Origin of the sequence: Saccharopolyspora hattusasensis (assembly GCF_050972075.1) — a bacterium.
GTDB lineage: Bacteria > Actinomycetota > Actinomycetes > Mycobacteriales > Pseudonocardiaceae > Saccharopolyspora > Saccharopolyspora hattusasensis.
Window position 1 is genome coordinate 2798714 of the sequence record NZ_JBPCDC010000001.1, and the last position, 56294, is coordinate 2855007.

Annotated in this window: 57 protein-coding genes and 1 pseudogene (2 of these 58 running past the window's edge); 19 read left to right on the forward strand and 39 right to left on the reverse strand. The window is 68.8% G+C overall.

Annotated features, from left to right (window positions below):
• Both kdpA and kdpF read right to left on the reverse strand, forming a co-directional pair.
• A protein-coding gene (kdpA, locus tag ACRXBZ_RS12475; RefSeq protein ID WP_433879270.1) for a potassium-transporting ATPase subunit KdpA crosses the window boundary here: on the reverse strand, nucleotides 1-811 show its start. 851 nt of this gene lie to the left of the window's left edge; 811 of the gene's 1662 nt are visible here — the first part of the coding sequence; the start codon lies at nucleotides 809-811; its stop codon lies off the left edge, out of view.
• Nucleotides 811-906 carry a K(+)-transporting ATPase subunit F gene (kdpF, locus tag ACRXBZ_RS12480; RefSeq protein ID WP_010305839.1) on the reverse strand — a complete coding sequence of 32 codons (96 nt, stop codon included), beginning with the start codon at nucleotides 904-906 and terminating at the stop codon, nucleotides 811-813. The genes kdpA and kdpF overlap by 1 nt, the downstream gene beginning before the upstream one ends.
• 430 nt (nucleotides 907-1336) lie before the next feature.
• On the opposite strand from kdpF, the pseudogene ACRXBZ_RS12485 reads away from it, so the two are divergent.
• From ACRXBZ_RS12485 to ACRXBZ_RS12495, 3 genes and pseudogenes are all read left to right on the forward strand, one after another.
• Nucleotides 1337-2446: pseudogene (locus ACRXBZ_RS12485) on the forward strand (asparagine synthetase B family protein).
• Between the two features lie 214 nt (nucleotides 2447-2660).
• Complete coding sequence (locus ACRXBZ_RS12490) at nucleotides 2661-3671, forward strand: IS701 family transposase (RefSeq protein ID WP_433879271.1); 1011 nt, start codon at nucleotides 2661-2663, stop codon at nucleotides 3669-3671.
• Entirely contained in the window at nucleotides 3580-3972 is a 393-nt protein-coding gene (locus ACRXBZ_RS12495; RefSeq protein WP_433879272.1) for a hypothetical protein, read from the forward strand. Before ACRXBZ_RS12490 ends, ACRXBZ_RS12495 begins: the two co-directional genes overlap by 92 nt.
• A 350-nt stretch (nucleotides 3973-4322) precedes the next feature.
• Here ACRXBZ_RS12495 and ACRXBZ_RS12500 read toward each other — a convergent pair whose 3' ends face one another.
• From ACRXBZ_RS12500 to ACRXBZ_RS12515, 4 genes are all read right to left on the reverse strand, one after another.
• Entirely contained in the window at nucleotides 4323-5774 is a 1452-nt protein-coding gene (locus tag ACRXBZ_RS12500; RefSeq protein ID WP_433879273.1) for a sensor histidine kinase, read from the reverse strand.
• Nucleotides 5771-6487 (reverse strand): response regulator transcription factor, encoded by a 717-nt coding sequence (locus ACRXBZ_RS12505; protein WP_433879274.1) that lies wholly within the window; start codon nucleotides 6485-6487, stop codon nucleotides 5771-5773. The genes ACRXBZ_RS12500 and ACRXBZ_RS12505 overlap by 4 nt, the downstream gene beginning before the upstream one ends.
• A gap of 207 nt (nucleotides 6488-6694) precedes the next feature.
• A complete protein-coding gene (locus ACRXBZ_RS12510) occupies nucleotides 6695-8962 on the reverse strand; it encodes an ArnT family glycosyltransferase (RefSeq protein WP_433879275.1) in 2268 nt (755 codons plus the stop codon).
• On the reverse strand, nucleotides 8959-10218 hold the full coding sequence (locus tag ACRXBZ_RS12515) for a bifunctional glycosyltransferase family 2/GtrA family protein (protein WP_433879276.1): 1260 nt from the start codon (nucleotides 10216-10218) through the stop codon (nucleotides 8959-8961). The genes ACRXBZ_RS12510 and ACRXBZ_RS12515 overlap by 4 nt, the downstream gene beginning before the upstream one ends.
• A gap of 440 nt (nucleotides 10219-10658) precedes the next feature.
• Here ACRXBZ_RS12515 and ACRXBZ_RS12520 point away from each other — a divergent pair, with 440 nt between their 5' ends.
• Nucleotides 10659-10970 (forward strand): hypothetical protein, encoded by a 312-nt coding sequence (locus ACRXBZ_RS12520; RefSeq protein ID WP_433879277.1) that lies wholly within the window; start codon nucleotides 10659-10661, stop codon nucleotides 10968-10970.
• Nucleotides 10971-11242: 272 nt separating this feature from the next.
• Here ACRXBZ_RS12520 and mutM read toward each other — a convergent pair whose 3' ends face one another.
• The 6 genes from mutM to ACRXBZ_RS12550 form a co-directional block, all read right to left on the reverse strand.
• Nucleotides 11243-12133, reverse strand: a complete 891-nt coding sequence (mutM, locus tag ACRXBZ_RS12525; protein ID WP_433879278.1) for a bifunctional DNA-formamidopyrimidine glycosylase/DNA-(apurinic or apyrimidinic site) lyase — start codon at nucleotides 12131-12133, stop codon at nucleotides 11243-11245.
• A 98-nt stretch (nucleotides 12134-12231) separates the two neighbouring features.
• Nucleotides 12232-12981: a ribonuclease III gene (gene rnc / locus ACRXBZ_RS12530; RefSeq protein ID WP_433879279.1), complete on the reverse strand. Its 750-nt coding sequence runs from the start codon at nucleotides 12979-12981 to the stop codon at nucleotides 12232-12234.
• A 14-nt stretch (nucleotides 12982-12995) separates the two neighbouring features.
• Nucleotides 12996-13178 (reverse strand): 50S ribosomal protein L32, encoded by a 183-nt coding sequence (gene rpmF / locus ACRXBZ_RS12535; RefSeq protein WP_010305807.1) that lies wholly within the window; start codon nucleotides 13176-13178, stop codon nucleotides 12996-12998.
• A gap of 2 nt (nucleotides 13179-13180) precedes the next feature.
• Nucleotides 13181-13753, reverse strand: coding sequence for a YceD family protein (locus tag ACRXBZ_RS12540; RefSeq protein ID WP_433879280.1), 573 nt, complete (start codon nucleotides 13751-13753; stop codon nucleotides 13181-13183).
• 555 nt (nucleotides 13754-14308) lie between these two features.
• On the reverse strand, nucleotides 14309-14509 hold the full coding sequence (locus ACRXBZ_RS12545; RefSeq protein WP_433879281.1) for a DUF397 domain-containing protein: 201 nt from the start codon (nucleotides 14507-14509) through the stop codon (nucleotides 14309-14311).
• 27 nt (nucleotides 14510-14536) lie between these two features.
• Nucleotides 14537-15430, reverse strand: a complete 894-nt coding sequence (locus ACRXBZ_RS12550) for a Scr1 family TA system antitoxin-like transcriptional regulator (protein ID WP_433879282.1) — start codon at nucleotides 15428-15430, stop codon at nucleotides 14537-14539.
• Between the two features lie 355 nt (nucleotides 15431-15785).
• On the opposite strand from ACRXBZ_RS12550, the gene ACRXBZ_RS12555 reads away from it, so the two are divergent.
• Together ACRXBZ_RS12555 and ACRXBZ_RS12560 are read left to right on the forward strand one after the other, a co-directional pair.
• Nucleotides 15786-15917, forward strand: coding sequence for a hypothetical protein (locus ACRXBZ_RS12555; RefSeq protein ID WP_433879283.1), 132 nt, complete (start codon nucleotides 15786-15788; stop codon nucleotides 15915-15917).
• A 122-nt stretch (nucleotides 15918-16039) separates the two neighbouring features.
• The gene (locus tag ACRXBZ_RS12560; protein ID WP_433879284.1) at nucleotides 16040-16282 is read left to right on the forward strand and encodes a hypothetical protein; all 243 of its coding nucleotides are present in this window, start codon (nucleotides 16040-16042) and stop codon (nucleotides 16280-16282) included.
• A gap of 84 nt (nucleotides 16283-16366) precedes the next feature.
• Here the strand turns inward: ACRXBZ_RS12560 and ACRXBZ_RS12565 are convergent, their stop codons facing one another.
• The 4 genes from ACRXBZ_RS12565 to ACRXBZ_RS12580 all read right to left on the reverse strand — a co-directional run bounded on the left by ACRXBZ_RS12565 (nucleotide 16367) and on the right by ACRXBZ_RS12580 (nucleotide 19523).
• Complete coding sequence (locus tag ACRXBZ_RS12565; protein ID WP_433879285.1) at nucleotides 16367-17668, reverse strand: hypothetical protein; 1302 nt, start codon at nucleotides 17666-17668, stop codon at nucleotides 16367-16369.
• A gap of 21 nt (nucleotides 17669-17689) precedes the next feature.
• Entirely contained in the window at nucleotides 17690-18259 is a 570-nt protein-coding gene (locus ACRXBZ_RS12570) for a DUF3558 domain-containing protein (RefSeq protein WP_433879286.1), read from the reverse strand.
• A gap of 2 nt (nucleotides 18260-18261) precedes the next feature.
• Entirely contained in the window at nucleotides 18262-18591 is a 330-nt protein-coding gene (locus tag ACRXBZ_RS12575) for a hypothetical protein (protein ID WP_433879287.1), read from the reverse strand.
• A 191-nt stretch (nucleotides 18592-18782) separates the two neighbouring features.
• The gene (locus ACRXBZ_RS12580; RefSeq protein WP_433879288.1) at nucleotides 18783-19523 is read right to left on the reverse strand and encodes an ESX secretion-associated protein EspG; all 741 of its coding nucleotides are present in this window, start codon (nucleotides 19521-19523) and stop codon (nucleotides 18783-18785) included.
• A gap of 157 nt (nucleotides 19524-19680) precedes the next feature.
• Between ACRXBZ_RS12580 and ACRXBZ_RS12585 the strand changes: the two genes are divergently transcribed.
• The 3 genes from ACRXBZ_RS12585 (at nucleotide 19681) to ACRXBZ_RS12595 (ending at nucleotide 23647) form a co-directional block, all read left to right on the forward strand.
• A complete protein-coding gene (locus ACRXBZ_RS12585) occupies nucleotides 19681-20658 on the forward strand; it encodes an IS4 family transposase (RefSeq protein WP_433879289.1) in 978 nt (325 codons plus the stop codon).
• A 714-nt stretch (nucleotides 20659-21372) separates the two neighbouring features.
• Complete coding sequence (gene ltrA, locus ACRXBZ_RS12590) at nucleotides 21373-23151, forward strand: group II intron reverse transcriptase/maturase (RefSeq protein WP_433879290.1); 1779 nt, start codon at nucleotides 21373-21375, stop codon at nucleotides 23149-23151.
• Nucleotides 23152-23260: 109 nt separating this feature from the next.
• Entirely contained in the window at nucleotides 23261-23647 is a 387-nt protein-coding gene (locus ACRXBZ_RS12595) for a hypothetical protein (RefSeq protein WP_433879291.1), read from the forward strand.
• 222 nt (nucleotides 23648-23869) lie between these two features.
• On the opposite strand, the gene ACRXBZ_RS12600 is transcribed toward ACRXBZ_RS12595, so the two are convergent.
• The 4 genes from ACRXBZ_RS12600 to ACRXBZ_RS12615 all read right to left on the reverse strand — a co-directional run bounded on the left by ACRXBZ_RS12600 (nucleotide 23870) and on the right by ACRXBZ_RS12615 (nucleotide 27178).
• The gene (locus ACRXBZ_RS12600; protein ID WP_433879292.1) at nucleotides 23870-24106 is read right to left on the reverse strand and encodes a hypothetical protein; all 237 of its coding nucleotides are present in this window, start codon (nucleotides 24104-24106) and stop codon (nucleotides 23870-23872) included.
• Nucleotides 24103-24282 (reverse strand): hypothetical protein, encoded by a 180-nt coding sequence (locus ACRXBZ_RS12605; protein WP_433879293.1) that lies wholly within the window; start codon nucleotides 24280-24282, stop codon nucleotides 24103-24105. The genes ACRXBZ_RS12600 and ACRXBZ_RS12605 overlap by 4 nt, the downstream gene beginning before the upstream one ends.
• Nucleotides 24283-24561: 279 nt before the next feature.
• The gene (locus ACRXBZ_RS12610; RefSeq protein WP_433879294.1) at nucleotides 24562-25761 is read right to left on the reverse strand and encodes a helix-turn-helix domain-containing protein; all 1200 of its coding nucleotides are present in this window, start codon (nucleotides 25759-25761) and stop codon (nucleotides 24562-24564) included.
• 217 nt (nucleotides 25762-25978) lie between these two features.
• Nucleotides 25979-27178 (reverse strand): IS630 family transposase, encoded by a 1200-nt coding sequence (locus ACRXBZ_RS12615; RefSeq protein WP_433879295.1) that lies wholly within the window; start codon nucleotides 27176-27178, stop codon nucleotides 25979-25981.
• 57 nt (nucleotides 27179-27235) lie between these two features.
• Here ACRXBZ_RS12615 and ACRXBZ_RS12620 point away from each other — a divergent pair, with 57 nt between their 5' ends.
• Complete coding sequence (locus tag ACRXBZ_RS12620) at nucleotides 27236-27562, forward strand: hypothetical protein (protein WP_433879296.1); 327 nt, start codon at nucleotides 27236-27238, stop codon at nucleotides 27560-27562.
• Between the two features lie 330 nt (nucleotides 27563-27892).
• Here the strand turns inward: ACRXBZ_RS12620 and ACRXBZ_RS12625 are convergent, their stop codons facing one another.
• The 4 genes from ACRXBZ_RS12625 to rsmD all read right to left on the reverse strand — a co-directional run bounded on the left by ACRXBZ_RS12625 (nucleotide 27893) and on the right by rsmD (nucleotide 30568).
• Nucleotides 27893-28645, reverse strand: coding sequence for a DivIVA domain-containing protein (locus ACRXBZ_RS12625; RefSeq protein WP_433879297.1), 753 nt, complete (start codon nucleotides 28643-28645; stop codon nucleotides 27893-27895).
• A gap of 194 nt (nucleotides 28646-28839) precedes the next feature.
• Nucleotides 28840-29265, reverse strand: coding sequence for a guanyl-specific ribonuclease (locus ACRXBZ_RS12630; RefSeq protein ID WP_433879298.1), 426 nt, complete (start codon nucleotides 29263-29265; stop codon nucleotides 28840-28842).
• A gap of 191 nt (nucleotides 29266-29456) precedes the next feature.
• Nucleotides 29457-29939, reverse strand: coding sequence for a pantetheine-phosphate adenylyltransferase (gene coaD / locus ACRXBZ_RS12635; protein ID WP_168585005.1), 483 nt, complete (start codon nucleotides 29937-29939; stop codon nucleotides 29457-29459).
• 68 nt (nucleotides 29940-30007) lie between these two features.
• Nucleotides 30008-30568 (reverse strand): 16S rRNA (guanine(966)-N(2))-methyltransferase RsmD, encoded by a 561-nt coding sequence (gene rsmD, locus ACRXBZ_RS12640; RefSeq protein WP_433883859.1) that lies wholly within the window; start codon nucleotides 30566-30568, stop codon nucleotides 30008-30010.
• 427 nt (nucleotides 30569-30995) lie between these two features.
• Between rsmD and ACRXBZ_RS12645 the strand changes: the two genes are divergently transcribed.
• The 3 genes from ACRXBZ_RS12645 (at nucleotide 30996) to ACRXBZ_RS12655 (ending at nucleotide 33929) form a co-directional block, all read left to right on the forward strand.
• Complete coding sequence (locus ACRXBZ_RS12645) at nucleotides 30996-33074, forward strand: HelD family protein (protein ID WP_433879299.1); 2079 nt, start codon at nucleotides 30996-30998, stop codon at nucleotides 33072-33074.
• A 196-nt stretch (nucleotides 33075-33270) separates the two neighbouring features.
• Nucleotides 33271-33510, forward strand: a complete 240-nt coding sequence (locus tag ACRXBZ_RS12650) for a DUF6364 family protein (RefSeq protein WP_433879300.1) — start codon at nucleotides 33271-33273, stop codon at nucleotides 33508-33510.
• Entirely contained in the window at nucleotides 33507-33929 is a 423-nt protein-coding gene (locus tag ACRXBZ_RS12655) for a PIN domain-containing protein (RefSeq protein WP_433879301.1), read from the forward strand. Before ACRXBZ_RS12650 ends, ACRXBZ_RS12655 begins: the two co-directional genes overlap by 4 nt.
• Nucleotides 33930-33986: 57 nt before the next feature.
• Here ACRXBZ_RS12655 and ACRXBZ_RS12660 read toward each other — a convergent pair whose 3' ends face one another.
• From ACRXBZ_RS12660 to ACRXBZ_RS12690, 7 genes are all read right to left on the reverse strand, one after another.
• Nucleotides 33987-37364 carry a pyruvate carboxylase gene (locus ACRXBZ_RS12660; RefSeq protein WP_433879302.1) on the reverse strand — a complete coding sequence of 1126 codons (3378 nt, stop codon included), beginning with the start codon at nucleotides 37362-37364 and terminating at the stop codon, nucleotides 33987-33989.
• 519 nt (nucleotides 37365-37883) lie between these two features.
• A complete protein-coding gene (locus ACRXBZ_RS12665) occupies nucleotides 37884-38282 on the reverse strand; it encodes a type II toxin-antitoxin system VapC family toxin (RefSeq protein ID WP_433879303.1) in 399 nt (132 codons plus the stop codon).
• Entirely contained in the window at nucleotides 38279-38533 is a 255-nt protein-coding gene (locus tag ACRXBZ_RS12670) for a hypothetical protein (RefSeq protein WP_433879304.1), read from the reverse strand. The genes ACRXBZ_RS12665 and ACRXBZ_RS12670 overlap by 4 nt, the downstream gene beginning before the upstream one ends.
• Nucleotides 38534-38586: 53 nt before the next feature.
• Complete coding sequence (recG, locus tag ACRXBZ_RS12675) at nucleotides 38587-40824, reverse strand: ATP-dependent DNA helicase RecG (RefSeq protein WP_433879305.1); 2238 nt, start codon at nucleotides 40822-40824, stop codon at nucleotides 38587-38589.
• 84 nt (nucleotides 40825-40908) lie between these two features.
• Entirely contained in the window at nucleotides 40909-41370 is a 462-nt protein-coding gene (locus tag ACRXBZ_RS12680) for a hypothetical protein (RefSeq protein WP_168585011.1), read from the reverse strand.
• Nucleotides 41371-41571: 201 nt separating this feature from the next.
• On the reverse strand, nucleotides 41572-41697 hold the full coding sequence (locus ACRXBZ_RS12685) for a hypothetical protein (protein ID WP_433879306.1): 126 nt from the start codon (nucleotides 41695-41697) through the stop codon (nucleotides 41572-41574).
• 210 nt (nucleotides 41698-41907) lie between these two features.
• Complete coding sequence (locus ACRXBZ_RS12690; RefSeq protein ID WP_433879307.1) at nucleotides 41908-43461, reverse strand: DAK2 domain-containing protein; 1554 nt, start codon at nucleotides 43459-43461, stop codon at nucleotides 41908-41910.
• Nucleotides 43462-43750: 289 nt separating this feature from the next.
• Here ACRXBZ_RS12690 and rpmB point away from each other — a divergent pair, with 289 nt between their 5' ends.
• Nucleotides 43751-43942 (forward strand): 50S ribosomal protein L28, encoded by a 192-nt coding sequence (gene rpmB / locus ACRXBZ_RS12695; RefSeq protein ID WP_093262649.1) that lies wholly within the window; start codon nucleotides 43751-43753, stop codon nucleotides 43940-43942.
• 173 nt (nucleotides 43943-44115) lie between these two features.
• Here the strand turns inward: rpmB and ACRXBZ_RS12700 are convergent, their stop codons facing one another.
• Nucleotides 44116-44703: an Rv1733c family protein gene (locus tag ACRXBZ_RS12700; protein WP_433879308.1), complete on the reverse strand. Its 588-nt coding sequence runs from the start codon at nucleotides 44701-44703 to the stop codon at nucleotides 44116-44118.
• Nucleotides 44704-44811: 108 nt separating this feature from the next.
• Nucleotides 44812-45486 carry a uracil-DNA glycosylase gene (locus ACRXBZ_RS12705; RefSeq protein ID WP_168585015.1) on the reverse strand — a complete coding sequence of 225 codons (675 nt, stop codon included), beginning with the start codon at nucleotides 45484-45486 and terminating at the stop codon, nucleotides 44812-44814.
• 373 nt (nucleotides 45487-45859) lie between these two features.
• Here ACRXBZ_RS12705 and ACRXBZ_RS12710 point away from each other — a divergent pair, with 373 nt between their 5' ends.
• Entirely contained in the window at nucleotides 45860-47197 is a 1338-nt protein-coding gene (locus ACRXBZ_RS12710; protein WP_168585016.1) for an MFS transporter, read from the forward strand.
• A gap of 61 nt (nucleotides 47198-47258) precedes the next feature.
• On the opposite strand, the gene ACRXBZ_RS12715 is transcribed toward ACRXBZ_RS12710, so the two are convergent.
• Nucleotides 47259-48224, reverse strand: coding sequence for a thiamine-phosphate kinase (locus ACRXBZ_RS12715; RefSeq protein WP_433879309.1), 966 nt, complete (start codon nucleotides 48222-48224; stop codon nucleotides 47259-47261).
• Nucleotides 48225-48321: 97 nt separating this feature from the next.
• Between ACRXBZ_RS12715 and ACRXBZ_RS12720 the strand changes: the two genes are divergently transcribed.
• Complete coding sequence (locus ACRXBZ_RS12720) at nucleotides 48322-48555, forward strand: Lrp/AsnC family transcriptional regulator (RefSeq protein WP_010305722.1); 234 nt, start codon at nucleotides 48322-48324, stop codon at nucleotides 48553-48555.
• A 132-nt stretch (nucleotides 48556-48687) separates the two neighbouring features.
• Nucleotides 48688-49221, forward strand: coding sequence for a DUF3515 domain-containing protein (locus tag ACRXBZ_RS12725; protein ID WP_433879310.1), 534 nt, complete (start codon nucleotides 48688-48690; stop codon nucleotides 49219-49221).
• Nucleotides 49222-49374: 153 nt separating this feature from the next.
• On the opposite strand, the gene ACRXBZ_RS12730 is transcribed toward ACRXBZ_RS12725, so the two are convergent.
• Together ACRXBZ_RS12730 and pdxR are read right to left on the reverse strand one after the other, a co-directional pair.
• On the reverse strand, nucleotides 49375-50466 hold the full coding sequence (locus tag ACRXBZ_RS12730; protein ID WP_433879311.1) for a D-alanine--D-alanine ligase family protein: 1092 nt from the start codon (nucleotides 50464-50466) through the stop codon (nucleotides 49375-49377).
• A gap of 447 nt (nucleotides 50467-50913) precedes the next feature.
• Nucleotides 50914-52326, reverse strand: a complete 1413-nt coding sequence (gene pdxR, locus ACRXBZ_RS12735; RefSeq protein WP_433879312.1) for a MocR-like pyridoxine biosynthesis transcription factor PdxR — start codon at nucleotides 52324-52326, stop codon at nucleotides 50914-50916.
• Nucleotides 52327-52386: 60 nt separating this feature from the next.
• On the opposite strand from pdxR, the gene ACRXBZ_RS12740 reads away from it, so the two are divergent.
• Both ACRXBZ_RS12740 and ACRXBZ_RS12745 read left to right on the forward strand, forming a co-directional pair.
• Nucleotides 52387-53049 (forward strand): pyridoxamine 5'-phosphate oxidase family protein, encoded by a 663-nt coding sequence (locus tag ACRXBZ_RS12740; protein ID WP_433879313.1) that lies wholly within the window; start codon nucleotides 52387-52389, stop codon nucleotides 53047-53049.
• Entirely contained in the window at nucleotides 53046-53432 is a 387-nt protein-coding gene (locus ACRXBZ_RS12745) for an FMN-binding negative transcriptional regulator (protein WP_433879314.1), read from the forward strand. Before ACRXBZ_RS12740 ends, ACRXBZ_RS12745 begins: the two co-directional genes overlap by 4 nt.
• Nucleotides 53433-53645: 213 nt before the next feature.
• On the opposite strand, the gene ACRXBZ_RS12750 is transcribed toward ACRXBZ_RS12745, so the two are convergent.
• The 3 genes from ACRXBZ_RS12750 to ACRXBZ_RS12760 all read right to left on the reverse strand — a co-directional run.
• Nucleotides 53646-54113: a cysteine dioxygenase gene (locus tag ACRXBZ_RS12750; RefSeq protein WP_433879315.1), complete on the reverse strand. Its 468-nt coding sequence runs from the start codon at nucleotides 54111-54113 to the stop codon at nucleotides 53646-53648.
• Nucleotides 54114-54446: 333 nt separating this feature from the next.
• Entirely contained in the window at nucleotides 54447-55553 is a 1107-nt protein-coding gene (locus ACRXBZ_RS12755) for a cystathionine gamma-lyase (protein ID WP_433879316.1), read from the reverse strand.
• Nucleotides 55554-55724: 171 nt separating this feature from the next.
• Nucleotides 55725-56294, reverse strand: partial view of an NAD(P)H-dependent glycerol-3-phosphate dehydrogenase gene (locus ACRXBZ_RS12760; protein ID WP_433879317.1) — the 3' portion only. The gene runs 438 nt beyond the window's last position; 570 of the gene's 1008 nt are visible here — the last part of the coding sequence; its start codon lies beyond the right edge, outside the window; the stop codon is at nucleotides 55725-55727.

Consider the following 56294-nt stretch of genomic DNA (forward strand, 5'->3'; position numbering starts at 1 on the left):
TGCCGAAGGTGCGGGTCAGGGCCAGCGGGATCACCAGGATCAGGAAGATCTGGAGCAGGGTGCTGATGCCGCCGGGGTTGGAGAACGGGTGCGCCGAGTTGGCGTTGACCACCCCGCCGCCGTTGGTGCCGAGTTCCTTGATGGCCTCCTGGCTGGCGATGGGCGCGGTGGCGATCGTGTGCGCCTGCCCGTCCAGGCCGACGACGTGGATGCCGGAGGCGAGGCTCATCGCCCCGCCGAGCGCGATCAGCAGCACCGCCGCGACGACCGCGATCGGCAGCAGCACACGGGTGCAACCGCGGGTGATGTCCACCCAGATGTTGCCGATGCGGCCGGTGCCCGCGGCGGCGAACCCGCGGACCAGGGCGATCGCGACAGCCATGCCGACGGCCGCCGAGACGAAGTTCTGCACGGTCAGCCCGGCCATCTGCACGGTGTGTCCGAGGACCTGCTCCGGCACGTAGGACTGCCAGTTCGTGTTGGTCACGAAGCTGACCGCGGTGTTGAACGCCATCGCGGGTTCGACCGCGCCGCGGCCGAAGCTCAGCGGCTGCAGCGGCTGCAACCGCTGCATCAGGTAGAGCAGCGCGATGGACATGACCGAGAAGCCGAGGACGCCGGCGGCGTAGGTGGTCCAGCGCTGCTGGGCGTCGCCATCGATGCGCACCAGCCGGTACACGGCCTTCTCGACCCGCCAGTGCTTCTCGCTGGTGTAGACCTGGGCCAGGTAGTCACCGAGGGGCCGGTAGACCACGCCGATGGCCAGGATCAGTAGGCCGACCTGGACCAGGCCGACCGTCAGGGAACTCATCAGAACTTCTCCGGCCGGATAAGTGCGACGAACAGGTAACCGATCAAAAGCAGCGCCAACACGCCCCCAGCGACGTTGGCAAGCACAGTGCTCACAAGCGCTCCAAACCGCGGAGGGTCAACGCAAGTACGAGGAACCCGCCGATCAGCAACACGGCGAAGGCGAGATCAGCCACCGCTGCGCACTCCTCACTCGAATTCGGGCCACCGGCTCGTGGTGGCCGCCTGGATCCAGCGAAATCCCCCGTAACGGGCGCGGCCAAGGCCCATGACGGCTCCTTGACGCCTGCTCCGCGAGCATTGATGCGTTCTTGATGCGCCCGATCGAGTGAACTGGCCGCCGTCGTTTTCGGGTGGTTTCGTGGTTCCGCACGGTTTGTACGTGGGCGACTTCGCTCCGTGAGTTGATTTCATCAATGCAACTCTCTCGTTAACATTGCTAATGAAGACGCTTGTGGCGCAAAGCACCCGAACCCGGCAGCTGCGTCCCCACGCGAGATCCACCAACACGAAGGAGAACACCGACATGTGCGGCATCTCCGGCTGGATCGACTTCCAGCGCGACCTGACCCGCGAGCAGCCCACCATCGACCTGCCCGGCAGGGCGCAGCCGATGGAGGCCGCAACCCCAGACGGCGAGGTCGCGATCGTCTACAGCGGCGAGGCGTACAACTTCACCGAGCTGCGCGACGAACTGCGGCGCCGAGGCCACCACTTCGACACCGACAGCGACACCGAGGTCGTGCTGCACGGCTACCTGGAATGGGGCGCGCAGGTCGCCGAACACCTCAACGGCATGTTCGCCTTCGCCGTCTGGGACACCCGCACCGAGCAGCTGCTGCTGATCCGCGACCGGATGGGCATCAAGCCGCTGTACTACTACCCGACTGAGCAAGGCGTGCTGTTCGGCTCCGAGCCGAAGGCGATCCTGGCGAACCCGCTGGCCGAGAAGGCCGTCGACGCCGACGGGCTGCGGGAGCTGTTCGTGATGGTCAAGACGCCGCGGCAGGCGATGTGGTCCGGCATGCGCGAGGTCGAGCCCGGCACCATCGTCACCGTCGACCGCAAGGGCCTGCGCGAGCACACCTACTGGCGGCTGCAGGCCGTCGCGCACACCGACGATCAGGAGACCTCGGTAGCGCACTGGACGACATCGTCAGGCGGCAGCTGATCTCCGACGTGCCACGCTGCGTGCTGCTATCCGGCGGCCTGGACTCCAGCACCATCACCGCGCTCGCCGGGCTCCAGCTGGCACGGAGTGGCGAGCAGGTGCGCAGCTTCGCGGCTCGTCGAGTACGTCTACAACACGCCGTGGTCGCTGAAGACCTTCGACGGGCGGGAGAAGAGCCTGCTGCGCCACGCCACCGCCGACACCCTGCCGAAATCCGTGGTGGAGCGGGTGAAGAGCCCGTACCCGTCCACGCAGGACCCGAAGTACGCGGCGGTGCTGCAGCGGCAGGTCGCGGGCCTGGTCGCGGCGGGCGACCCGGCGCTGTCGCTGCTCGACGAGAAGTGGCTGCGCGAGGCGCTGGCGCAGGACCCGACCGGGATCGACCAGGAGGCCCGCTTCACCTTCGAACAGGCGCTCGACCTGTCGACCTGGTTCGACATCCACCACCCCACGGTCAAGCTCTGACGCCGAAACCCCGCCGAAACCCCGTTGCCCGCTCCCAGAAGAAGGGACCGAGCCCCGGAAGGACGCAATTTCAATGGACATCGGAGGTCCTGAGGTTTCGCAGTTTTGGTGGTGACACGATCGGTTGATCTTGGTGTCGGGTGGGGGTGGCGGGGCCGGAGATAGCGGAAGCATCGGCGTGCTACTAACCGCCCGCTGATGGGGAGATTCGCCGATGCTTCCTGCTGGAACCGTACTCGCGTCCTTACTGTCTGTGCTGGAGGGGGTGCGGTTGGTGTTCACCGCGCCGACGTTCATCACGTTCACGCAGCTGGTGACGGGGCTTTTGGCGGCCACGGGCCCGCGGACGGTGACCGGGATGTGGGGCGCGGCGGGGCTGGCGGGGGTGTCGCATCACGCGCGGGCGCACCGGTTTTTCTCCGATGCCCGCTGGAGTCCGGACGCCCTGGGGCTGGCGCTGGCCCGGCTGGTGGTGGCCCGTCTCGTCGATGACGGCCGGCCGTTGCGGGTCGGCATCGACGACACACTGTTCCACCGCTACGGTTCCAAGACCCACGGGGTGTTCTGGCAGCACGACGGCTCGGCCAAAGGCCGTGACGGTATCGGCCGCGGTAACTGTTTCGTGGTCGCCGGGCTGATCGTGACACTGCCGTTCATGGCACGCCAGGTGTGCCTGCCGGTGCTGTTTCGCTTGTACATCCCCAAGAACAAGTCCGGGATCTCCAAACCCGATCTCGCGCGGGAACTGGTAGGGCTTGTGGCGGCAGCGTTTCCCGGACGCCAGATCGACGTCGTCGTCGATGCCGCCTACCGTGGCCCGGCCTGGCGCACCCCGTTCCCGGCCAAGGTCACCTTCACCACCCGCCTGGCCTCCAACGCCGTGCTGTACGGCCCGCGCCCGCCGCGCACCGGCCGGCGCGGGCGCCCCCGGCTCAAAGGCGACCGGCTGGGTACCCCCCGCGGACCTGGCCGCTACCGCCACCTGGCGGCGCACCCGGGTGCGCCGCTACGGCAGTACCGACACCGTGCTGATCGCGGTGATCCCGTGTCTGTGGTGGGGATCGCTGTACACCACCCCGGTGGTCGTGGTGCTGGTCAAAACCCCCGACTCCACCAAGCCCTACGACATCGCTGTGGTCTCCACCGACACCACCGCCACCGGCGAAGCCCTCATCGCCCGCTACGCCGACCGCTGGTCGATCGAGCAAACGATCAAGGACTGTAAAACCCTCCTCGGCACCGGTGAGACCGCCAACCGGGTACCCGCCGCCGTGCAGCGCAGCGTGCCCTTCACCATGCTGGGCCTGACCATCCTTATCCTCTGGTACGCCCAGCACGGCAACGCCGTGACCGACCTGGCCATCGCCCACGCCGGCCGACCCTGGTACCGCCGCAAGACCCACATCAGCATCGACGACATGCTCATCGCCTTCCGCCGAGCCCGAATAACAACGATCAGCGCAGGTCACAACACACCTGATCAAAACCCGACCAGTCCCCCGACCAGCACCCCCACCGCCGCATAACCGCGAAACCTCAGGAGGTCCGATTTCCATTGAAATTGCGGACACGGAATCGGGGTTTCGCGATACGGGACAACTCGTTCGGACCCCGGGCACACAACCGGATCCGGAATGTCACGACAGATTCCGGGTGTCGCGCCAGATCGCGGATGTCGCGCCAGATCGCGGATGTCGCGCCAGATCGCGGATGTCGCGCCAGATCGCGGATGTCGCGCCAGATCGCGGGTGTCGCGTCGGATCCCGATCCGGAATGTCACGTCAGATTCCGGATGTCACGCCAGATCGCGGGAAGTTCGGCAGGTCGCGGGAGGTGCGTCGGATTTGGGGTGTTGCGTCGGATTCGGGTGGGTGGATTAGGTCAGGGGTAGGAGGAGGCGGAAAGTGCTGCCTCCTTCGGCGTTGGCGTGCAGTTCCACCCGGCCGTTGTGCGCCTCGGCGATCGCCGTCGTGATCGCCAGGCCGAGGCCCGTTCCGCCGGCCTCGCGGTGGCGGCCGTCGTCGACCCGGTAGAAGCGGTCGAAGATCCGCGGCGCGTGCTCCCGTGGGATGCCCGGGCCGGTGTCGGCGACCGAGACGATCGCCACCGGTGTGCCCGCGGGCAGCTCCGCGCCCGCCGCGGCGAGGGCTCCTCCGCCGGCCGAACCCCGCGCGACCTCGACGGTGATCCGCGAGCCCGGCGGGGTGTGCATCAGGGCATTGTTCACCAGGTTCGTCAGGACCTGGCGGAGGCGGGGGCTGTCGCCGAGCACCCGCAGCGGCTTTTCCGGTTCCCGCAGCACGATCTCCCGCTCGGGGTCGCGCGCCCGCCCGTCGTGCACCACGTCCTGCACCAGCGGAGCCAGGCCCAGGTCGACCAGGTCGATGGTGCGTTCCCGGTCCAACCTGGCCAGTAGCAACAGGTCGTCGACCAGGCCGCCCATGCGCACCGCCTCGGACTCGATGCGCCGCATCATCATCCGCACGTCCTCCGGACCGTGCTGTTCGCTGCGGCGGTACAGCTCCGCGAACCCCCGGATCGACGTCAACGGCGTGCGCAGCTCGTGCCCGGCGTCCGCGACGAACCGCCGCAGCCGGAGCTCTGATTGCTCGCGCTGCTGCAACGCGTCCACCAGCCGCCCGAGCATCGTGTTCAGGGCCGCGCCGAGCCGCCCGGTCTCGGTGCGCGGGTCCTGATCCGGCACACGTCGATCGAGTTGCCCGGCCGCGATGGCATCGGCGGTTTGCTCGATCCGGTTCAGCGGCCGCAGGCTGAGCCGCACCGTCAGGGCCGCCGCCACAGCCAGCACGAGCAGCACACCACCTGCGACCACCAGTTCGATGACGATCAGCTGGCGCACCGTCGCATCGACGTTGGCGAGCGACAGCGCGAGCACGGCATGCCGCCCGTCGGGCAGCGTGACCTCGCGCACCCGCCAGGCCGCGCCGCCGGTCTGGTCGGGCACCGTCTTGGTCTGCGGGCCCCGCTCCGGGGTCCGCAGCACCGGCCCGCCAAGATCGCCCGAGGTCTGCCCGAGTACCCCGCCGACCTGCGCGCCGGCCGAGTCGAAAATCAGCACCCGGAATTCGGTGGGCAGGTCGCCTCGCCCGGGGCTTTCGGCCAGCCCGCCCCTGGGCGGTTCCGGCGGCGGCCGGAACCCGCGCTCCCACGGCCCGGACAGCTCCGCCAACCGGTCGTCGGTGCGCTCCAGCAACGACCGGCTCAGCAGTGCGGTGCTGGTCACGCCCACCAGGAACAGGCCGATCACCAGCGCCCCGACCAGCACTAGCACCAGCCGCCCGCGCAGCGTCCGGAACACGACCGTCATCGCCGCTCCGGAGGCAAGCGCAGCACGTAACCCACGCCGCGGATGGTGTGGATCAGCGACGGGGACACGGAGTCGACCTTGCGCCGCAGGTAGCTGATGTAGGACTCGACGATCCGGCTGTCCCCGCCGAACTCGTAGTTCCACACCCGGTCCAGGATCTGGACCTTGCTGACCACCTTCTCGGCGTTGATCAACAGGTAGCGCAGCAGCTTGAACTCGGTCGGCGACAGGCTCACCAGCCGTCCCGCCCGGCGGACCTCGTAGGTCTCCTCGTCCAGTTCGAGGTCGTGGTAGCGCAGCCGCGAGTCGTTGACCTGCGCGGGCTGCACCCGGCGCAGGATCGCGCGCAGCCGCAGCACCACCTCGTCGAGGCTGAACGGCTTGGTGACGTAGTCGTCGCCACCGGCGGTCAGACCGGCGATGCGGTCCTCGACGGCGTCGCGCGCGGTCAGGAACAGCACCGGCACGGCGTTGCCGTTGGCCCGCAGCGCGGAGGCGACCGAGAACCCGTCCCGGTCCGGCAGCATCACATCGAGCACCACGATGTCTGGCCGGAACTCCGCCGCGGCCCGCAGCGCGTCGGCGCCGGTTCCCGCGCCGTGCACCTCAAAGCCGCTGAGCCGCAGCGCTGCGGTGAGCAGCTCCAGGATGTTGGGCTCGTCGTCGACGACCAGCACGCGCGCACTGTTGGTATCCGCCACGCCGTCAAGCATCGCCCACCTCCCTGGGAGAAAGCTGGAGGGAACCTGGGAGCCGGATTCGCACCCCGGAGATCACCGCCGCGCATCGCATCGGGCCGATGTTTCGCAGCTGATCGCCCGGGAGTACGTTGGGCTGCTACCGCGACCACGGGCCCTGACCAGGCAGAACACGGGGCTGTCCCGGGTGAGTGCGCAGCCTGGGAGCGCACCCACGCCGCCTCACTTGCAGCTGTAGAGCTGCAGCGAGGTGTCCGCCGCACCGCCCCAGGAGGCCGGGTTGACGAGCGTGCAGTTCTGCTTCACCCACTGGTCGCGCTCCTGGCTGACCTGGCCGCCACGCCCCGGCATGCCACCGGGAGGCTGTGCACCCGCGGGCGGCTGGAAACCGTCCCCGCCCGGCTGAGCATCGCCGCCGCCCACGCCGTCCCGGTAGCCCACGCCGTCCCGGTAGCCCATGCCCTCCCGGGAGCCCATACCATCCCGGGAGCCCATGCCCTCCCGGGAGCCCATACCATCCCGGGAGCCCATGCCGTCGTTGCGCTGCATGCCGCCCGGGCCGCCCATGCCTCCGAGCTGGACGTAGCCGAGCTGACCGGACCGCTTCCACTCCGCCAGCTGGGCCACCGACGGAGCCTCGTCGCTGCTGCTGAAACCGCCCATGCCGACGACCCTCAGGTCCGAGTTGATGATGTAGGACGACGCGGCCATCGAGCCGCCCTCGACCGTCAGCGGCACGTCGAGGTCACCTGCGTTGGCCCGGACGTAGTCGAGCATCTTCCGTTCCTCCTCGGTCAGCGATTCACCGCCCCTGCCGCCCATGAAAAGGACCGGCCCTTCCTCGGCGCTGCCCCGCTCGACCGAGTTTTGCGGCTGCTGCGCGCCGTCCTGGCCCTGACCGTTCGGCGGCACCGCTCCCGGGAACCGCATGTCGTTGCCCGGTCCGCGCATGCTCACCGCCGGGCCGGCCATCGGGTTCGCGCCGCCCATGCCGCTCTGGCCGCTGACCGCGCCGAGCGCCGACCACGCCGTCGGCACTACCAAAGCGGCGGCCAAGCCCAGCACCAGGCCGGTTCTGGCCAGCGCCGCCTTGCCGCGCCGACCGATCAGCAGCACGACCAGCGCGAGGACGCCCAACCCCACGGCCGCATACCCGGCCCACGCATGCCAGCTCGGATCACGCGCGACGACGGCCATCGCCCACGCCACCGTGATCGCGACACCGACCGGAAGCAGCAGCCACGCCTTGCCCCGCGGTTCCCGGTACCAGCGCCAGAACCGGACCATCCCGGCCCCCGCCACGGCGCCGGCCGCGGGCGCGAGCAGCGTCGTGTAGTACGGGTGCATGGTGCCCTGCGCGAAGCTGAGCATCAGGCCGATGACCACCAGCCAACCGCCCCAGAGCACCCAGCCCGCCGCCTGCCCGCGGTCCAGCGGTCGGCCGCCGCGCCAATGCCGGACCCCGACGACCAGCATCGCGACCAGCACCAACGCGCACAGCGGCAACAGCCAACTGATCTGTCCGGCGAGCTCCTCGTTGAACAACCGCAGGACGCCCGACGAGCCGGAGAAACCGCCGCCCCCACGGCCCGGACCACCGGACGGCGGCTGGAAGCCGCCACTGCCGCCCAAATTTCGACCGGCGTTGCCGCCACGGCCGAAGATCCGGGCGAAACCGTTGTAGCCGAACACCAGATTCCAGGCGGAACCGTCCGTGCTGCCGCCGATGTACGGCTTCGGCGAAGGCCATAGCGCGGTCGCCGCGACCCACCAGAACGAGCTGACCAGCACCACCACGGCTGCCACGCCCAGATCCAGCAACCGCCGCCCCCACCCGGCGCGACGGCCGACCAGGTAGGCCGCGATGAAGGCGGGCAGGACCATCCAGGCCTGCAGCATCTTGGTCAGGAAGCCGCAGCCGACCAGGAACGCCGCCAACGCGACCCAACCGGTGGCCTTGCGCGATTCGAAGGACCGCGTCATCGCATAAGCCGCCGCGACGACCAGCAGCACGAGCAGCGTGTCCGGGTTGTTATCCCGGTTGATCATCACCGTGATCGGTGTCAGCGCCATGACCAGCGCCGCGAGCAACGCGGCGTGCTCGCCCGCCCAGCGCCGGACCGTGCGGTGCAGCAGGAAGACCGCCGCGACACCGGCCAGCACCTGCGGGAACAGCACTGCGAACTGGTTGAACCCGAACACCTTCACCGACAGAACCTGCGCCCACAGGGCCATCGGCGGCTTGTCGACGGTGACCACGCCGGCCGGGTCGAAGGAGCCGAAGAAGAAGTTCTCGAAGCTCTGCGACATCGACTTCACGGCCGCCGAGTAGTAAGAGTTCCCCCAGGACCCGCCGATTCCCCAGCAGTACAGCACCCCGGCCAGCACGCAGATCGCCGCGAGCGAAAGCCATTGCCACGGCGCCGTCCCGCGACGCGGCTCCGCCTCCTCGACCCGGTGGTGCCGGGTCGTCGTATCAACCGACGTCATCCCTCTTCCTCTTCCTTGGACGGCGCCTCGGGCCGGAACACCCAGGACCTGAGCAGCACGAACCGCAGCCCCGTCCCGACCACCGAAGACACCACGAGCACGAGAACTTCAAGCCACCGCGACGGATCCGGCCGCCAGGCGTGCAATCCGAGCAGCGCACCGGAGGTGACCACGTAGTAGAGAGCGAACACGACCAGCCCCTGCAGGTGCACCCGCCCGGAGGAACTGGACTGGTTCAGGAAGGTGAACCGGCGGTTGGCTTCGGTGTTCCACAACGTGGTGACGGTCAACGCCACCAGGTTCGCCAGCAGCAGCGGCCACCACGAGCGCAGGACGGCGTACAGCACCGAGGTGATCACTGTGGATACCAGCCCGATCACGCCGAACGAAACCAGCTGCCACAGCAGGCCGTTCTCCCGCTTCGCCAGCACTGCCTGAGGGTGTACGGCTCGCGGCGCGGGCCGCTGCGGCAGCCCCGGGACCTTCGCCGCTCCGGTGATCTTGGCGCGCGCCACCCGGATCAGGCCTGCGATGTCGTCGGTGGCGGTCTTGACCACATTGACCCGGGTGTCGACGTCTTCGACCCAGTCCACCGGGACCTCGTGCACCCGCAGGCCGTTGTGCTCGGCCAGCAGCAGCAGTTCGGTGTCGAAGAACCACGAATCGTCCTGCACGTGCTTCAGCAGCGGCTTCACCACATCCGTGCGCGCTGCCTTGAAACCGCACTGCGCGTCGGTGAACCGGGCACCGTGAGTCCAGCGGATCAACTTGTTGTAGCAGCGGGAGATCAGCTCCCGCTTGCGGCCGCGCACCGTGCGGGCGCCGGTCGCCAGCCGGGAACCGATGGCCAGATCCGAATGCCCGTTGACCAGCGGGGCGACCAGCGGGAGCAGCGCGTTCAGACCGGTCGACAGGTCGACGTCCATGTACACCACGACGTCCGCGTCGCTGTAACCCCACGCGGTGCGCAGCGCCAGCCCGCGACCTTTTCGGTCCAGGTGCAGCACCCGAACGTTGTCCATCGCACCGGCCAGCTCGTGGGCGACTCCCGGCGTGCCGTCCGTGCTCGCGTTGTCGACCACCGTGATGGTCCACGAGAAGGGGAAGCCTTCGGCGAGGTGCTTACCGAGCACCTCCAGGCATCCGGGCAGCGAACGTTCCTCGTTGTGAACCGGGATCACCACATCGACCGTCGCGGTTCGGCTTGCCGCGCGGCGTGCTTGCGCGGCGACACCGAGCTGCGGCACGGCACTCATCTCCCACCACCTCACTTCCGGCCTGTTGCGGTGTCCATCAAGCCGGGGCGAGGTGCGAGGGCCGTGGGCGCCAGCTGGGAATTACCTGGGAGTCGTCCGCCTCCGCGCGTTTTCGCAGTTCAGCCGAGCAGAGCTCGGAGCGGATCACGATGTTCTCGGGGATTTCCCACGGTTTTCCCAGGCGCGCGGGCCAAAGTCGGGCACGTTCGGCGAACCGGCCGTGTGAGAGGAAATCGCGATGACAACCGAACGCCGGCTCCTGCCGCGCCTGTTCCTCGGGCCACGAGATGACCCGGGGTGGGCCCGGCCGGCCCTTTGGGCGGTGCTCGCCTTGTCGGCGTTCCTCGGCACCTGGTCGTTGTCGATCAACGAGTGGGCCAACACCTACTACTCGGCGGCGGTGCTCGGCATGAGCCAAAGCTGGCACGCGTTCTTCTTCGGTGTACAACGGCTTCGGCCGCATCGAGGGCCAGGACCGGATTATGTCGCCGGGCATGGGAGGCGGTGGCGGGATGCACGTCTCCGGCGCAATGCCCGGTCTCGCCGCGACTCCAGGCGGCGGGATGCCGGAAGGACCTGGGCTCACAATCGGCGGCCCGGGCTGCGGCGCGACGTCGCACACCAAGGTCGTCGACGACTCGATGGCCTGGGTGGCGAACCACTGTACCGTCGTCGCGCCGGCGGAGTACGGCGGCGACGCCGACGCGAAAACCCACCTCTACGACTGCCAGTCCCCAACCCGCGCCAGTTGAGCTCCGCGAGCTGGCGGCGGGGTGGAACAGCGCGGTTCCACGTGCTCAGAGCCTGTCGGCGAATGCCGTCCGCGCCTTTGGAAGCGGCGCAGCCGCTTGGATTCACCTTGTCAAGACGACCATCGGCGGGTTCTGAGAGGGTTTCTGGCGAGGACGGCCCCTCCGCCGCGTATTGGACATACATCAGGAGGGGCACCCGCAGTCCAGGGAACCTCTCTCAGGTTCCGCTAAGCGACCACCCACCCAGACCATCCACGAGTCAGGCTCTCAGCTCAGAGGTGGGCGTTGCGGGGCTTCGGCTGGCACACCGGGCAGGTGTAGGAAGAGCGGTTCATGAACGCGTCGCGCCGCACCGAGGCCCCGCACCGCGGACACGGGCACCCCGCCTGCCCGTACACCGCCAACGAGCGGTCGAAGTAACCGGACTCGCCGTTCACGTTGACGTACAAGGCGTCGAACGAGGTGCCGCCGACCTGCAACGCCTCCTGCATGACGTCGGTGACGGCACTGAACAGCTCGCGGATCTTGGGACGCGTCAAGGTGGCCGTGGGCCGCGCCCAGTGCAGCTTGGCCCGCCAGAGCGCCTCGTCCGCGTAGATGTTGCCGACCCCGGAAACCAGGCTCTGGTCGAGCAAGGCCCGCTTGATCCCGGTGCGCCGCGACCGCAACCGGGCGGCCACCGCGTCCACGTCGAAGACCTGCTCCAGCGGGTCGGGCCCGATGTGCGCCACCGGCTTCGGCAACGCGATCCCGTCCACCTCGACCAGATCGGCCAGGTGCAGGCCGCCGAAGGTGCGCTGGTCGACGAACCGCAGCTCCGGCCCGCCGTCGGCGAACCGCAACCGCACCCGCAGGTGCTGCTCGTCCTGGGCGTCGCCGGGCTGCACGAGCAGCTGGCCGCTCATCCCCAGGTGCACCACCAGCGCTTCACCGCCGGAATCGGGCGAACCCGCCTCGTCACCGAGCTCCAGCCATAGGTACTTGCCGCGCCGCCGCGCCGCGCTCAGGCGACGCCCGGCGAGCCGACCTGCGAAATCATCCGGACCGGGCACGTGCCGACGCACCGCGCGCGGATGCCGGACCTCGACGCTGGACAACGTCCGGCCGACCGCATGCTCGGCGACACCCCGCCGGACGACCTCGACCTCAGGCAACTCAGGCACGAAAACATCTTCGACCACCCGCGCCGAACCCCGGCGCGCGGCCCCCGCCTTCCCGGCAGGCGCCGTCTCGCACGAGGTGCCAACGATCTCGGGCGGCGCTACGCGGAGGGTGTCTCGGCGTCTTCGGTGGTCTGCCGCTCGGAGAGCTGCCGCCAGGCCGCCTCGGCGGCCTTCTGCTCGGCTTCCTTCTTGGTGCGGCCGTCGCCGCGACCGTAGGTCAGACCGCCGACCGCCACGTAGGCGCTGAACTCTTTGCGGTGGTCCGGCCCCTGCTCCTCGACCCGGTACTCGGGCACGCCGAGCCCGGTCGACGCGGTCAGCTCCTGCAGGCTCGTCTTCCAGTCCAGCCCGGCACCGCGCTGCGGCGCCTCGGCCAGCAGCGGCTGGAACAGCCGGTGGACCACATCGCGGGCGACGCCGATGCCCTTCGCCAGGTAAACCGCGCCGAGCACGGCTTCCAGACCGTCCGCGAGGATGCTCGCCTTGTCCCGGCCCCCCGTGAGCTCCTCGCCCCTGCCCAGCAGCAGGTACTCGCCCAGACCGCCCTCACCGAGCCCGCGGGCGACGCCGGCCAGCGCATGCATGTTGACCACGCTGGCGCGGAGCTTCGCGAGCTGCCCCTCGGGCAGGTCCGGGTGCTCGGTGTACAGGTGATCGGTGATCACCAGGCCGAGCACCGCGTCCCCGAGGAACTCCAGCCGCTCGTTCGGCGGCAGACCGCCGTTCTCGTAGGCGTACGAGCGGTGGGTGAGGGCAAGGGTGAGCAGCTCGGCGTCGAGCTCGACGCCGAGCGCCGCCAACAGCGGAGCCCGATCGACCTTGCGGGTCCGCGACTGCTTTCCCCCCACTACGCGGCCGCCGATCAGGCGGGCTGGACGACCTGGCGGCCGTCGTACTGGCCGCAGGCCGGGCAGACCACGTGCGGCAGCTTCTGCTCACGGCAGGCGCGGTTGGAGCACTGCACCAACGTCGGCGCCGAGGTCTTCCACTGCGACCGGCGGTGACGGGTGTTGGCCCGGGACATCTTGCGCTTCGGGACGGCCACGACTACTTCTCCTCCTCGGTCCCGCCGAGCCGCTCTTGCAGTGCGGCCCAGCGAGGATCAATGGTCTCATGCGTGTGATCGGGGGCGAGATCGGCCCACTTCACGCCGCACCCGGAGCACAGCCCCGGGCAGTCCGGCGAGCACAACGGCGCCGAAGGCAGCGACAGCAACATCGCGTCCCGCGCCACCGGTTCGAGGTCGATCAGGTCGTCCACGACCCGCTCCACCTCGTCGTCATCGGTGCTGACGTCCGTGGCGCTGTTCGGGTAGGCGAACAGCTCCCGCACCTCCACCTCGACCTCGTCGGAGATCGGGTCCAGGCAACGGACGCACTCGCCGGCCAAGGTGGCCGCGGCGATGCCCGACACCAGCACGCCCTCCACCACCGACTCGGCCAGCAGGTCGAGCTCTACCGGCTCGCCCTCGGGCACCTTGATCATCTCCAGCCCGAACCCGGCCGGTGCCGGGGCACTGCGCGTGTAGGCGCGGCTGCTGCCGGCCCGGTGGCCGATCTCCCGGGTGTCGATCACCCAAGGGCCGACGTGCGCGGTGCGCGCTGCATGGTTCTGAGACATCACAAGTTTCGGTGGTCAATTCAACAGGGCAGGTGGTGCGGCATCGGCGGATGAACAGCTGCGCATCATCCCCAGCCAGCTTTCCCAGGGTACGCGACAGCCCTCCGACCGCGACACCAGCCCCTCCGCGGCGAATCCGCTGCGGAGGACGGGAAAAGATCAGTTGGCGCCGGCGCTGTAGCCGGCGTTCCACTCCTCGTAGCCGAACGGCCCGGCAGGGCTTCTACCTGGGACGGAACGAGCCACGTGGGACAGATGTGGGACACGCCGCCCAAAGCCGCGGGCCCCGGGTCCAGTTGGATCGGGGCCCGCGGTGCTTGGCCATCGTTCAGAGAACAGCAACCGGCCGCTGGAGACCGTGCTGAGGTGACCGGCGGGGAGCGTGACCACCCGATGCGGAACAGGTTCGGGGCCTGCCGCTACCTCGAGGTGCAGTTGCCGCACACCGTGCGGGCTCGGTCTACCCGAGTTGATCGACCGGAGTTGGGAAGGTAGTTCGTAGCGGTGCAGGTCCCGCTGTGCTGTTGCCAGCGGGGCCTGCAACCGTATTGCGGATCAGTTGTCGAACTTGCCGAATTTGATGTTGGTGAGGAACTTGGCGAAGTCCGTCTTGGTGAAGATCAGGGCGGCTTCGCGTGGGTTCTTCGAGTCCCGCACCGCAGCCACGTCGGCGAGGTTTATTGCGACCTCGACGCACTGACCGCTGCCGGCGCTGCGCGACGATTTTCGCCAGACAGCACCCCCGAGTTCGTACATCGTGCAGTTCTCCCTTGCAGGGGTCTCTCACAGGGACTTCGCCAGGTTAACCACCTGATCGTGGGTCTCTTCCGGTGAGAGCGCCTGCTGCCGCATGGACTTGAACACGGTGGTGTAGTGCGTGATGTCGGCGGGACGCTCCAGCCAGATCGCACCGCGTTCGTTCTCCAGGTAAACGGCGTCCATGTCGAGCGTTTCCGGGAACCGGAGCAGCGAGAACGGGCCCTTCATCGCTGGGTGGGCTCCAGCACGGAAGGGCATGATCTGGATGGTGATGTTCGGCCGCGAGGCAGCCTCGGCGAGGCGTTCGAGCTGGTCGCGCATGACGTTGGTGCTTCCGACCACGCGGTGGAGCACTGCCTCGTCGAGCATGACGTGAAGGTGCGTCGGGTGGGAGTCGCGGTTGAGGCGGCTCTGGCGGGCGGCGCGGAGTTCGACCGAGCGGCGCAAGTCTGCGTCGGTGGACTGCGGCAGGCTGGCTTCGATCAGAGCTTCGGCGTAGTCCGACGTCTGGAGCAGGCCGTCGACGACCGAGGGGTTGTAGTTCCACAGCTCGGTCGCGTCGCTTTCGAGGCCGACGAACTGCTCGAACCACTCGGGCATCGTGTCGGAGTAGAAGTCCCACCAGCCTCGCTGGTTCGCCTCATCCGCGAGGCGAACGAGCAGGTCAGCACGCGGTGAGCCGACGTCGTAGAACTGGCAGAGCAGGCGCACGTTGCGCGGCATGATCGCCTGCTTGCCGTTCTCCATCTTGCTGATCGTGCCCTCACGCAGCCCGGACCAGGTCGCGGCTTCCTTCAGAGACTTGCCCTGGCTCTGTCGGATCTCGCGGAGCACCCGGCCGAGGTGTCGCCGCCGCAGGTTCGGCCCAGCGTCTTCATCCAGGACGAGGTCCTGTTCGTTGCCGTGATCCTCTGCCATGACGACCTCTCTCCTGCCTCGCTGAAACGCTGCTCAGTCTGCCCTACCGAGCCACATTCCTGAACAGCACACGATCGGAGCAATAGCCTCAGGAAATTTCATTGGTAGCTTGTCTTTTGTTGGTTGCCTGAGTAGATGGCTCGTGGCAGCCAGCGGGCCCTCCCCGTCGCGGTCTCTCACAGGGCTAAGCGGCGGGGAGGAGTTCCACCCCTGGATCTCTCCTGGGGGAACTCCGGCCACCCCAGGCCCGCCGCTCCGTCCCGCCGACTTGCACCTGCGGCGGCGCGCGGCGGCCCCCGCGGGGCCGGTGGCGAGCACGGTTCGGCGCCGGCCCCGCACCTTCGAAGGAGGCCCGATGTACAGACCACATCCGTTCAGTTGGGTTCCGGCTGATGGTGCGCGGCATGCGAGCGCCGAGAAAAGGCCGGCTGGTGGTTGGCCGGACGACGTGCTGCGGTGCGTGCTGGACGGGCTGCGGCGCCTGTAGCTCCGGTCCGGGTGCCGTGACCCCCGACCGGCACCCGGACCGGGCGGGCGGGAGATGCCTTGTCCCTCGGGGCATCTCCCGCCCGCAACCACGTTGCCTCTTCGTACCCACAGGAGTGTGTTGTGCCAGAAGATCAGTCCGCCGAGGACACCCCCGCCGGCCGCTGGGTCGCGTTCGGCTACCAGAACCACGTCCTGCTCGTACCCGCCGACGGTGCGCCCCGCGCCGACACGAAGGTGTCCGCGTTGTGCGGCGTACTCGTCCCCGCCGGTGAGGAGTCTGATCCAGACGATCGGCCGGTGTGTGCGTGGTGTTCTGGCGAGGTGCGCGACGGGAACGTCCGCATCGTGCCGTCATCCAGCTGAAACAAGAACTGGCCGCGGGATTCTCGGCGGGGGAACCGAGAATCCCGCGGCCAGCAACACGGAGAAGCTGTAGAGGGTGCGGTACTACTTCTTCTCCGGCGGTCGAGGCGGCAGGCCGAGCTCGTTACCCCAGTCGCCGAACACCGGCGGCGCGGTCTTGGGCAGGCCGAGGTCGTCGAACAGCTCGGACGTCTCCTCGACGTACTTGTTCTCGTGCTCCTTGTCTTCCTCGCCCTGGCCCCGGCCGCACCCGGCCGCACCAGCCGCGCCGCCGGGTCCACGTCCACCCGGGCCGCCGCGCGCCGCTGTTCCACCGGCGGTCGTGGCGTTGCCGACTCCGGGCACGCCAGTGCCGGACCGTCCTCCACCACCGAGCGAGCCAGCACCGGGGCCGCCGCCGCGGATACCCGCACCGGGACCGGGCGTGACGCCCCGGCCCGTTCCGGTTCCAACGCCGGTGCCGGGGCGGCCGCCGGGTGCGGACGTTCCGGTTCCCGAGCCGCCGGGCGGGATCACCGCGGCACCGAATCCGCCGCCACCGGGTGCAGGAGTCAGGGCAGCGGTGCCCGGCAGCGGGCCGCCACCGGCGGACGGCGGCGTTGCCCACGCCGAACCGGATCCGGCCGGAGCTGCCGGGGTCGGCGCCACCGGGTTCGCCGAGGCATGTCCTGCAGGGGACGGCGTTGCAGGCGACGAGGTGGTCGAGGCGTGCGGCACCTGTGCTTGGCCGCTGGGCGTGGTGCTGGTCGAGGTGTAGCCGGTGGTGGGCTGGTCGACCTTACTCACCGGTGTAGTGGCCGCCGGGGTGACGTCGGCGTCGAACCTCGGTGGCGGGTCGAAGTGCTGCACCGTGTTGACCCGGCCGTTGCTGGCCTGCGTGTAGGAGGTGTACTGCTCCCTGGCTTCGGTGTCGACCTTGGCGTGGATCTCCTCGTGCGCGGCCCGCACGCCGGTCTTGGTCCCGTAGCTGATCGGGTTGACGTAGTCGGTCCAGCCGATGTTGTCCGGCGGCACCTGGTGCGGCGGCGGAAACCTATTCTTGAAGTCCGCCGAGCCCTGGGCCTGCTGCTCGATCGCGGCCCCGACCTGCGCGGCGACCTCAACGGACTGCCGAGTGTCCTGCGCCAGCGGCGTCACCGCTTCCTTGGCCTGGTCCCCGGCCGCACCTTCCATCACGACGTCGAACTTCTTCAGCACCTGGTCCAGATCCGCGTCGGCCTCGCCGAACGTGGCACTGACCCGCTCCCGCCAGTTCGCCGCTGCCCGCGACGCCGCGGCCACCCCGGGCCCGGTCTCGACTTCCCCGTAGATCTTCGGGTGGTCGAACGCCGCCTGAGCTTTCCCCGGCACCTCCCTGGTGCCGAACAACCAGCCGAACAGTTCCATGATCCCCTCAGTATCCCGATCTCACGCCGGAGGAAGGTTTTCCAGCACCATCCCCGCGACCTTGTCCGCCATCCCGCACGGATCCTCGTACTCCGGATTCCCGCGCCCCTCGGAACCGATCTGGTAGTTGACCAGGAGCGTTTCCGTGTCCGAGGTCCCGACGAGTGTTGCGCACGAACCACGAGTCTCGCCGTAGTGGACCGCCGGGTAGCCATTAACTTTCGCGTTCGGTTTCCCGTTATCTCCCGCGGTCTTCGCCATCCAGCTGATTCCCTGCCCCTGCGCCGTGTCGGGAGCAAGCTCAATGGCGAACAATTGGTTGCTCCATCCGCAGCGCCCTTGTCCCCATTCGGATTGCCCGGGTACAGGTTGACCTGCGCTGAGCTGGCCGATCTGGTCCTGGTTCAGCAGCTGGCAAGCATCAGCGACAGCGGACAGGTTCTTGGGCTCCGCGATGTGGAACGGGTCGTTCGCCGCAGTGCTGGTCTCCTGGCCGGGGGTGGGTTCTGGTGTTCCCGGGGTTGCGCAGCCTGCCAGTCCGAGGGCGATCGCGCTGGTTGCGATAATCAAGGTGGTGCGGGTGGTGTGCACGGTCATGCCATCCGGTTCTCGTCGTCGATGCGCTTGTGCTCGTCGAGCGCCTTCTGCACAGCGGCCTTGAAGCCGTCGATCCATTCGATCTTGCCCTGGGCGCTGTCGTACAGGCTGCCCTCGCCGCCCTGCGCGCGTTCCCCGAGTTTCTTGAAGACCTCGACCGTCACGTCATCGCCGAACGGCGGAATTATGGTCGCCAACCTCGTCGCTTCGAACTGCGCCGCCACGTACTTCTCCCGTACGCGGTCGAGCTCGGCGAGGAGCTCGGGCGCGCGGTCGAGGTCGACGCGAACCGAAGGGCGACCGTGGACACTGGCCGACTCACTCACTGCTTGATCTCCCCTTGTCGTCGTTCCAGCAGCCCCGGGCGTGATCGTGGCACAGGCCGTCGGCCCCGTGGCGAAAGTTGAGCGGAACTACTCACATCGCCGCAACTCACAAGCCCCTCAACAGCTCATCGCGGTAGGACTGGAGCGCCGCAGCCACCGTGCTGTTGCTGGCCGGGGCGAGCAGCGTCTGTTCACCGGCAGGCGGCTGCGGGGATCCGGGCAACCCGCCCGGACGGGCTGTGGTGCACCGTGATCGTCCACGGCGCCAGCCGCGGCGTGCCGTTGGGCTCGCGGACCCCGATGTTGAACTGCCCGGTGACCCGGTCGCCGAGCTTCGACAGCGCGCCGACCATCTTGGCGTCCGCGGCCGGGATGCCCGCCTGGCCGAGCTCGTAGGCGATCCAGTCGCCCTGATCAGCCTGGTGCTTCTCCGCTTCGTCCCCGGCCGCTTCCAGCACCGCCGTCGGCAGCCGCACGCCGCGCCCCGCCGCAGGGCCGACATCCGGCAGGCAGGCCACCAGGACCTGCTCGGCGGCGTCGCGGCGGATCTCGTCGATCCACACCCGCTCACCGCGGAACATCAACCGGAACGCCAACCCCGGGGTGGAGGTCACCATTACCCGCGTCTCGTCGGTGTCGGGAGCCGCCAGGTAGAGGTAGCCGAATGACCGGCCGTAGACCAGGGCCGACACGATCTCGTACCATTGGTCGTTGAGTTGGCCGTTGCGGCCGATCCAACCGTTGGCCCGCGCGCCGTCCGTGGCCGTCAGCAGCGTCGCCTGCGGATCGTCAGGCTGGGTAAGCCCGCTGTTGCGCGCGAACACGAACGCCGGAATGTCGAACTTGCGCTGTACTTCCGCCGCGGAGACCAGACCAGCCTCGTGCCGGGCCTTCTCGTGCCGCACGATCGCCCCGAACTCCCAAAACTGCACTCCACCCTTGCCCCCTGCACCAGGGCGTGTGCAAGGTTGATCTGAGGGCTGCGGGCGGGTTTCTGAGCAGGCTGGACACGCGGCACGAGGGCGCGGCCTTGATGGGAGATCATCGGGGTGTCTAGTCCGTGATGTTCTACCCGAAAGCCGCGCCCTCGTGTCCTCATCCTCCCCGATCCTGACTGTGCTGAACCAGCCCACCCTCACCGTGGAGTCCGTGCAGAGCCGTATCGACGGCCTGTGGCAGGCCCTGGAAGCGGTGACTGATCCCCGCAAAGCCCGCGGCCTGCGGTATCGGCTGCCGTTGCTGCTGTCCCTGGCGGTGCTGGCCGTGGCCGCCGGAGCGAAGACCTTCCTCGAGATCGCCGAGAATTCCGCGGATCTGCCAACCCGGTTGCTGGCCGAACTCGGCTATCCCGGCGTATGGCGCAAACTCACCGCCTCCCTCACTGGCCTGCCCCTGGTCACCCCCACCACCAGCGGACTCGCGCAAGCCCGCCGCAGGATCGGCGTCGCGCCCTTGCGATGGTTGTTCGACCTGCTCCGCGGACCGGCGGCCACGGTGGGGCAGCGCGGAACCTGGTGGCGTGGCCTGCTGGTCTGCGCGATCGACGGCACCATCCTGACCGTGCCCGACAACCCCAGAATGCTGGCCCGTTTCACCAAACACCCCGGCAACCACGGTGGCACCGGTTATCCCCAGATCCGGCTGGTGGCCCTGCTCGCCTGCGGCACCCGCACCCTGATCGACGCGGTGTTCGGCCCCACCACCACCGGCGAGACCACCTACACACCACACCTGCTGCGCAGTCTGCGACCAGGGATGATCCTGCTGGCCGACCGCAACTTCGGCGCCAAAGACCTCATCACTGAGATCGCAGACACCGGCGCCGACGTCCTCGTCCGGCTGAAAAACGGCCGCAAGATGCCAGTCCTGGCCCGATACCCCGACGGGTCCTACCTGTCGATGCTGGGCCGGCTGCTGGTACGGGTCGTCGAGTGCGAGATCACCATCTCCACCACCGCCGGCCGGCACACCGGTGTCTACCGGCTGGCCACCACCCTGACCGATCACCATCACTACCCGGCCGCCGAGTTGATCACCTTGTACCACCACCGTTGGGGTGCGACGTGAGGTCGCACGATGTGAGTGGTCACGTTGTTTGGAGGTTCCCCTAGTGAAGACGTGATCCGGTCCAGTGTCCGCGGGATCGTCTCCGCCTTGGCATGCGTCGTGGGTAACCGCGGGGTGTGAAGCCCAGGGTAAAAGCCGAAGCTGCTGCTGTTCCACCCAGCGGCAGCGGGCGAGGAGAAGGCCGGACGGGTGAATGTAGGTGAATCTCCGCATGCTTCGTAATAGTGGCTTCCGCCGGTGGAATGTGTCAGGCGGATGACAGGGCTGGCCGTTGAGAAACGGCAGGTGCCGATCGGAGACCCAGCGCTGATCGGGAGGACACCACCGCCCCGGAGTATAGGAGGCACCCACCCCGGCCGCATCTCACACGTGCGGAACATGGAAACCCCGGCAGAGTCCTGATCGCCTGGGGGCGGGCAGGTAGGCCAACCGCGAGGAAGGCGGAATCCTCTGCCGGGAACAAGATGCCCAAGAAGCAAAAGCCGGTCATGCCGATAACGGCGTCATCGTCATCGGGAGAAACCCTGGTGGCGGTGGACGAAAGTCAACAGGAAACCAGCGGCAACACGACGGCACCTCCCGGCCGCCGCCACTGGATAACTGGCCGGATACCGGGCCTGGTGCCCGGGCCTTGAAAGAGGCGCTGACGTGGGCAGGTGAGCCTTTGAAGACAAGCAGCCGAAACCCTGGAACCGAAGGACAAGTTAGACACCGATGGTGAACGGACCCAAGGACGTGACCCTCGACTGGGCCGCCATTGACTGGCGCCTGCACGAGGAAAACGTACGGCGGCTACGGCAGCGGATCTTCAAGGCGGCGCGGGAGGGTTCCCTGGCCACGGTCAGGAACCTGCAGAAACTCATGCTGCGGAGCTGGAGCAACACGCTGGTCAGCGTGCGGCAAGCGACGCAGTTGAACGCGGGACGCAAAACCGCCGGGGTCGATGCGGAGGTCGCCTTGACTCCTCAGGCCAGGATGGAGCTGGCGGTGCGGGTGCATCGCGAAGCCGCAACCTGGCGTCCCCGGCCGGTGAAGAGGGTTTATATACCCAAGGCGGGAAACCGTGCAAAGCTGAGGCCGCTCGGAATTCCGGTCATCGCGGACCGCTGCCATCAAGGCAGGGTCCGTAATGCACTCGAAGCTGAGTGGGAAGCCCAGTTCGAACCCAAGTCTTACGGGTTTCGACCGGGGCGAAGCTGCCATGACGCGATCGGGGCGATCTTCCAGACCTGCTGTTCCGCCAAGACCAAGCGGGTCTGGGCTCTGGACGCGGACCTGGCAGCGGCATTCGACAAGATCGACCACAACCGGCTACTGGAAGCACTCGGGTCTTTCCCGGCCAGGGACCTGATCCGGGAATGGCTGAAAGCCGGTGTGATAGAGGAAGGAAAAGGGTTCACGCCAACCGATGAGGGCACACCCCAGGGTGGCGTGATCAGCCCACTCCTACTGAATGTCGCTCTGCATGGGCTGGAAACAGCAGCCGGAGTCCAATACTACCCCGCCGGCACCAGCGAGGCGAGGAAAATCAAACCGGGCTCACCGATGGTAATTCGGTACGCCGACGACCTGGTCGCACTCTGCCACAGCCAGCGGCAGGCACAGGAAATCAAGGCCAGAATCGCTGAATGGTTGGCACCCAGGGGTCTCAGCTTCAATGAGGAAAAGACCAAGATCGTAAACATCGATGATGATGGGTACGACTTTCTGGGCTTCAACATCAGGCGGTATCACGGCAAGCTGCTGATCAAACCATCGAAAGCGGCTGTCCAGCGAATCCGGGAACGGCTCCGCACCGAGTTCCGCGCCCTGCGCGGGGCGAACGCGGCTGCGGTCATCGCCAGGATCAACCCCATCACCCGGGGTTGGACGGCCTACTACCGGGGCGTGGTCTCGTCCAGCACATTTTCCAGTCTGGACAACTATCTGTGGGTGCTCTGCTACAAGTGGGCAACCTTCAGCCACGCCAACAAGCCGAAGAAATGGATCGTGGCCCGCTACTTCGGCAAATACAACAAGTTCAGAAACGATCGCTGGGTGTTCGGTGACGCCGCCAGCGGCACCTACCTGGCGAAACCCTCCTGGACCGGCATCGTCCGGCACACCATGGTCAAGGGCGCGGCATCCCCAGATGACCCTGCCCTGGCCGAGTACTGGGCCAACCGGCGACGGCGCGTCAAACCCCCGCTGGACAGCTACACGCTGCGCCTGCTCACCAAGCAGGACGGCCGCTGCCCGATCTGCCGGGGACCGATCCTGACCGCCGACCAACCGCAGTCCCCCCACGAATGGGAACGGTGGTGGCAGCACGTCGTCCGACGGGCGATCAACGCCAACTACCTCACCCATCACGGACGGCCCAGCTCACCAGACGGTGACCACACCCGCCTCGTCCACGCGGCCTGCCAGCGCGAACTCCTCGCTCGCCAGCGCAGCCGCACAGCCTGCACTCCCACACCGCCCTCGCGGCTTGCTTGCGCTGACTCGCGGTGAAAGCCGCACGGGCAGTGCTGAGGGGAGGCCAGCGGGGCAACCCGCTGGCCTTACCCGATAGATCGAAACCGCCTACCTGGAACTGAAATCGTCCATCCTCGGCGGCCGGGTGTTACGCGCCCGCACCCCGGCTGGCGCCGAACAGGAGATCTACGCCCTGCTGGTCACCTACCACCTGCTGCGCACCGCGATGGCCGACGCCACCAACACCCAACCCGACATTGATCCCGACCGAGCCAGCTTCACCATCGCCTACCAGGCCGCCCGCGACCAACTCATCCAGGCCGCCAACGTCATCGCCGACACGGTCATCGATCTGGTCGGCACCATCGGCCGCCATATCCTGGCCAACCTGCTCCCCGCCCGACGACTACGGGTATGTCCCCGCATCGTCAAACGCGCCATCTCCAAATACCAGGCCCGAGGCCCGAACATCGACCGAACCAGCTACAAAGCCACTGTCGGCGTCGACATCCTCACACCCGCAGACCCTTGACGATCACTACAACAGCCAAACTTCACGGCCTTGCCACTAGTGTGGACTTTCCCGACCCGTTGTCACCGACGAAGAACGTCACCGGCTCGTGAAAGGTCAGCCCTTCGTCGGCCAGCTCGGCTACACACGGCAGGTGAACGGCCACCGGCCGCGCTCAGCGCGGCCGGGGCGGTTCGACTCTGTGTCGGTCGGGGGGCGGAACTGCGGCACCCGCACCAGCGTCTAGGCGACCGCAGCGTGCTGTCTGCGGGCGGCGCTGCGGGCGGCGCAGTTCCGGCAGCCGACCACGCTGACGTGGGCGTGCGTCGGTGCATTGGCACCGATCACCCGTACTTCGCACAGCGTCCAGCCGTCCTGTTCGGTGTCGCGTTTGTGGGCCTGGCGGTGGTGGTCCACCCAGATAGCAGCGGGTTCCGCGCCTGTGTCGTCAGGGATGAACCACGGAGACGTACCACTCACTTGGCCGCACCACCCGGTGTGCTGCTGGCGCTGCCCAGGGTTCGCAGGTCGGCATAGTGAGCGTCTCGCTCATGCTGGGCGACGACATCGGCGTAACGGTCTTCGAACTGGCAGCCTTGCGCCTGGCAACGGTAGACCCACAGCAGGGGCGCGGGTCTGGTGACTTTCTTCGGCATCGGCAGTGTCCTCCCCAGCCATCGACATCAGGGAATGGAACCGGCCGGACCGTGCTGCTGTTCGTGTTCCCCGACCGGTTCCACGTCGTGCGGCAGCGGGGATCGGACAGATGGGGGCCGCTACCGCCCGGCCGCGCCGGTCGGGGTGCTCGTGCCTCGTTCCGAAGGTTGAAGCACCCGCCATTGCGGCATGTGATCGATCATGGACGGGGAGTGATCAGGTGGAGGGTACAACCTGTACCCGCTGTGGTTCGGGTACAGGTTGTACCTGTCGAATCCTCAGATGAGGTCGAGCTGACGCCCGAGGCCCTGTGCGTCGGCTCGGACGGTGTGACCGCCGTGCTCGGACAGGTCTTCGATCGCGGCCCGTGTGAAGAGGTTGAACCGCGCCGTTTCCGGGCTGATCTGCTGCGCTCTCGCTAGCAGGTGCACGGTCGCAACATGCTCGTTCGACTGGTGGTAGGCCCTCGCTGTTTCGATCGTGTGGAACGATCGCCGAGTTTGTGAGGTCATGCTGTCGAGGTCGAGACGGTCAGCCTGCCGGGTGGCCTCGTGCGGCCGCATCAGGTCCACGAGCATGGTCACCGCGTAGGCGTCGACCATCGTTCGCCCGAACCGTAGCCAGGGGTGCTCATAACCGACCGGAAGAGACTTCACCGCCCGATCGGCGTCGTCCCAGTACCGCCAGGCGTCCCCGTCGTGGCCGATCTTGGCGAAGGACAAGGCACACGCGAGACGCAGTAGACCCCATAGCGCTCGCTCATCGTCGGAGCGTTCAGGGTTGAGCAGGCTCGCAGTGTCGAGCGCGAGTTGAAGCCGTGCCTCGTGCTGCTGGCCAGCGTCCCGGAACACGTGGTTCATGTACCAAGCCGCCGCGCTCATCGCGAGCGGATCATCCGCGCCCTGGGCAGCGGTCATAGCTCGATCTCCGCACAGGTGCACTAGTTCGGGCGCAGGTTGGAACGATAGGAACAGCTGCACCAAGTGGTACGTCTGGGCCTGCGCTGCGAGGATCGCCCGCCGGTCCCGGCCATCTACGTGGGGAACCGCACTGCGCACGTCATGAAGGAGGGACGGGAGGAGTCCGGCGACGGCGGTTCGGTGGCGAGCGGTGGCGTGCCACAAGTCCCACACCTGCCCGACTTTGGCAGCGAGACCAGCCACGTCGACCGGTCCAGCTTGCGTGGTGATCGGGTAGCTCGCGAGCGCCCGCGCGATGTCGGGTAGTTGATCGTGGGCGGTCTTGCCGTAGTACATGCCCGCCATTCTGGGGTCTCCGGTGAGCTCCACGAGGTCCACACCGAGGCACTGAGCGAGGGCGAGCAGCATCGACGGGCGGGGCATCAGGAAGTCGCCCTTTTCCAGCCTTTTGAGCCATTCCGGGCTGCGTCCGACGAGACCGGCGAGAACAGGACGGGACATACCCGCACGGTTTCTCAGTTGCTTGAGCCGTTCACCGAACGGCAGATCAGGGTTCATCGTGAGTCACCTCTTCCCCGCTGGGTGGTCACCGCCCGATGCCCGCAGGCGTTGCTGTGCAGGTGTTTCCTCGGGCGCCGACATGCTGATCAGGGTATCGGCGCGGACGCGGCCGGTAACAGTCCTGAGCTGATCGCCCAACAACAGACGGCTCCTGACGGGGCTCAATGCTGCGCGCGATCTAAGTGGTCGAGTTCGTAAGTCCTTCGGGGGTTGATCATGCTGCCAGTGCGGTGGAGGATTCTGTCTGATGATCGGCGGTGTGCCGATCGAGTCTGGCCAGCAGATCGTCCAGGTCGGAGGTGGTGAACTTCCACTGGAACGGCTGTGCTGTGGCGTTGTAGCGGTTTTCGAAGGCTCGAAGCCGATCCCGGATCTCGTCGAGGTCGGTGAAGTCGTTGGGTGAGACGACCTTGCGCTGGACGATCGAGAAGAAGATCTCGATCTGGTTCGTCCACGAGGCGTGCACGGGGGTGTGGACCATGACGGCGTTCGGAAAAGCCTTGGTCAGGCGGTCGATGGCCTTCTGCCCTCGGTGAGAGGAGCCGTTGTCGACGATCCAGAAGACACGCTTGGCATTGGCGTACGGCTCTTGGCTCATGACCTGGGCGACCAGGTTCATGAAGGGCACGATGCCGGTGGTGGGTTCGGTACGGCCGAACACCTTGGCCTGGTGGACGTCGTAGGCGGCCAGGTAGGCCAGGGCGCCACCGCGGTCGTATTCATGGTTGACGCGCATCGCCCTGGCCTGGCCGGGGGCCAGGGTGGGGTGGCAGCGGCAGCGGGCCTGGATGGAGGTCTTCTCGTCCGCTGAGATCACGTACTCGTCCTCGCCCAGCGGGACCTCGCCCCAGGTGCGGGCGTACAGGTCCATGATGCGGCCGGCCTTGGCGCGGAAGTCCGGGTCACGGATGAAGATCCACGACCGGTACTGCCAGGGCTTGAGCGCGTCGTCGGCCAGCCAGCGACGCACGGTGGAGACGGAAACCGATCCGGCGATGGCCCGGGCGACTACCTCGCGGGCCAGTTCCGGACATGACCAGCGCGATAACGGCGTGCCGGTTTCGGCGGGCAGTTGGCAGGCCAGGGCTTTGGTCTCGGCGACTTGCAACGCGGTAAACGACGGCGGGCGGCCGGTGCGTTTGCGGTCGGACAGCCCAGGCAAGCCGTGTTCGGCGAACCGGCTCCGCCAGGTCCGGACCGTGTCGAGATGCAGCCCCGTCTCGCGGGCAATGCGCGCATTGCAGCGTCCGCGCGCCGCATGCCGGATGATCTGCGCGCGCAGCCGCAGCCGGTACTCGGTCTTGTGGCCCTGGGCCATCTTCTTCAGCCGCTTGCCCTCGGCGGCGGTCAGGCTTATCGGACGGGCCAGGGCAACGGGCATCAGATGGGGGCCAATCGAGAAGAAGTGGATCATGACAGCCCGTATCCTGCCGTGTCCCGGCCCTGCTGCCCATCGGGCAGGATGGCTGTCATGCCCACACCCCCGGAGTCCACCAGGCTCTCGCTCGAACAGCGTCTTGGCGAGCACGCCCGCACTGCCTGGCCGCAGATCAGGCGGCTGCACGTCCGCCACCGCGGAGCCTTCGCCTACGTGGAAGCGGAGCTGGCAGACGGCGAACAGGTCAAGCTGATGCGTCTGCGCTACGGCGGAACCGCCAGCAGGTGGGGCTTCGCCCTCTACTACGCCAGCAGCGACCGCTACGAGGACTCCCTCCTGCCCACCGGCGGCATCACCGGCACCCCCGAAAACGCCCTCGACTGCGCCTGCCAGCTCCACCTCGCCGCACCTGACATCTGACCGGGCGACACGCACAACACCGGACCTGAAGTCAACCCCCGAAGGAATTCTGAAACGGACCACTAAGGAAGAGGTGAGGGGCACCCGTGGGTGGCGTAGCCGCTCAAGGGTGCCCCTCACCGCGAAACCCCGTGGATACGTTCAGCGAAGCCCTCGAGCCCGCGAAAGGGCCATCGCGACACTCGGTGAGAAGCAGCGCCTGGCGGTGGTCGACGAGCGTGGGACTCGTGGGACAGCGCATGGGACCAAGCGCGGCCACCAGGCCACCCCAGAGGCCCCGAGCGAGACGACCAAAAAGCGGGCTGAGCTGCGAAAACAGCCCAGAATCCGCTAGCGGCCCCCATCGCCCCCATTCGGAACCCCCGGTCGGGCCGGGTTCCACTCCTCGTAGTCGAACGGGGCACCCATCGGGCTGCGCAGCTGCTGGCGCCCCTTGCCGACGGTGCGCAGCGTGCGGCCGAGCAGGTCTTCGAAGTCGGCCAGGCGGGAGTCGACGTAGGCGTCGCACTCGCTGCGCAGCCGCTCGGCGTCCTCGTTGGCCTCGTCTACGATCCGCTTGGCCTCGGTGTTCGCCGCCTGCACGACCTCGGTGTCGGCGACCAGCCGGGCCTGCTCCGACTTGCCCTCATGCACCGACTGCTCGTAGGCGGCCCGACCGGCCTGCACCATCCGGTCGGCCTCGGACTGGGCGCGGCCGACGTAGTCCTCGTACTCGCGGCGGCCGGCGGTCACCGCCTGCTCGGCCTGCGCCCGCGCCTCAGCCACCATCTCGCCGGCCTGCTCGCGGGCGTCGGCGAGCAACTGCTCCGCCTCGGCTCGCGCCGCGGCGATCGTGCGGTCGGCCTCGTTGCGGGCGTCGGTAACCGACTTGTCGGCCTGCGCCTCGGCGGTGGACACCACCTCGTCGCGGTGGTCGAGCACGTCCTGGGCGTCGTCGAGTTCCTGCGGGATCGCGTCCCGCACGTCGTCGAGCAGCTCCAGCACGTCGCCGCGGGGCACCACGCACCCCGACGTCATGGGCACGCCACGCGCTTCCTCGACGATCGTGACCAGCTCGTCGAGCGCCTCGAACACCCGGTACACCTTGATCTCCCTGCCGTCGTAGCCGCCGCAGCGGCAAGCATGTCAGAACACCCGCAACCGCCGATCATGGGTTGTTCTGCTACCAGTCTGCCCGCGCTTGGCGGCGCGGCGGGGGAAATCCGGTATCCGCGTGTCAAGCCCCGAACGCACTCGTGCGCGCCCCGGGCACCCCGGGACGCGCACGGCTCGCGGAACTACGCGTTGATGTTGGTCAGCCGGAAGCTGTCGTAGTGGTCTTCGGTGTAGAAGTACTCGCCGCCGTTGCCGACCACGAAGCGGCGCGCGCCGCGGTCGTCGCTGCCGGGCGTCTTGACGGTGTACTCGTGGTAGTACCCGCTGTCGCACTTCGGCAGGATGCCTTCCCGGTTCGAGAAGACCTGGCCGTCCTGCGGAAACGGGTAGGGGCCGCCCTGCTTGATCAGGTTGACCGTGTCGGTCGCCTCCTTGGGCAGGGCGGAGAGGTCGGTCTTCTGGAAGCCGGCGGTGTCCCCGCACGGCGCCTGCGCGATGGGCGCGGTCGGCGCGGCGGACAGGGCGCTCGCCTGGTACCCGGCCAGGCCCACGACCGCGATCAGACCGGCCAACAGGATCTGCACTGTCTTCGACGTGATCCGCTTCATGGTCGGCCACGCTACGTCGATTGCTTGTTCACGCACTGAAGCTGACGTGAACCCGAAATGTCATAGGGCACGGTCGAAGGACACGCATTAATCCGAACGGCGTAGCACGGCGGAAGGCCCGGATGCCGCGCGGCTCGGGGCGTTGGCGCGGCGGGAGGCCCGAATGCGGGTCGGGGCGTTGGCGCGGCGGTTCAGCCGCGCTCGGCCAGCCGTTCGCGGAGCCGCTGCTCGATATTCGGCGGCAGCAGGTTCGACACGTCACCGCCGTAGGTGGCGACCTCCTTGACCAGCGAGCTGGCCAGGAAGCTGTACAGCGGGTTGGTGGACATGAACATCGTCTCGACCCCGGACAGCTGCTGGTTCATCTGCGCCATCTGCAGCTCGTAGTCGAAGTCGCTGACCGCGCGCAGGCCCTTGACGATCGCGCCGATTTCGTGCGCCTTGCAGTAGTCCACGAGCAGGCCGTGCCAGGAGTCGATGCGCACGTTGGGCCACTGGGCGGTGACCTCGCGCAGCATCTCCAGCCGCTCCTCGACGGTGAAGAGGCTCTTCTTGTTCTTGTTGATGAGCACCGCGACGACGACCTCGTCGAACAGCTTCGACGCTCGCTCGATGATGTCCAGATGACCGTTCGTCACCGGGTCGTAGGAGCCTGGACACACGGCACGCCTCATGACCTCGCACGTTAGCAGCCGTTCGCGGATGCACCCACGATCACGTGGCGCGGGTCACCGGCGCGGGATCACTGTTCCTCGTGCACGGCCCAGTGCACGGCGGTGTCCCCGTAGCGCTTGGTGCGCGTCGCGTGGAGGGGCGGCGGCCAGTCCGGTTCGCCGCTGCGCACCGCGCGCTCGACGATCACGAGGCTGCCCGGCGCGGTCCAGCCGTTCTGGACCAGCCCGACCAGCACGCGCTGCAGCTGCTCGGGCGCGAGATCGTAGGGCGGGTCGGCCAGCACCACGTCGAAGGACTGCGCGGTCGGGGTGCCGATCAGTGTCTCGGCCTTCGCCTGATCCACCCGGACCTCGCGGAACCCGAGCGATGCGGCGTTGCGGCGCAGCAGCTGGGCGGCGCGCCGGTCCGACTCGACGAAGGTGGCGTGGCCCGCGCCACGCGACAGGGCTTCGAGGCCAAGCGCCCCGGAGCCGCCGTAGAGGTCGAGCACCCGCGCGCCGGTCAGCTCGATGACCGATTCCAGCGCGCTGAACAGGGCTTCCCGCACCCGCTCCGAGGTGGGTCTGGTGCCGCGCGGGGGCACCTCGATGCGCCGCCCGCCCACGCTTCCGGCCACGATCCGCGTCACCCGACCATCGTCGCGCACGCCCTCCCGACCGATGCGCCGCGGGCCCCGAAGTCACGCCAGGGCACACCACCCGGCAAATGAAGCGCAACGTCAGGCAAGCGGCATCACGCAAGCAACGTCACGCAAGCGGCGCGAGCCGCTTTCTCTTTTCCCACCCTCGCAACTCGCACCGTCGCGGGTTCTCAGACGTCGCCTGGCAAGGACAGCCCCAGCGCTGTGTATTGGATATACCTGAGTCGGGGATCCCGGAGTCCAGGCGGCGTCTGAGCTTCCGCTACCCGCACCGCCACGCAAGGCGAGTCCTAATACAAAGGGAGTTTACGCCTGGGTATGTGGGTTCTTAGCTCCTGGGAGCAGCAAACCGGCACCGCGGCGGGTCGTAAGCTGACTGGTCTGCCCACTGCGCCACACGGGGAGAATGACACAGGTGTCCGAAGCGTCCATCAAGCAGGCCGAGATCGCGGTCGAGCAGCAGCACGTCGATCGGGTTTACGCCCGGCTCGACGAATTGCGTGCCGAAGCCGAGGCGATGCGCGACAAGAGCTACGAGTACGGGCAGGAGGCCACGCCCGAGGCGCTCAACGAGCGCGACGTGATGCTCTACCACGCGAACCGGACGCTGCAGGCGTTGAACGCGGAGTCCGAGGGGCTCGTATTCGGCCGCCTGGACTTCGCCGGCGGTGATGCCGCGCACATCGGCCGGTTGGGCATCCGCGACCCGCAGTTCGACAACCTGCTGGTGGACTGGCGGGCCCCGCTGGCGGCGGCGTTCTACCAGGCCACCCCCGAGCAGCCGCTGGACGTGGTGCGCCGCCGGGTGATCCGCTCCTCCCGCGAGCAGGTCGTCGACCTCTCCGACGACCTGCTGGACCCGGACCGGGCGCCGGCGGACATGCGGGTGATCGGCGACGGCGCGCTGATGGCGGCGCTGACCCGGTCGCGCGGCGACTCGATGCGCAACATCGTCGCCACGATCCAGAAGGAGCAGGACGACGCGATCCGGGCGCCCGAGGGCGGGGTCACCGAGATCACCGGCGGGCCGGGCACCGGCAAGACCGCGGTGGCGCTGCACCGCGCCGCCTACCTGCTCTATCGCGACCAGCGCCGACTCGGCGGGCCCGGCGTGCTGGTGGTAGGGCCGTCGCCGGTGTTCATGTCCTACATCTCCCGCGTGCTGCCGTCGATGGGCGAGCACAACGTCGAACTGCGGGCGCTCGGCGAGGTGCTGGACGGGATCGGCACGGCCAAGATCGACGATCCGCGCACGGCGGAGGTCAAGGGCTCATCGCGGATGGTGAAGGTGCTCCGGCGGGCGCTGCGGTTGCCGCCGCCGGACGCGCCGGAGCAGCTGAAGATGTTCTACCGGGGCACGGTGCTGAAGCTGCAGGCCGACGACCTGACGCGGATCCGCCGCTCGCTGCACGGCAAGGGCGGGCAGCCCAACCGGACCCGGATGCGGGCGGCCCACGCGCTGCTGGAAGCCCTGTGGCAGAAGGCGAGGCAGGCCGCCGACGAGGACTTCCAGCCGGACCGCGAGCGGTTGATCACCGAGATCGGCGACCGCATCGAGTTCCACCGGTTCCTGGTCGCCTGGTGGCCGCCGCTGTACCCGATGCAGGTGTTGCGCTGGCTGTCCGACCCGGCGCGGCTGTCCCAGGCCGCCCGCCGGTTGCTGTCGGCCGAGGAGGTCGACCTGCTGGCCAAGTCGTGGACCGAGGTGACCGAGTGGACGGTCGCCGACATCGCGCTGATCGACGAGCTGCGGGTGCTGGCCGGGCCGCCGCCGAAGCGGCGCCGCACCGCCCCGGATGCGGAGCAGTCGCGCCGCGCGGTCAACTACGACGAGTACGCGCACGTGGTGATCGACGAGGCGCAGGACCTCTCGCCGATGCAGTGGCGCATGGTGGGTCGCCGCGGGCGGCACGCGAGCTGGACAATCGTGGGCGACCCGGTCCAGTCGTCGTGGCCCGATCCGGCGGAGGCCGCGGCGGCGCGGGCGGAGGCCCTGAGCGAGCAGCGCACGCACCGCCGGTTCACGCTGCGCACCAACTACCGGAACTCGGCGGAGATCTTCGCCGTCGCCGCCGATGCGGTCCGCGACCTGGTACCGGCCGACGACCTGCCGGTCGCGGTGCGTACCACCGGAATCGACCCGGCGGTGCGCGAGGTGTCCGCGGACGAGCTGCCGCGGGAGACACGAACCGCCGCGGCGGAGCTGGTCGCGGCGGCCGAGGGCACGGTTGGCGTGATCACCACGATGGCCCGCCGCGACGAAGTCCGCGAATGGCTATCCACTGTGGATGACGTGGTGACCGCGGACGGCTCGGACGCCGACTCCGATCGGCTCCGCGTGGTCGGCAGCCTGGAGGCCAAGGGCATGGAGTACGACGCGGTGGTGGTCGTCGACCCGGACGGCCTGGCCGCGGAATCCAGCACCGGCCGCCGGGCCCTCTACGTCGCCCTCAGCCGAGCCACCCAGCTCCTCACGGTCCTCAAAACCCCGTAATCCCAGCCAACCGGGGACCAAAAAACGAAGGGCGCCTTCGACCGGCACAGTCGCGGCACAGTCGGTCGAAAATCCGCACTCCCACCGGCCTGTACCGAAGCCCACTGGCAGCCCGAAACGACCCTATTAGGTGATGTTGAGACCTCTAGCAACTTTACACGCGAAAGTAGCGTGTAGCACGTGATATCGTGTGGTCATGGGTAGCAGAAACGTAACAGTACAGCTGGACGAAGCAGTAATTCAGCGCGCGAAAATCGCAGCCACGCGAAGGCACACGTCGCTAAGCGGACTCCTGGCCCAGCAGATCACAAAGATCGCCGATGTGGATGAGCGTTACGAACGCGCCAAGCAAGAAGCCTTCGAACTCATGGACGAAGCCGCGCGATCGGGCGAGAGCGCTCCAACATGGACCCGTGAGGAGCTTCACGACAGGTGACCACCGAACTCACGTTCATCGACACGAACATCCTGGTCTACGCGCACATCGTTAACGGCGGCGACCTGCGCGCCGCCCAAGCCCGCCAACTGCTGAAAGAGCTCTGGGCCACGGCAACCGGCGTGTTGAGCACCCAGGTGCTCCAGGAGTTCTACTCAGTCGCCACCAAGAAGACGAAGCTACCCCGCGAAACCGCTCGCAAGGTGGTGGCGAAGTACGCCGAGTGGGATCCGATTCGCACCGACCCACTGCTGATCGTCTCGGCCAGCAAGCTGGAAGAGGACCACACGCTCGCGTTCTACGACGCGCTCATCGTCGAAGCTGCGTTGCGATCGGGTGCGACGAAGCTGCTCACCGAGGACATGCAGCACGGCCGGCGGTTCGGGAACCTCGTGATCGAGAACCCATTCCTTCTCTGAAACGCCGAACGCGGGCCACCCCCTGGAGGGGACGGCCCGCGTTGGGGTCAACGGTGGTCAGCCGAGTTCGATGATCAGGTCTCCGCCTTCGACCTGCTGGACCGCTCCGATCGCCAGGCGCTTGACGCGGCCGCCCTGCGGGGCCGTGATCGCGGCCTCCATCTTCATCGCCTCGATGGTGGCGATGGTCTGGCCCGCCTCCGTCGCGTCGCCCTCCGCGACCGCCAGCGTCACCACGCCCGCGAACGGGGCGGGTACGTGTCCGGGGTTTGACCGGTCGGCCTTCTCCGCGATCGGCAGGGCGGTGGCCACCGAGCGGTCGCGGACCTGGATCGGCCGCAGCTGACCGTTCAGGACCGCCATCACGGTGCGGATGCCGCGCTCGTCGGGCTCGCTGATCGCCTCCAGCCCGATGAGCAGCCGCACGCCCGGCTCCAGGTCCACCGAGTACTCCTCCCCCGGCCGCAGGCCGTAGAAGAAGTCCTTGCTGCGCAACAGGGAAGTGTCGCCGAAGGCCTCGCGGTGCTCGGTGAACTCCTTCGTCGGCTTTGCGAACATCAGCCGGTTCAGGGTGCCCCGGCGGTCCGACTCCAGCCCGGCGCGGTCCTCTTCGGACAGTTCCGCGACCTTGCGCACCGCGGTGCGGCCCTCCAGGGCCCGTGTGCGGAACGGCTCTGGCCAGCCCGCCGGCGGGTCGCCGAGCTCGCCCTGCAGGAACCCGATCACCGAGTCCGGGATGTCGAACTTGCGCGGGTCGGCCTCGAAGTCGGACGGGTCCACCCCGGCGCCCACCAGGTGCAGCGCCAGGTCGCCGACCACCTTCGACGACGGGGTCACCTTGACCAGCCGGCCGAGGATCCGGTCGGCCGCGGCGTACATCGCCTCGATCTCCTCGAACTTGTCGCCCAGCCCGAGCGCGACCGCCTGGGTGCGCAGGTTCGACAGCTGGCCGCCGGGGATCTCGTGCTTGTAGACGCGCCCGGTCGGCGAGGCCAGGCCCGCCTCGAAGGGCTGGTAGACCTTGCGCACCGACTCCCAGTACGGCTCCAGGTCGCACACCGCCTGCAGATCCAGCCCGGTGGCCTGCTCGGTGTAGTCGGTGGCGGCGACCACCGACGACAGCGCGGGCTGCGAGGTGGTGCCGGCCAGCGACGCCGTCGCCGCGTCCACCGCGTCCACACCGGACTGGATGGCCGCCAGGTAGGTGGCCAGCTGGCCGCCCGGCGTGTCGTGGGTGTGCAGATGCACCGGCAGGTCGAACTCCTTGCGCAGCGCGGAAACCAGCTTCGCCGCCGCCGGCGGCCGCAGCAGCCCGGCCATGTCCTTGATGGCCAGCACGTGCGCACCGGCGTCGACGATCTGCTCCGCCAGTCGCAGGTAGTAACCCAGTGTGTACAGCTTCTCGTCCGGGTTGGACAGGTCGGCCGTGTAACACAGCGCGACCTCGGCGATCGACTTGCCGGTGGCCCGCACCGCCTCGATCGCCGGGCGCATCTGCTCGACGTCGTTAAGCGCGTCGAAGATGCGGAAGATGTCGATGCCGGTGTCGGTGGCCTCCTGCACGAAGTGCTCGGTCACCTCGGTCGGGTAAGGCGTGTAGCCGACCGTGTTGCGCCCGCGCAGCAGCATCTGCAGGCAGATGTTGGGCACCGCCTCGCGCAGCTTCGCCAACCGCTCCCACGGGTCCTCGGCGAGGAACCGCAGCGCCACGTCGTAGGTCGCACCGCCCCAGCACTCCAGGGACAGCAGCTCCGGCGTCATCCGCGCCACGTGCGGCGCGACCGCGAGCAGGTCCTTGGTGCGCACCCGGGTCGCCAGCAGCGACTGGTGGGCGTCCCGGAAGGTGGTGTCGGTGACGCCGACGGCCTTGGTTTCCCGCAGCCAGCGGGCGAAACCTTCCGGACCGAGCTCGGTGAGGCGCTGCTTCGAACCGGCCGCCGGGGCGGCCGACAGGTCGATCTCCGGCAGCTTGTACACCGGGTCCGGGGTGGTCGGGCGCTTGCCGTTGGGCCGGTTGACCGTCACGTCGGCGAGGTAGTTCAGCAGCCGGGTGCCGCGGTCGGCGGAGTGGCGGGCGGTGAGCAGGTGCGGCCGCTCGCCGATGAACGAGGTGGTGACCTTGCCCGCGGCGAAGTCCGGGTCGTCCAGCACGGCCTGCAGGAACGGGATGTTCGTGGATACGCCGCGGATCCGGAACTCGGCTACCGCGCGGCGGGCCCGCGCGACGGCGGTGGCGAAGTCGCGGCCCCGGCAGGAGAGCTTCACCAGCATCGAGTCGAAGTGCGCGCTGACGCTGGTGCCGGCGAACGCGGTGCCGCCGTCGAGCCGGATGCCAGCGCCGCCCGGCGAGCGGTAGGCGCTGATCATGCCGGTGTCCGGGCGGAACCCGTTGGCCGGGTCCTCGGTGGTGATGCGGCACTGCAGGGCGGCGCCGCGCAACCGGATCGCGTCCTGCGTCATGCCGAGGTCTTCGAGCGTCTCGCCGGCGGCGATGCGCAGCTGCGACTGGACCAGGTCGGCGTCGGTGACCTCCTCGGTGACCGTGTGCTCGACCTGGATGCGCGGGTTCATCTCGATGAACACGTGGCGGCCCTGCTCGTCGACCAGGAACTCCACGGTGCCCGCGTTGACGTAGCCGATCTTGCGGGCGAAGGCGACCGCGTCGGCGCAGATCTGCTCCCGCAACTGCGGGTCAAGGTTAGGCGCCGGGGCGATCTCGATGACCTTCTGGTGGCGGCGCTGCACCGAGCAGTCCCGCTCGTAGAGGTGGATCACGTTGCCCGCGGCGTCGGCGAGGATCTGCACCTCGATGTGCCGCGGGTTGATGACCGCCTGCTCCAGGAAGACCGTCGGGTCACCGAAGGCCGATTCGGCCTCGCGCATCGCCGCTTCCAGCGCCTCGCGCAGCCCGGACACCGCGTCGACGTGGCGCATGCCGCGCCCGCCACCGCCGGCGACGGCCTTCACGAACACCGGGAACGTCATGTCCTCGGCGGCGGCCAGCAGCTCGTCGATGTCCCGGGACGGTGACGAGGAGTCCAGCACCGGAACCCCGGCCTCGCGGGCGGCGGCGACCGCGGTCGCCTTGTTCCCGGTCATCTGCAGGATCTCGTGGCCGGGGCCGACGAAGGTGATCCCGGCTTCCTGGCAGGCCCGCGCCAGCTCGGGGTTCTCGGAGAGGAATCCGTAACCGGGGTAGACCGCGTCCGCGCCGGCCTGGCGCGCGGCCTTGATGATCTCTTCGACGGACAGGTAGGCGCGGACCGGATGACCAGGTTCGCCGATCTCGTACGACTCGTCGGCTTTCAGGCGGTGCAACGAGTTGCGGTCTTCGTGCGGGAACACCGCGACCGTGCCCGCACCCAGCTCGTACGCTGCGCGGAACGCGCGGATCGCAATCTCGCCGCGGTTCGCGACAAGGACCTTGCGGAACATGCCGGCTCCTCCTGGACAGGTGTCGGTCGGTGTGAGCACAGTACCGCGAAAATTCCCTCTTCCGGGAGAACCTCTCGGGTGATGGACGCCTCGATGCCTCGACTACCTGCTCAAACGCAGATTCGAAATAAGGTCTAGACCAAAAGAAAAACTGCCAAATTTCGTTTCCATGGAATTTTCGATCTCTTATTCTCGCCCGGGCATGGCGTACGCCCAACGTCGCCGCCCGATCGACGGCTGGACGCCCCCGAAAAGCGCAAGATCATGGCCGACGTCGAAAATAAGGCTCCATCTCGGAGCTGTACGCCGCCGAAAACATGGACTGGTCGGGCTCACCATCCGCAGGGACGCCGATCTGGCTACCGACGCGTCGACCGCGTGCGTTCACCCTCACGTCGCCCCCGAACGGAGCCCAGCTCTGCGTGCGGCCTCACTTATCTACAACTTTCGCCGAGAGCTACCAGTCCGGATAACGGCACAATCCAGGACAGCACATCCCGGCAGGGAGTTCGTCCAACCTCAGCGCAGAACACGGATCTCGCATTTCGGACCATCGGCTGCAGCAAGACGGACATCGCCGGTAACCAACGGAACACCGAGCTGCTCAGCAACCGCAACATAAGCGGCGTCGTAAGCCGTAACGTTATGCCGCAGCTCCCAGACACGGTCCAGCAGCGCCCCTGACGCAGGTATCAGCCGGAACGTGAACTCAGCGAACGCAGCGACGGCATCGCTCGCTGCGTTCGCTGAGATCTTCTTCGCCATCGCGAGTCCGCGGATCACGTGCACCACTTCAAGCGGAAAATGTCCAGGCGCACACAACCGACCACCTGTTGCCAGCGCACTGCGGGCCAGACCGCCTCGCTGATCAGACTCGACGAGCGCGGCAACCATGACCGATGAATCGACGACGATCACGTAATCGACTCCTCACCAGTCCCGCCCAACGGTCCGCGCGAGGACCGGATGACTTCGACGATGTCGTCCATGCTGACATCGGTCTCTGCCACCGGAAGGTCACGGAGGAGTTCCGTGTTCCGGGCCAAGTGCGCCTGCTCCGCCAGCGCGTCCAGCAAATAGGACTGCAAGGACTGACCCTTGATCTTGGCAGCTTCGACTAACGTCTCGCGGACGTCGTCCGGCACGTTCTTGATCTGGATAGCAGACATGCACCCAATGTTACGCCATTTTGGCGCCAAATCAGCACCGTTGTGGCGCACTATCAGGTCTTCTCCAGGTACTCGGCGCGGTCGGCATCGACCACTTCGGCGACCATCCGGGCCAGGCCCGGCTGCTTCCGCAGTTGGGGGTCTTCGCCGACCACCCGGTCGGCTTCCTCCCTGGCCTGGGCGATCACGTCCTCGTCGCGCAGCAGCGACAGCATCTTCAGGCCCGACTTCCGGCCGGACTGCGCCGCGCCGAGGATGTCACCCTCGCGGCGCAGCTCCAGGTCCAGGCGGGCGAGCTCGAAGCCGTCCGTGGTGGAGGCCACCGCGTCCAGCCGGTCCCGCGTGGTAGTGCCGGCCATCGCCTCGGTGACCAGCAGGCAAAGGCCCGGCGCGCTGCCCCGGCCGACGCGGCCGCGCAGCTGGTGCAGCTGGCTGACGCCGAACCGGTCGGCGTCCATGATCACCATGACGGTCGCGTTCGGCACGTTGACGCCGACCTCGACGACGGTGGTGGCGACCAGCACGTCCAGCTCCCCGGCGGCGAACGCGCGCATCACCGCGTCCTTGTCGTCCGCGGCCAGCCGGCCGTGCAGGATGCCCAGCCGCAGTCCCGCCAGCGGCCCGGCGGCGAGCTGTTCCGCGACGTCGAGCACCGCCACCGGCGGCCGCCGCTCCTCGTCCTCCTCCGGCGGCGGCTCCTCGCCGCCCCCGTCGCTGTCGTCCACAGCTGACTTCGCGGCCTTCTTCTTGCCTTTGCCCGGGTTCTCCTCGTCGTCGCCGATCCGTGGGCACACCACGTAGACCTGGTGCCCGGCCGCGACCTCCTCGTGGATGCGCGCCCAGGCCCGGTCCAGCCAAGCCGGTTTCTCCGCCACCGGAACGACGCTCGTGCTGATCGGCGAGCGACCGCGCGGAAGTTCCCGCAGCGCCGAGGTTTCCAGGTCGCCGTAGACCGTCATCGCCACCGTGCGCGGGATCGGCGTCGCGGTCATCACAAGCACGTGCGGCGACACCTCGTCCCCGCCGCGCGCCCGCAACGCGTCGCGCTGCTCGACACCGAAGCGGTGCTGCTCGTCCACCACGACCAGGCCGAGATCGGCGAACGACACCCGGTCCTGGATCAGCGCGTGCGTGCCGACGACGATCCCGGCCTCACCGGAAGCCGCCTCCAGCAAGGCCTTCTTGCGCTGCGCCGCGTTCAGCGAACCGGTCAGCAGCGTGACGCGGGTGGCGTCGTCCGCGCCGCCGAGCTCACCGGCCATCGCCAGGTCGCCGAGCAGTTCGCGCAGCGAGCGGGCGTGCTGCGCGGCGAGCACCTCGGTCGGCGCGAGCATCGCCGCCTGCCGCCCGGAGTCCACCACCTGCAGCATCCCGCGCAGCGCCACCACCGTCTTGCCGCTGCCGACCTCGCCCTGCACCAGGCGGTTCATCGGGTGCTCGGCGGTCAGGTCGGCGGCGATCTGCTCGCCGATCTCCCGCTGCCCCTTGGTCAGCTCGAACGGCATCCGCTGGTCGAACGCCGCCAGCACGCCGTCGTCGCGCCGCCGGCACACCGGCGCCGGATGCGACTTCGCCGCGCCGCGCAGCTGCGCCAGCGCCAGCTGCACCGCCAGCGCCTCGTCCCACTTCAACCGGTTCTGCGCGACCGTCACCTCCCCGAAGTTCTGCGGGCGGTGGATCTTGCGCAGCGCCGATTCCAGGTCCGCCAGCCGCATCCGGTCGCGCAGCTCCACCGGCAGCGGGTCGTCGGTGCCGTCCCAGACGTCCAGCACCTGGCCCACGCACCGCGCGATGGACCACGACGGCAGGCCATGCGCGGCCGGGTAGACCGGGATCAGCGCGGCGGCGAATTCCTCGGCCGCCGAACCGAGATCGGTCTTCTCCGTGTCGAAGAGCTGGTACTCCGGGTGGGCCAGCTGCAGCTGCTTGCGGTAGGCGGTGACCTTGCCCGCGAACATGCCGCGCCGCCCCGGCAGCAGCTCCCGCTCCCGCCAAGCCTGGTTGAAGAACGTGCAGCTCAGCGAACGGTGGCCATCGGTGATGCGGGCCTCGACGATGGTGCCGCGGCGGGACTTCATGGTGCGCTTGCTGACCCGCTCCACCTGCGCCAGCACGGTGGCGTGCTCGCCGATCTCCAGCCCGGCGATCGCGGTCAGCTCGCCGCGCTCGGCGTAGCGGCGCGGGTAGTGGCGCAGCAAATCGCCCACGGTGGCCAGGCCCAGCGCCGAATCGAGCGCCTTGCCGGACTTGGCGCCGAGCACCCGATCGAGCTTCGCGTCCAATGTGGTCACTGCTTGTCCTCCGCCGTGCGCATCGTCACCGGTCGTCCCGCCGGGCAGGCACCCGCAAGTTACTGGACGGCACCGACGAGTCGATCAGTCGGTGGCGGCGACCCGCGCGCTCTGGCTGCCCAACCGCCATCCCAGCCAACCAGCGAGCGCGCCGCCCAGCAGCAGCCAGCCCTGCGCGTGGAGGTCGACGGTGTCCCGGAAGTCCGAGGCATTCAGGTTGGTGAGCGTGGTCAGCACGACGGTGCCCAGCATCAGCGCGCCGAAGACGCCCAGCGCCGCCCCGGCCCAGGCCAGGCCGCGCCGCCGCAGCACGCCGCGGACCCCGAAGACGCTCCACACCGCGGCGACCGCCAGCCACCAGACGAGCTTGTCGAACAGGAAGTCGCGCAGCGAGCTGGAGCTCTCCGGCGCGCCCGACGACGTCCACTCGACCGCGATGGGCTCGGGCAGCCGGGTGCGCAGCAGTAGCGGGATCGCGATCATCAGCAACGCGACGAGCACGGTCCAGCCACCGACGAACCACAGATATCGGCTTCGGACTCTCACTGGACGCTCCCGGGTCAGTCGACGACCAGTAACGACATTAGCGCCACACCGCCGCCGCCCGTCGGCCCGGCCGGGCATCGCCGACCGGACCGACCGCTGGTCAGGCGGTCGCGAGCCACCGCGGCAGCGCCACCAGGCATGCGCCGCCCAGCGCGACGAGCAGGTACACCCGTAAGCCGCGACGCCCCACGAATTCCTCCGTCACAGCGCCGAGCTTTCGGTGATCAGCGCGTTGACCAGCTCGGCGCCGCGTTCGGCGTGGTCAACGCTGATGTAGAAGTCACGACCGCTGGCGGAAGAACACCCGTGAGCGTTTGTGGGTGCCATAGCACCCAAAAACACTCACGGCGTCCTGCGTACCGAAACACTCGTCGAGATCCGCATAACCACGAACACGCCCCCGCCGCTTCCCCGCCATGGCGCGGCCCACCGTGACGAACACCGGACGGTGAGATTCCTCAACTCGGAGTGGCTGAGCTTGGGTGGGCTCAGCACCTTCGGCGCTAAGGCCACGCGCACAACCGATCGGAACGGGCGCTACTCGACGCCGACGAGGAGGAGGGCGCCGAGGTCGCCGCCCGGGTAGCAGGCGAATTCCACCTCGGGATGGGCGTGCCGCAGGTGCTCGGCCAGCGCATCCGGCAGCCCCTCCGGGGCATCCGCCTGGACCAGCGCGGTAAGCAGCTCGCCACCGATGGTGAGCATCCTGGTGACGAGATCGCGGGCCGCGGCCGGCACGTCGTCGCCGATGAGCACGACCTCGCCATCGATCAACCCGAGCACGTCGCCGGGCAAGCAACGGCCGACCCAGGTCAACGCCTCGGCATCGGCGATGCGCAGCTCGCCGCGCCGGGTTGCGGCCGCCGCCTCGGCCATCGCCACCTGGTCATCGGCCCGGCGGCGGCTCGGGTCGTGCACCGCGAGCGCGGCCAGCCCCTGCACCGGCGAGGCCATCGGCACCACGACCACGTCCTGCCCCTCGCCGATCACCCCGGACCGCTCCACCGCGGCGGCCGTCGCCGCGTCGTTGGGCAACACCACAACGTGCGCGGCACCGGTCGAATCGAAGGCCTCGCGCAGCCCGTCCGCGGTTAACTCCGTGCCTACGACCAGCACCTCGGCGCCCTCCGCGGCGAACAGCTCCCCCAGCGCGCCGCCGGGAACACAGGCGAGCACCGCGACGTCCCGTGCGAAAGCGGCCTGCTGGTCGGCGAACCTGGTGACCTTGATCCGGTGCACGCGCCCGGCCTCGATGCCCGCTTCGATCGCCGCGCCGATGTCGTCGCAGTGCACGTGCACGGCCCAGGAAGCCCCGCCGTCACCGACCACGGACACGCAGTCACCGAGCCCGCACAACGCTTCTCGCAGCGCCGAGACCCGGTCCTGACCGGTGTCGGCGAGCAGGTACATGATCTCGTACTCGTACTGCGACTCGTGCTCCAGCATTCCCGAATCCCCCGGGACCGGAGCCTTCGGCGCGAGCCACTCGCCGTCGCGAACCACCGCGTGGAGCGCGTCGAGCATGATCACCAAGCCCCGCCCGCCGGCATCGACGACACCTGCGTCGGAGAGCACCGCGAGCTGCGCGGGCGTCGCAGCCAGTGCGCCGATGGCCGCTCGGGTCGCCTCGTGCACGACGACTTCCAGCTCGTCCGAACCAACCGCCGCATGCGCCGCAGCTCGCAACACCGACAGCACCGTGCCCTCGACGGGTTCGGCAACGGCCTGCCTGGCCAGCCCATCGGCGCGGACCAGCGCCGCGCCGAGCGCTCGGCCGTCCGCCTCCGCGACGTCGCGCAGCGACTCGGCGACCCCGCGCAGGGCCTGCGACAGCAGCATGCCCGAGTTCCCGCACGCACCACCGAGCGCGCCCTTGGACAGCGCGTCGAGGACACCGCCGAGCGTGTCCGGCTCGACCGCGTCCAGCGTTTCCACCGCCGCGCGCATCGTCTGCAGCAGGTTGGTGCCGGTGTCGCCGTCGGCCACCGGGTAGACGTTGATCCGGTCGATCGCATCGCGCTCGGCGACCAGCGCGGCCAGCGCCAGGTCCGCCCATCGGCGGGCAGCCGCCGCAGTCAGCGTCCGCAACACCCGCGACCTCCCACGCAACCACCTAGGATCGGATTGTCCGAGACTAGTCGCTGTCCGCGCCGGGTTCGGCCCGCGTCGGCACTCGTCCCCCCTCCGCCGAATGCGCCCTACCCGGTGGGCTAGACTGATCCGGTCCCAGGGTGGCGATGACCCCGGGCGACCGGGCTCTCCGGGAGGCCGCCGGCTACGGCGGTGAAGAGCAAGCGCTCACGCAAGTGCCCTCAGGCGAGGGTGATGCGCTTGCGGCTCTCATCGCTGTAACCGTCAAGCAAAGTAAGGGGTGTCTGACGTGGCTGCCGTCTGCGACGTCTGCGGTAAGGGACCAGGCTTCGGCAACTCGGTCTCGCACTCCCACCGGAAAACCAAGCGCCGGTGGAACCCGAACATTCAGACCGTGCACGCCAAGATCGGTCTTTCGCAGCGCAAGCGCATGAACGTGTGCACCTCTTGCCTGAAGGCCGGCAAGGTCGTCCGCGGCTGACGTGATTGCGCAGAAAACCCCGAGGCCGAGCGCCTCGGGGTTTTCTGCGTGCGCGCTCCGTCCGAGTCCCACGCACTGAACTGCGCCTCGACGTCAGGCAAGCGGCCTGAGCCGCTGCCCTTTTTCATCGTGCGCGACCTGCACCGCGGCGCAAAGCGACCGCGTGCCCTGACTCACGAAGCGTGGTTCCGCCACTCGGGCCCGACCTTCTCCCACTCCGCGGCCCACGCGGCGAGCCGCCTGCGGGTCACGAACAACCTCACCCCGGCCAGCGCCACCCCGGTGAACATCGCCGAACCGATCAGCACGCCTGCCCCGGCCAGCCCGGCGGCTTGGGTCGCCTCGGCGCGGGTGAGCGGTGGCGCGGTCAGCTGACCCTGCTGGTCCAGCCACACTGGGACGGTGCCTGCCGCCGGTGTTCGCGCCGGCAGCTCGATGACCGCGAAGTGCTCGTCCGGCGGCTGCCCCCAGCGCACCGCTACCGGCCGCTGCGCGTTCCCGCCGGAATTACCGACCTCCGCGACGACCGTAGCCACCACCTGGTGCTTCGCGGCCTGCTCCCGATCCGCCTCGCCGAGCCGGTCGCGCAGCTCGGACTGCGCGACGACGATGGCCGCCACCACCGTGACGACCGCGATCAGCACGACCACCAGCAGCGCGACGGGTTCGAAGTAGTCGGTGCGCCGCCGCAGCGGGTTCGCGCCCGGAAATATCCCGCGGACCCGACGCCGCAGGTCGTTTTCGCTCCGGCCGGCTCCCATAACGAGCCTTCTTCCGCCCCGGACGAATCTCCCGGCAAGGGCCAATGTACGACCGGGCGGAACCGAAATCCATACGCCGCGAAACAGGCAGAACGGGTCCCGGGCCAGCTAGGGCAGCTTCCAGTCCACGGGCTCGGCGCCACGGCCGGCGAGGATCTCATTGACCCGGCTGAACGGGCGGGAGCCGAAGAAGCCGCGGTCGGCCGACATCGGGCTGGGGTGCGGCGACTCGACGCACTCCACTCCGGGCATCAGCGGGCGCAGGTCGCGGGCGTCGCGCCCCCACAGGACCGCCACCAGCGGCACTTCCCGGGCGGCCAGCGCGCGGATCGCCTGCGCGGTGACCTCCTCCCAGCCCTTGCCGCGGTGCGAGCCGGGCTTGCCGGGCCGGACCGTCAACGACCTGTTGAGCAGCAGCACGCCACGCTCGGTCCAAGGCGTGAGGTCGCCGCTGGAGGGCTCGGGGTGGCCGAGGTCCTCGCTGTACTCGCGGTAGATGTTGACCAGGCTGCGTGGCGGCGCGACGCCGGGCGCGACGGAGAAGCTCAGGCCGACCGGGTGCCCGGGCGTCGGGTACGGGTCTTGGCCGACGATCAGCACCCGCACGTCGTGGAACGGCTGCTGGAAGGCGCGGAGCACGTTCTCCGGGGCGGGCAGGTACGTCCTGCCCTCGGCGACCTCGGTGCGCAGAAACTCGCCCATCTTCTTGATCTGATCGGCGACCGGTTCCAGGGCTTTCGCCCACCCGGCCTCCACGAGCTCATGCAGCGGACGTGCGGTCATGCGAGCACCCTAGCGAGCGACGGAGATCGACCTCGCGACAGCCCCAAGATCGACCCGCAAATCTGTCTACGTGTTGCAAGTCACACTCGATCGAAGTAATGCATCGCGCGATATCGCACACATCCGTATCCGGCCGTCACACGAAAGCACCATTTTCGCCCGTCATCCAGCAAATTGGGCTGTCAAATCAGCGACTCCGTGGCACAACGCGCAGGCCGTCCGATCGGTGACGTTTTGCATAAAGGAAATAACATCGGAATAACGCAATCCCGGTCTTTTGGTGGCCTCCCCCCAGGTCGCTCGGCTAGGTTCACCGGAGTTCGAATGACCCGTGGGGGGCGGATGGCATGACCCGGAGGTGGGCCGAAAACTCATGACTTCGCAGGAAACAGCCGAAACATCAGCCGAGCAGCGATCCCTGCTCCGCCGCGCGGTCGGCGCAGCGGCAATCGGCAACTGCACGGAGTGGTACGACTTCGGCGTATATGCGTATGTGGCCGCATACGTCGGCCACCAGTTCTTCCCCGGCCCGCTGGAGACCGTCTCGGCCTTCGGTGTCTTCGCCATCTCCTTCCTGTTCCGGCCGCTGGGCAGCCTGTTCTTCGGGCCGCTGGGCGACCGGATCGGCAGGCAGAAGGTGCTGGCGGTGACGATCCTGCTGATGTCCGGCTCGACGTTCGTCATCGGTCTGCTTCCCACCTACGGGACCATCGGCATCTTCGCTCCGATGCTGTTGCTGCTGTGCCGGCTGTTGCAGGGCTTCTCCACCGGCGGTGAATACGGCGGCGCCGCGACCTACATCGCCGAGTTCGCGCCGGACCGCCGCCGCGGCTTCTGGGGAAGCTGGCTGGAATTCGGCACCCTCGTCGGATTCGGATTCGGCGCACTGGTGCCGACGATCCTGATCTTGAATTTGGACAGCGCCTCGATGGAAAGCTGGGGTTGGCGCATTCCGTTCCTGATCGCCGGTCCGCTCGGCGCCGTCGGCCTCTACTTGCGGAGCAAGCTGGAGGACACCCCGGCGTTCAAGAACCTGGAAGCGACCCACCAGGTCGCCAAGTCGCCGCTTAGGGACCTGATCAAGGAATGGTGGCGGCAGCTGCTGATCCTGATGGGCATCGTGGTGCTGATCAACGTCGCCAACTACACAATCCTGACCTACATGGAGACGTACCTCGGCGACGCGCTCCACGTGCCGGACGGCCAGGAGTACCAGGTGCTGCTCCCACTGCTGCTCACGGTCGTGTTCATGCTGGTGATCATCACTCCGGTGGGCGCGCTGTCGGACCGGATCGGCCGCAAGCCGCTGTTCCTGTCCGCGGCGATCTGCTTCATCGTGCTGCCGATTCCGGCGTTCTTGCTGATCTCCCAGGGCACCGTGCTGACCACGATCCTGGGGTTGGGCCTGCTCGCGATCGGGCACGTGCAGCTGATCGGACCGCTGGCGGCGACGCTCCCGGCGATGTTCCCGACGAAGGTCCGCTACGCGGCCTTCTGCATCGGCTACAACATCTCCACGGCGGCCTTCGGCGGAACCGCACCGCTGGTCAACGACGCCGTGGTCACCTCGACCGGCAACACCATGTTCCCGGCCTTCTACCTGATGGCCGCGGCCCTGGTGGCGCTGGTGCCGATCCTGCTGATGAAGGAGACGGCGAAGAAGCCGCTGATGCAGGACGCACCTGCCACGTCGGCATCGCCGGCGAACTGACGTCCGGGGACGCGAAGAGCCCCAATGCGCCGCGGCACATCGGGGTTCTTCGCGTCCCGGCCTACCGCCAGTGCTCCCAGCCCGCCGAACCCTCGTACTCGCCGCCGTCCACCGTGACCCCGGAGCCCTCGGCGACGACCCCGAGCGCGCGCCAGCCCTCCGGCAGCGGGCGCCCCGGCGGGAAGGTCGCCACCAGCGCCTGGTCCTCGCCGCCGGTGAGCACCCAGTGGCGGGCGTCCGCGCCCAGCGCGGAGGCGACCTCGTTCAGCCGCTGCGGCACCTCGATCTGGTCGGTGCGGATGTCGATGGCCACCTGCGACGCCGCGGCGATGTGCCCGAGATCGGCCAGCAGCCCATCCGAGGTGTCCACCATGGACGTCGCGCCGGCGACGGCCGCCTGCGGTCCTGCCGCGTACGGCGGCTCCGGGACGCGGTGCGCGCCGACGACCGCGACCGGCGAGCGGAAACCCCGCCCCAGCACGGCCAGACCGGCCGCCGACCAGCCGAGCCGCCCGGCCACCGCGACCACGTCGCCGGGCCGGGCGCCCGACCGCGTCACCGGCTCCCGGCCCTGCAGGTCGCCCAGTGCTGTGATCGAGATCGTCAGTGAGGTCGCCGACACCATGTCGCCGCCGATGATGCCGATGCCGACCTGCTGTGCTTCTTCCCACATGCCCCCGAGGAGCTCATCGGCCACACTCGTCGGCAGGTCCGGCGGGCAGGCCAGGCCCACCAGCAGGCCGGTGGGCACCGCGCCCATCGCGGCGATGTCCGACAGGTTCACCGCGACCGCCTTGCGGCCGACCTGGTGCGGTGTCGACCAGTCGAAACGGAAGTGCACCTGTTCCACCAGCACGTCGGTGGTAGCCACCACGCGGCCGTCCGGGGCCGCCAGGACGGCTGCGTCGTCCCCCGGCCCGAGTAACGTGCCCGGTGACTGCGGTCGCCCGGCAGTCACCCGATCGATGAGACCGAACTCACCCAACTGGGAAACGGTCTGTGCGTCCTGCGACGAATCAGGACCCAACTGGGACCTTCCTTCCTTGAGCATCCGCTCGGTCCGATGGGGTAGCTTTCTGCCAGTTTCCTACCCCGAGCACATCGGCAAGACGAAGGGGCACGCCGTGGTTCAGGCATACATACTCATCCAGACCGAAGTCGGCAAGGCCGCCGCGGTCGCCAACGAGATCGCCGGCTCGCCGGGCGTCATCAGCGCCGAGGACGTCACCGGTCCGTACGACGTGATCGTGCGCGCCGAAGCCGAGAATGTCGACCAGCTCGGCAAGATGGTCGTCGCCAAGATCCAGAACGTCGAAGGCATCACCCGGACCCTCACCTGTCCTGTAGTGCACCTCTGACGACCCGCGGGTGGGCAGCCCGCACCCGCTAGGAGCACGGCCGGGCCGGTGGCCACACCCGGCAACGGCCGTGCTGTAGTGGACGACGTGGTTCATCAATCAGCGCCCGGATTGCCCCGGCCGGTGTTGATCGTGGCGATCACGCTCGGCATACTCCTCGCCCTAGCGGTCGCTGGTATCGGCGCGTACGGCTGGCATGGCGAGCACCAGGCGCAAAAAGCTGCAGCAGAAGCGGAAGCGGCCCGGCGAAGCGGGCCGCTTCCGCTCGCTCCGGTCCCGGCGCCGAAGGCGTCGTCGCAGGAATGCGCGACGGTGCTCGCGGCGCTGCCGAGCGAGCTCGCCGTAGGCGGCGAGCTCGTACCACGCCGCGCGCTGGCGGAGCCGGCGGCGGCGGGAGCCGTCGCCTGGGGAGACGCGAAGCACGACCCGCTGACGGTGCGCTGCGGCATCGACGCGCCCGCGGAGCTGACGCCGACGGCGCAGCTGGTGGACGTCTTCGGCGTCAGCTGGCTGGAGATCAACCAAGGTGGCGACACCTCGTGGCTGGCGGTCGACCGCCCGGTGTACGTCGCGCTCACCGCTCCGGAGCGCACCGGAACCGGCCCCCTCCAGGACCTTTCCAACATCCTCCGCAACACCCTCCCCAAGCAACCGGTCTTCCCCTGACCGGCGCCCTCGAACGGGGACTGCTCGGACGTGAACGGACCATTCGCACCGCCTAACGCAGCGAACGGACCATTCGCTCCAACTCGGTTGTGGAGTGCGCGGACCGTGTGCGCCTTCTAGCGCGGTTAACAGGCCGTTCGCTTCGACTTTTCGTCAGCGGAGGCCGGTGCCTCGGGCGATCGCCGTTTCGATCAGCGTGGTCAGCAGGGTCGGGTAGTCGATGCCCGTGTGCGCCCACATCCGCGGGTAGAGCGAGATCGCCGTGAAGCCCGGCATCGTGTTGACCTCGTTGACGATCAGCCGGCCGTCCCCGGCGAGGAAGAAGTCGACCCGCGCCAGGCCCTGGCACTCCAGGGCGCGGAAGGCGCGCACCGCGGCATCGCGCAGCTCCTCGATCGCGTCGTCGCCGATCTTGGCCGGGATGTCGAACTCGGTGACGTCGTCGAGGTACTTGGATTCGTAGTCGTACCAGTCGGAATCGCCGGTCACCCGGAGTTCGGCGGGCTGTGAGGCCTCGATCCGGCTGTCCGGGAACTCCAGCACGCCGCACTCGATCTCGCGGCCCACCACCGCCGACTCGATGATCACCTTCGGGTCGGTGCGCCGGGCCTCGGCGATCGCCGCGTCCAGCTCGGCCCAGTCGTCGACCTTGGTGATGCCCAGCGACGACCCGGCCCGCGCCGGCTTGACGAACACCGGCAGCCCGAGCCGCTCGCGCTGCGCGTCGTCCAGCTTGGCCTGGTCGCGGCGCAGCACCTCGTAGCGCCCTACCTCCAAGCCCTCCGCGGCGAGCAGCTTCTTGGTGTACTCCTTATCCATCGACACGGCGCTTGAGAGCACGCCCGGCCCGACGTAGGGCACGTCGGCCATCTCCAGCAACCCCTGGATGGTGCCGTCCTCGCCGAACGCGCCGTGCAGCACCGGGAACACCACGTCGACCGACGACAGCACCTCGCCGCCCCGGCCCGGCTCCAGCAGCACCAGCTCACGGCGGGTGGGGTCGCCGGGCAGCGCGATGGCCGTGTTCGCCGCGACCTCGGGCGCCTGGCGGTCCCGGATCTCCAGCTGCTTCGGGTCGTCGGTGCCCAGTACCCAAGCGCCCTCGCGGGTGATGCCGACCGGCAGGATCTCGAAGCGGTCCTGGTCGAGGTGCGCGAGCACGCTACCGGCGGACACGCAGGAGATGCCGTGCTCGGTGCTGCGTCCGCCGAAGACGACGGCCACCCGGGTCTTGCGCTGTGTCATGCGCCGGACCATACCTGCCGCATTCGGAGGCCGTTTCACAACGGCTTGGTTGGAGACCTCGATGCGGGACGCGCGTGATCTTCGACTCGGAACCGTTCCTAGGGTGAGTGGCGGAAGAAAACCCGTGAGCGTTTGTGGGTGCCATAGCACCCAAAAACACTCACGGCGTCCTGCGTACCGAAACGCTCGTAGCGATCCGCATAACCGGCCCGAAAACGACGTCACCACCGCCAGCATGTCCCGCACCAACTCCGACTCCGCCGATGAATCCGCCGATGAATCCGACTTCTCATCCGTACCGGTCACCTCCAGATCAACGCCGAACGCAGGCAAAAACACATCCCGGATCACCCCGATACCGAACCGGGCTAAACGCTCCTCACAGCGCCCAACCCGCGACGACGCAAGCGAGTTCCGCCCGGCAAGCGCCTGACCTGGCGAAGTGCGTCACCTCTTTCCGCACAGCTGGGCCAGGATCGGCAGCGCGCGTTCCAGTTCGCTGCGCGAGCACGCGGCGTAGCCGAGCGCCAACCCGAACCACTGCTGCGGACCGCAGTGGTGGCGTCGCAGCCCGTCGAGCACCAGGCCGCGTTCGGCGGCCGCCGCGACCACCCGCTGCTCGGTCTCCGCGTCCGGCAGCGGCAGCACCACGTGCGCCCCGGCCCGGTCCCCGAACACCTCGACGTCCTCGGCGGCGAGCTTGTCCACCACGAGTGCCCGGCGCTGCGAGAGTTCTCGCCGCAGCCGCCGCAGGTGGCGCCCCAGGTCGCCGTGGCGCGCGAGTTCCACCAGCACGCGCTGCCCCGCCGGGGCCGGGCTGGTGCCGGTGAGATCCCGGTGCTGCAGCACCGAAGCGGCGACCTTGTCTGGTGCCAGCATCCAGCCGGCTCCCAGTGTCGGGGTGAGGATCTTGCTGGTCGTGCCCAGGTGCACGACGACGTCCGGGGCCATCGACGCGAGCACCGGCAGCGGCGCCACGTCGTAGCGGAGCTCGCCGTCGTAGTCGTCCTCGATGATCAGCCAGCCCTCGGCACGCGCCCGCTCCACCAGGGCGATCCGGCGCTCCGCGGGCAGCCGACCGCCGATCGGGTACTGGTGCGCGGGCGAGCAGTAGACCGCCCGCACGCCCCGCGGAATGGCATCGACCACGATTCCCGCGTGGTCGACCGGAGCCGGCACCACCCGCACGCCCGCCGCCCGCAGCGCGCCCACCGCTCGCTGGTAGCCGGGCTCCTCCACGGCAACCGTCGCGCCACGGCGCAGCACCGCGGATGCCAGCTCGAAGACGGCCGACGTGGTGCCGGCGGTGGCTAGCACGTTCTCCACCGTCAGGCCGCCGACGACCAGACCGCGGTGCCGCAGCAGGTGCTCGACGATGGCTTCGCGGTACTCGACCGCCCCGGCACGATGCGGCCTGGAATCGGGCCCGGTGTCGGCCGCCGCGCGCCAGGCCCGGCGCCACGCCGCCCGGTCGATGCCCTCCACCCACGGCACGCCGGGTGTCAGCACGACCACCGGTTCGTCCGGTCGGCTGTCGCCGTGCTTGGCTCCTGCGGCGGCCTCGGTCTGAGAACCGGGCGGGCTCGTGGTGACGTAGGTGCCCGAGCCGCGCCGGCCGGCGATCCAGCCCTCGGCGTGCAGCTGCTCGTAGGCGGCGGCTGTCACGGTTCGGCTCACCGCGAGGTGGCGGGCGAGCGCGCGCGTGGACGGCAGGCGGTCGCCACCGCGGAGCTGCCCCTTCGTCGCCGCATGCCGCAGCGCGTCGGCGAGCTGCACGGCGAGCGGTCGGCGGTCGTCGCGGTGCAGCTCGATGGCCAGCTCCAGCAGCGGCGAGCTGGCTGCGGGCACGGAATGTGGCATTTCGAAATTCTCCCTGATTGGCACTTCGATAATGCCACTTTCTTGAAGATCCTGTTCCACGTGACCCGACAGCTCTCCACCACAGACCGGACCACCATCCGTCGCGGCAGCGCGCGGGCCCGCACCGAGCGCAGCGACCTGCACGCCACGCTGGACGCGGGCCTGATCTGCCACCTCGGGCTGCTGATCGACGGTTCGCCCCGGGTGCTGCCCACCGGCTACGGCCGCAGCGGCGACACTCTCTACGTCCATGGTTCGACCGGTGCGCGCAGCCTGCGGGAGGCCGCCGAAGGCGTCGAGGTCTGCGTCACCGTCACCCACCTCGACGGGATCGTCTACGCACGCTCGCTGTTCCACCACTCCGTGAACTTCCGCTCCGCGATGATCCACGGACGCGCCCGGGACGTCACCGACGCCGACGAGAAGCTGCAGGCGCTGCGGGTGATCACCGAGCAGCTCGCGCCCGGTTCGTGGGAGCACGCGCGGCAGCCGAACAAGAGGGAGCTGGCTGCGACGGCGGTCATCGCCGTCGACCTCGCCGAGGCGGCGGTGAAGATCCGCAACGGCGGGCCCAACGACGACGCCGAGGACGTCGAGGAAGCCACGGCCTGGGCCGGGGTGCTCCCGCTGAGAACGCACTGGGGCCCGCCGGAACCGTCGGCGGACCTCCCGTCGGGATTCGAGGTTCCGTCGCACGTCGGCGAACGGGAGCAACCGGCATGAGCATCGTGGAGCTGGAAGATCTCGACGGCGACCGAATCCTGCTGCACCTCACGCGCCCCAACCCGATCTGGCGCGCGCTGGAGCACGATCCGCGCCGCGTACTGTCGATTGTGGACGACTACGCCTACATCCCCGGCCCGTGGTGGGTCGAGGGCGACACCCCGACCAGCTCGGGCGTGCCGACGAGCCACTACGCCAGCGTGCAGCTCTCGGGCGAAGCGGAGCTGGTGGACGCCCCGGCCGCCAAGGCCACCCTGCTGCAACGCCAGGTGGAGCGCTTCCAGCCGGCGGGCGGGACTGCCGAGATCGCCGCGCACGACGGTCCGTTCCACCGGATGCTCAAGGGAATCCCGCGGGCGTGGTCCGGCACGTCGAGTCCGTGACGGCGAAGTTCAAGTACGGCGACAACAAATCGGTGTCGCTAAATCTAAATCGGTGCCGCTGCAGGGACTCGGTCGCCCGCCGGCTGGCCGAAGGGACGGTCCCCGGACCGGGCCACGGCCGCCCAGCAACTCCGCCGCATGCGGCGGCGCGCCGAATCCTGACGGTGCCGGAAATCCGCAGTTTCAACCGAAACTGCGGACCCGCGATGTCGGTCACTCCTGGCTGAGGCCGGTGACGGGGTCGTTGGTGTAGAGGGTCATCCGGGCGCGGGTGGGCCGGTAGACGTGGATGCTCACTGCCGGGTCCGGGCCGTTGTTGTGCACCTGGTGCACGTAGTCCGGGCCGAAGACGCGGGACTGGCCCGCGACCAGCGGGTGCAGCACCTCGTTGCCACCGCGTTGGACGACGCGCTCGGTCAGGGTGCCGGTGACCACGGTGAAGGCACCGGCGGCACCGCCGTGGTCGTGCAGATCGGTGCGCTGGCCCGGCAGCCAGCTCAGCAGCCACGCCTCGTAGCTCGCGGTACGCGTGATCAGGCCGGACCACCGCTGGTCCGGGTCGTAACGCAGCAGGTGCGTCCACGAGCCGCGGTCGGCGGCGAGTTCACGGGCGATGCGGACCGGGTGCGCGATGGTGAGATCGGCAGGCGCGGCAACGGTATTCGGAGGAACGGCGAACACGGCGGTTGTCCTTCGGGATCGTGATGAGCCCCGGGGCCGTCAGCGCGCGCACCGGCACGCCGGAAACACCCGGGAATTACGGGAGAACGATCAACACGAAGAACACAGACAGAGCGCGCTGGCGACGCGGCGCAGGTCGATGTGACCCCGTCGATCAGTCATAGCACGCAACAACACGCCGTGAACTGAACCAGTCCGCCGCCCTCACGTCAACTCGAACCCGCAAGATCTCACACTGCGGCACCGCGATTTCAATGGAAATCGAAGGTGCCAGGTTCGACGCAGAGCGCCCAACTGTTCGGGGAGCTGGGTAAAGATGTGAACCCGCGGGCGTCAGGAGAGTGCCTGCAGGACGTCCGCGACCAGGTCCGCAGGGTCTTCGCAGCCCGCGGAGAACCGGACGAAGCCCGCAGGCACCGGGTCGCCCCACTGGGCCCGGCGGTCGACCGTGCTGTGCAGGCCGCCGAAACTCGTCGCCGCCACTACCAGCTCGCTGCGCCGGACGAACTCGTCGACCGCCGCCGCATCCGCCAGCTCGAACCGGAACATCCCGCCCCAGCGGCGCATCTGCCGCCGTGCAAGATCGTGCGACGGATCACCAGGCAGGCCGGGCCAGCGCAGCCCGGAAACCGCCGGGTGCCCGCGCAGCGCCTCGACGAGCGCGGCGGCATTCTCGGCCTGCCGCGCCAACCTCAGGTCCAGCGTGCCCATGCTGCGGTGCGCCAGCCAGGTCTCGAACGGGCCGGGGATCGAGCCGGACAGCGTCCGCGCCCGCACGAGCCGCTGCGCCAGCTCCTCGTCGCGGACCGACACGTGCCCCATCAGGATGTCGCTGTGCCCGGACAGCGCCTTGGTGTCGCTGGCCACCACGATGTCCGCGCCCAGCTCCAGCGGTCGCTGCCCGAGCGGCGTCGCCGTGGTGTTGTCCACCGCCAGCAGCGCACCCGCGGCGTGCGCGCGGTCGGCGAGCTCCGCGATGTCGCACACGTCCAGCCCGGGGTTCGACGGGGTTTCCAGCAGCACCAGGCGAACCCCGGCGAACACGTCGTCGTGCCAGGGGCCCGGCGTGTCGATCTCCCGGACGTCCAGCCCCAGGTCGCCCAGCTCGTCGCGCACGAACTGGCGCGTCGCGTAGTACCCGTCGCTGGGCAGGACCACCGCGTCGCCGGGGCGCAGCAGCGCACGCAGCAGGGTGCTGATCGCCGCCATGCCGGACGGCAGCAGGACGCAGTGTCCGCCGTCGAGGTCGCCGATGGCCGACTCCAGCGCCCGCCAGGTGGGATTGCCCGCCCGGCCGTAGAAATCGCTGCCCTGGACGTCCGCACCCAGGTGGAACGGCGCGGCGAAGACCGGCCCCGGCAGCAGCGGTGTCCCGCCGGCCGGTTCCGGGTGCCCGCCGCGCACGCACCGGGTGCCGTCGCCAAGATCCGATGTGGTCACAACTCTCCTGTCTCTTGCCGCCGTGCGTTTCCGAGCCCGGCCTCGGGCACGTTCTGCGTAGGTGGTCCGGGAACCTCGGTCCCGGAGCAACGCGCGTTCAAGCCTCGCCGAGGATCCGCGACGATGCCCGTTCGCGTGCGCGGGTGGTTTCGAAAACGGCAGCGCGCGAGTTCACTCGGGTTTGCGCTCGCGGCCGAGCAGTTCGGCGGCCGCCGGGGCGGGTGCGAGTCCCTCGTGGCAGACCCGGTGCACCACATCCGTGATCGGCATCTCGACGCCGTGCCGCGCCGCCAGCTGCCGGATCGACGAGCACGATTTCACGCCCTCGGAAACCTGACCGTGCGCCGCCTCCTGCGCCTGTGCCATGGTTTCGCCGCGCCCCAGCCGCTCGCCGAAGGTCCGGTTGCGCGACAGCGGCGACATGGCGGTGGCGACCAGGTCGCCCAGCCCCGCGAGGCCCGCGAACGTCATCCGGTCGGCGCCAAGCGCGACGCCGAGCCGAGTCGTCTCGGCCAGGCCGCGGGTGATCAGCGAGGACATCGTGTTGTGCCCGAAACCCAACCCTGCGGCCATCCCGCACGCGAGCGCGATCACGTTCTTGCACGCCCCGGCGATCTCGATGCCGACGAGGTCCGTGTTGGTGTAGGGCCGGAAGTACGGCGTCGAGCAGGCGTGCTGCAGCGCGACGGCGCGGTCGTGGTCCGGGCACGCCACCACGGTCGCGGTCGGTTGCTCGGCGGC

Bases quoted from the DNA above. Each gene is read 5' to 3' on its own strand.
- ACRXBZ_RS12490 (WP_433879271.1), top strand. From the start codon at position 2,661: ATGCTTCCTGCTGGAACCGTACTCGCGTCCTTACTGTCTGTGCTGGAG.
- ACRXBZ_RS12500 (WP_433879273.1), bottom strand. From the start codon at position 5,774: ATGACGGTCGTGTTCCGGACGCTGCGCGGGCGGCTGGTGCTAGTGCTG.
- ACRXBZ_RS12505 (WP_433879274.1), bottom strand. From the start codon at position 6,487: ATGCTTGACGGCGTGGCGGATACCAACAGTGCGCGCGTGCTGGTCGTC.
- ACRXBZ_RS12510 (WP_433879275.1), bottom strand. From the start codon at position 8,962: ATGACGTCGGTTGATACGACGACCCGGCACCACCGGGTCGAGGAGGCG.
- ACRXBZ_RS12515 (WP_433879276.1), bottom strand. From the start codon at position 10,218: ATGAGTGCCGTGCCGCAGCTCGGTGTCGCCGCGCAAGCACGCCGCGCG.
- ACRXBZ_RS12540 (WP_433879280.1), bottom strand. From the start codon at position 13,753: ATGTCTCAGAACCATGCAGCGCGCACCGCGCACGTCGGCCCTTGGGTG.
- ACRXBZ_RS12545 (WP_433879281.1), bottom strand. From the start codon at position 14,509: ATGTACGAACTCGGGGGTGCTGTCTGGCGAAAATCGTCGCGCAGCGCC.
- ACRXBZ_RS12550 (WP_433879282.1), bottom strand. From the start codon at position 15,430: ATGGCAGAGGATCACGGCAACGAACAGGACCTCGTCCTGGATGAAGAC.
- ACRXBZ_RS12555 (WP_433879283.1), top strand. From the start codon at position 15,786: ATGTACAGACCACATCCGTTCAGTTGGGTTCCGGCTGATGGTGCGCGG.
- ACRXBZ_RS12565 (WP_433879285.1), bottom strand. From the start codon at position 17,668: ATGGAACTGTTCGGCTGGTTGTTCGGCACCAGGGAGGTGCCGGGGAAA.
- ltrA (WP_433879290.1), top strand. From the start codon at position 21,373: ATGGTGAACGGACCCAAGGACGTGACCCTCGACTGGGCCGCCATTGAC.
- ACRXBZ_RS12605 (WP_433879293.1), bottom strand. From the start codon at position 24,282: ATGCCGAAGAAAGTCACCAGACCCGCGCCCCTGCTGTGGGTCTACCGT.
- ACRXBZ_RS12610 (WP_433879294.1), bottom strand. From the start codon at position 25,761: ATGAACCCTGATCTGCCGTTCGGTGAACGGCTCAAGCAACTGAGAAAC.
- ACRXBZ_RS12615 (WP_433879295.1), bottom strand. From the start codon at position 27,178: ATGATCCACTTCTTCTCGATTGGCCCCCATCTGATGCCCGTTGCCCTG.
- ACRXBZ_RS12620 (WP_433879296.1), top strand. From the start codon at position 27,236: ATGCCCACACCCCCGGAGTCCACCAGGCTCTCGCTCGAACAGCGTCTT.
- ACRXBZ_RS12630 (WP_433879298.1), bottom strand. From the start codon at position 29,265: ATGAAGCGGATCACGTCGAAGACAGTGCAGATCCTGTTGGCCGGTCTG.
- coaD (WP_168585005.1), bottom strand. From the start codon at position 29,939: ATGAGGCGTGCCGTGTGTCCAGGCTCCTACGACCCGGTGACGAACGGT.
- ACRXBZ_RS12650 (WP_433879300.1), top strand. From the start codon at position 33,271: ATGGGTAGCAGAAACGTAACAGTACAGCTGGACGAAGCAGTAATTCAG.
- ACRXBZ_RS12660 (WP_433879302.1), bottom strand. From the start codon at position 37,364: ATGTTCCGCAAGGTCCTTGTCGCGAACCGCGGCGAGATTGCGATCCGC.
- ACRXBZ_RS12670 (WP_433879304.1), bottom strand. From the start codon at position 38,533: ATGTCTGCTATCCAGATCAAGAACGTGCCGGACGACGTCCGCGAGACG.
- ACRXBZ_RS12685 (WP_433879306.1), bottom strand. From the start codon at position 41,697: ATGGCACCCACAAACGCTCACGGGTGTTCTTCCGCCAGCGGTCGTGAC.
- ACRXBZ_RS12700 (WP_433879308.1), bottom strand. From the start codon at position 44,703: ATGGGAGCCGGCCGGAGCGAAAACGACCTGCGGCGTCGGGTCCGCGGG.
- ACRXBZ_RS12705 (WP_168585015.1), bottom strand. From the start codon at position 45,486: ATGACCGCACGTCCGCTGCATGAGCTCGTGGAGGCCGGGTGGGCGAAA.
- ACRXBZ_RS12710 (WP_168585016.1), top strand. From the start codon at position 45,860: ATGACTTCGCAGGAAACAGCCGAAACATCAGCCGAGCAGCGATCCCTG.
- ACRXBZ_RS12730 (WP_433879311.1), bottom strand. From the start codon at position 50,466: ATGACACAGCGCAAGACCCGGGTGGCCGTCGTCTTCGGCGGACGCAGC.
- pdxR (WP_433879312.1), bottom strand. From the start codon at position 52,326: ATGCCACATTCCGTGCCCGCAGCCAGCTCGCCGCTGCTGGAGCTGGCC.
- ACRXBZ_RS12745 (WP_433879314.1), top strand. From the start codon at position 53,046: ATGAGCATCGTGGAGCTGGAAGATCTCGACGGCGACCGAATCCTGCTG.